Origin of the sequence: Streptomyces sp. NPDC058620 (assembly GCF_042717135.1) — a bacterium.
In the GTDB taxonomy this organism is placed as follows: Bacteria; Actinomycetota; Actinomycetes; order Streptomycetales; family Streptomycetaceae; genus Streptomyces.
Map to the genome: position 1 here is coordinate 57,276 of NZ_JBHXQO010000021.1, position 51,713 is coordinate 108,988.

A 51,713-nucleotide genomic window follows, 5' to 3' on the forward strand; every position below is an offset into this window, starting at 1 on the left:
CCGTTTGGATCGGGTGGCCGCGATGAGCAGAGCTCCATGGGTGCCTCACCCCCGCATCGAGGCAGCACAAGACCTTTCAGCGCTGGAAGCCGCGGCGGCGTAGTACGACTCAGTTGCGGCAGGAACGCGCAAGGTCATTGAGCACGCCGGTAGGGATCCGTGTACGGCTCCATGGACTGGCGGACCTCTTCCCGGACCGGGTCCATGAGAGGGCCGGGGGCGTAGTGGCGGGCCCGGGCCTTGCCGTGGGGGACGAGCCAGCCACGGGCCACGAGCTCACGGATGTCGCGGATGGCTTGTTGGTCGCTGAGGTCCGCGTCCTGCTGGTAGACGGTGCGGCGGACCTTCGCGTCCGAAAAGGCGGGGAGCAGGGCATAGACCACCCGCTCATCCAGGCCAGCTGCTTCGACACCTTCGACCAGACGGGTCCAGGCCCGCGACATGACATCGAAGCGCCGCTGAGCCTGCTGGGCCTGGCGGTGGTGGGCAGTCAGGCAGAACCGGATCCAGGGCCGGGTGTCCCGTTCCGGACTCCAGCGCGGGCCGCCCACGTTTTCTAGGACCTGGTAGTAGGCGTAGGTGTTCTGCCCCCGGCCGAGCCACTCCTCGATGGAGGAGAATTCGGGTGGCATCAGGGCCTCGCGGGAGAACACGAGGGTGGACAGAGCGCGGGACATTCGCCCGTTGCCGTCCTTCCACGGGTGGATCTTGACGAGGTTGAGGTGGGCCATGGAAGCGCGGACGTGGACGGGGGCGTCGAGATCGCCCTCGTTGAGCCAGTCGATGAACTCCGACATCAGAGCGGGAACGTCCGTCTTGTCGGGTGCGGTATAGGCGGGCACGAGGGGGTCGTCGGGGCTGGTGACGTAGACGGGGCCATCACGCCAGCGGCCGGGGCGCTTGTCGAGGTGGTGGCCCTGCAGCATGAAATGCAGGCCGTTGAGCAGGCCGGCGTCGTACCGGAAATCGTCACCGGCGTCGGCGAGGGCCTGGATGTAGGTCATGCCCCGCTGGTAGCCCTCCAGCTCGGCACGCGTCTTCTCCCCGGTCTCAAGGGGTTCCTCGCCGGAGATGAGGGCTTCCACGTCATCGACCGTCGCGGCGTATCCCTCGATGGTGTTCGATCCGGCGATCGCACGGGCGGTGAGGTTACGGCGCAGCTGGCGGGTCCATCGAGGGGTGGCCCGGAGCATGTGGTTCAAGGCGCGGCGCATGCTCTCGATCTCGTCGAGGGCCCGCCGGTCGTCGGCGTTCAGGGAGGGAGTCGCATACAGCATGTCTCCATGACATGATAATTGTGTCATGGAGTCAAGCGTGAATGGCTGTATCAGATCACCGTTGACGGAGCGTTCTTGCCGAGATGGATCTTGAACGCCTCGCGGATCCGGCCGCGCGTGCAGCCGACCGTGTTGACGTTGGCCCGGCGCGACCTCCCCCTCGTGACCGCGCTTGCGGGCGGAAGGAAACTTCCCTCCCAGCCGGCGATCACCACCCCCTCATCGAGCGCCTGCTTTTCGCGCTCCCCGAACTGGCCCCCCGCGGCCCGTCCAAGCTCTGGCATGGCTCCCCGCCCTCACGTGGCCCAATGGCCGCATCCGCATCGGGCGGCTCACTTTGCGGGCTGAATGCACTTGCGTGGGGTGGCGCAAGGACTGGCGTGGGGCAGTTCGAGCCGGTGGCGAAGAACAGAGCGGGCGCCGCTCAATGAAAAAGCCCTCCGCAAGTGATCTCGCGAAGGGCTCAAAACCGCCTCTGAACTGCATAAACATGTGCCCCCGGCAGGACTCGAACCTGCGGCCAAGCGCTTAGAAGGCGCCTGCTCTATCCACTGAGCTACGGGGGCAGGTGGTGGCCCGGGGCCCTGTGGGCGGGTCCGTTCCGGCCGGTCCTGACCTTGCCGGGACAAGGATAGGGCTCCGATCACCCCGACCCGGCTGCTTCACCTGCGTGACACGATGTGGAGGTTCAGTGAAGCGAACCGATAATCGCAGGTAGGTGCGATTCGTGCACCGCTTTTGACGTCTCGCGCCCCGGGTGTTGTGCACTCGTTATGCCTGCGTCCCACTCGTCCCCTCTGTCCCCCAGAGTGGAACCGCCGCGCAGAGGTGCCTATACGCTTCAAAAAGGCGCCAAAATTGGGCATTCTTCGCATGTGGTGACCATGGACGTACGGCCTCAGCTCATCGACGCACTTTCCGCCCTGCGCGACCGTGTCGCCGCCGTGCGTCTTCCACTGCCCCTCCCGGGGGCTGAACGGGCCCGGCAGACCAGGGTCGAACTGCTCGCGCAGCTCGACGACTATCTGCTGCCACGGCTCAAGGACCCCGAGGCTCCGCTGCTCGCGGTGATCGGCGGTTCCACCGGAGCGGGGAAGTCCACGCTGGTGAATTCCCTCGTGGGGTGCCGGGTCAGCCAGGCCGGTGTGCTGCGCCCGACGACGCGGACGCCGGTGCTCGTCTGCCACCCGGACGACCACCACTGGTTCGCCGGGGTACGGGTGCTGCCTCAGCTCACCAGGATCTGGCTGCCGCCGGGTCAGGTCAGGGACCCCGACGGGCTCGACGACCTCGGTGCCGCGGGCGGGGACGACGAAGGCACGGCCCTGCGGGTGGAGACCGCCGTCAGCCTGCCGCGCGGTCTCGCGCTGCTGGACGCGCCCGACATCGACTCCCTGGTCGTACGGAACCGGGTGCTCGCCGCGGAACTCATCTGCGCCGCCGACGTGTGGGTGATGGTGACCACCGCCTCCCGGTACGCCGACGCCGTGCCCTGGTATCTGCTCCGTACGGCCAAGGAGTACGACGCCTCGCTCGTCACCGTCCTCGACCGGGTGCCCCACCAGGTGATCGCCGAGGTCTCCCGGCAGTACGCGGCCCTGCTCACCAAGGCCGGACTGGGCGAGCTCCCCCGCTTCACCATCCCCGAGCTGCCCGAGTCCGCCGGCGGCGGCAGCGGTCTGCTGCCCACCACCGCCGTGGCCCCCCTGCGGGCCTGGCTCACCCACCGCGCCCAGGACCCGGCAGCCCGTCAGCAGGCCGTCGGGCGCACGGCGTCCGGGGTCATGCGGTCGCTGAACGTACGCATGCCGGAGCTGGCCGCAGCCGTCGCCGCGCAGTACGCGGCCTCGGTGCGGCTGACCGGCGTCGTCGAGGAGGCGTACCGGAAGGAGGCGGACCGAATCCGTCGCAGGCTCCAGAGCGGCGCCGTGCTCGCCGGGGACGCGCGGACGCGGTGGCGCGGCTATCCCCTGGACAGCTCTGCGGGGGAGCTGCTGGAGGCGCTGGTGGAGAGCCTCGTGGCGCTGCTCCAGTGCGCGGTGGCCGCCGCCGACGACGAGATCCGCACGAGGTGGCGGAAGGAACCGGCCTCCGGGGCGTTCCGCTTCGAGGACGCCGGCCGGGAAGCCGGCGGATGGGGACCGGCCGAGGACATCCAGGGCCGTATCGCGATGGCGGTACGGCGCTGGCGACGGGTGCTCGAAGAGCTGGCCGAGGAGGAGGTGCGGCTCCTGGAACGGAATGTCGCCCCCGACGCCGAGACCGTGGCCGCGCTGCTGGCCGCCGCCCTGCTCGGCGGGCGCCGCGCCCGCACCGCGGGGGAGCAGCTCGCGGAGCGGATCGGCGCCCAGGGCGCCCTGCGGCTGCGTGACAAGGGCGGCGCCCTGCTCACCACCTATCTCGACCAGGTCATGCACGGGGAGCGGGACCGGCGGCTCGCACCGCTCGACGCCCTGGACGTGGCCCCGGAACCGCAGGCCGAGCTGATCGCCGCGCTGTCCGTACTGCAGAAGGAGAGGGTGCAGCAATGACCGCCGTCACCGACCAGGACCAGGACCAGGGCCAGAACGAGGGCCGGAACCAAGGTCAGGACCAGGACCAGGACCAGGGCCAGAACCCGGCGCACGGGACCGGGGGCGGGCAGGCCGAGGAGCAGGAGGCGCGCGAGGGCGGCCGGGCGCGGGACGACCTGGGGCAGAAGCCGCGGGGCCCGGTGAAGGGCGAGAGCCGGGGCGGGCGCTGGGACGACGGGCTGATCGCCCGCCGTGCGGCCGCCGCGTCCGAGGAGGCCGGGGGCGCCGGTGACGGAGACGGTGACGGAGACGGGGACGGGCCGGACGGCGACGTGGGGACCCAGGTCGAGGCGTACGTACCGTCCACGGGGCCGCTCACCCAGCGCCTCGACTCCCTGCGGGACCTCGTCGGCCTGTCACGGGCCCGGCTGGACCGGGAGACCCTCGCAGAGGCGGGGCGCGTACTCGACGAGGCCGCGGCCCGTCAGCGGCTCTCCTCGCGGCACACCGTCGTGGCCATCGCCGGCGCGACCGGCAGCGGGAAGTCCACGCTCTTCAACGCCCTCGCGGGAGCCCAGATCTCCGACACCGGGCTGCGGCGGCCGACGACCGCGTCACCGATCGCGTGCAGCTGGACCGACGGGGCGGCAGGGCTCCTGGACCGGCTCGCGATCCCGGGGCGGCTGCGGCGCAGGCCGCAGCAGGGTGGCTCCGAAGCCGACGCGGCGCTCCAGGGCCTAGTCCTCATCGACCTGCCCGACCACGACTCGGCGGCGCCCGGGCACCGGGAGCAGGTGGACCGGGTGCTGGCCCTGGTCGACGCGGTGATCTGGGTCGTCGACCCCGAGAAGTACGCCGACGCGGCCCTCCATGAGCGCTATCTGCGGCCCCTGGCCGGGCACGCGGAGGTCACCTTCGTCGTCCTCAACCAGATCGACCGGCTGCCCGGGGACGCCGCCGACCTGGTCCTCGACGATCTGCGCCGCCTCCTCGACGAGGACGGCATCGCCCTGGGCGAACACGGCGAACCGGGCGCGACCGTCACTTCCCTGTCCGCGCTCACCGGCGACGGAATGGCCGAGCTGCGCGAGATGCTCGGCCGCTTCGTCCAGGAACGCACGGCCGCCGCCCGCCGGCTCTCCGCCGATGTCGACGCGGCGGCCGCGCGGCTCCGGCCCGTGTACGTCGCCGAGGGGAGGGCCGGACTCGGCGAACTGGCTCGGGAGGAGTTCACCGACCGGCTCGCGGAGGCCGTCGGTGCGGCGGCCGCCGGTCAGGCGGCCGAGCGAGCGTGGCGCAGGAATGCCGGACGGGCCTGCGGGACACCCTGGCTGCGGCTCTGGCGCTGGTACGAGTCCACCCGGCAGCTCGGCGGCCTGGACCGCATGGCCCAGGCCCTGGCCCCTGCCCCGCCGGAGGCGGAGATCACCGCCCGGCAGCGGGTCGAACAGGCGGTACGGGCCGTGGCGGACGACGCGTCCGCCGGGCTGCCGGGCCCCTGGGCGCAGGCCGTCAGGGAAGCGGCGGTCAACGGGGCGAAGGGGCTGCCCGAGGCCCTGGACGAACTGGCCCAGAACGCGAGCGCCGAGGGCCGGAACCGGTCGGCGGGCGGCAGGGGCTCCGGCGGCTCCGGCCAGGACACGCAGACCGGCAGGGCCAAGCCGGCGGGCAGGGGCTCGGGCCTGCCGCTCGGCCGGGCCGCGAAGCCCCCGCGTCCGGCCTGGTGGCCCGCGGCGGTGCTGGTGCAGGCGACGATGACCCTGCTCCAGATCTTCGGCGGGCTCTGGCTGCTCGGCCAGATCGTCGGCGTACTCGAACCGGGCCTGGTGACACCGGCCCTGGTGATGCTCGCCGGAGTCATCGGCGGGCCGCTCGTGGAGTGGTCCTGCGCGGCGGCTGCCCGCGGTCCGGCACGGCGGTACGGGCAGGAGGCGGAGCGGCGGCTGCGTGACGCGGCGGCCGGATGCGGCCGGGCCAGGGTCCTCGACCCGGTGTCCGCGGAACTCGCGCGCTACCGAGAGGTGCGGGAGAGGTACGTGGCGGTGACGGAGATTTCCACAACCGGCCGGTAGTCCACAGGCGTCAGCGGGATTTCCGTTCTCCGTCCAGCATGAAATCAGTGCGGGACACGGTGCACAGAGCGTGCACCGGTCCGGTACGCAGAGTCTGGACGGAGACGGAAGAATGAACGACACCTTTGTGACGCTGGTGGGAAACGCGGCGACCGGTGTGGAGTTCCGGGAGACGGCGACGGGCGGAATGGCGCGATTCCGTTTCGCCGTGACGGCGCGCCGCTGGGACCGCGAGAAGCAGGTCTGGGCCGACGGACGCACCAGCTTCTACACGGTGTGGGCCTGGCGCACGCTCGCGGTGAATCTGTCCGGCTCCGTCTCCGTGGGAGAACCACTCGTCGTGCACGGCCGTTTGAAGGTGCGCGAGGAGGAACGGGACGGTCAGCGGCGGACGTTCGTCGACGTCGAGGCGGTGGCGGTGGGCCACGACCTGACGCGGGGGACGGCGGCGTTCAGGCGGGTGCTCAGGGCGGAGCCCTCCCTGACGTCCCGCACGCCGAAGGGTGCGGAAGCCGGCGACGAGGATGCGGCGGAGCGTCAGGAACCAGCCACCGAGCTGGCGTCGGTGTCCTGAAAGGGCAGCGGATGCCGGATACAGCGATAACGATTACGAGTCGGAATGGTTGTCCGACCGTAAGACGGGGGACTGGGCTTCGCCCGGTCTTTAGGATTCCTCAGTATTCATGGGGCACTTGAGTCTGCTGGCGAGGCAATCCCCACACGCGCACCAAGCGCGAGGTTCTCGCCCGGAGGGGAATTCTGTGTTTTCTGCGTTCTCGGCGTCTTCCGGATCATCCGGGTCCTGTGCGTCCGCTCCGCCGTCCGGCACGCAGTCCGCGGCCTCGGCGACGAGCTCGGTACGGGGGCGCGCCCGCGGGCTCGTCAAAGTGGCCTCCACGCTGCTGGTCACGGGTCTCGTCGCGGCCGGCAGCCTCGCCGGTGCCACCGGGGCGGCGGCCGGGAGCGCCCCTCAGCACCAGGGTGGCGCGACCGCGGTCCTGGACGGGCTGAAGACCTTCGACCGCGCGGTGCTCAGCATCCCGGGTGAGAACGGCGAGAAGAACACCACACAGACGATCCCCGCCGGTCTCTTCGAGATGACCGTCGAAGGTGGCGGCAAGCTCAAGACCTACTGCGTCGACATCCACAACGCCACCCAGGACCAGGCGAAGTATCTGGAGACGTCCTGGGACCAGACGTCGCTCGGGGCCAACAAGAACGCCGGGAAGATCCGCTGGATACTCCAGCACTCCTACCCGCGGATCGACGACCTCGCGGCCCTGGCCCGCCGGGCGGGCACCGGGCCGCTCACCGAGCAGACGGCGGCCGCCGGAACGCAGGTCGCCATCTGGCGCCACTCGGACGACGTGCACGTCGAGGCCGCCGACCCGCAGGCCGAGAAGCTCGCCGACTGGCTGTCGGAGCACGCCTCCGCCTCCGCCGAGCCCAGGGCGTCCCTGGCTCTGGAGCCCGCCGCGGTCTCCGGCCGGGCCGGGGAGCGGCTCGGTCCGGTCACCGTCCGCACCAACGCGGACCAGGTCTCCCTGACGCCGCCCGCAGACGCCGCAAGCGGCGTGCGGATCACCGACAAGGACGGCAGGCCCGTCACCTCGGCGGCCGACGGTGCGCGGCTCTACTTCGACATACCGAAGGACGCCGCCGACGGCTCGGCCGCGCTGACCGTCCAGGCGACGACCTCCGTGCCGGTCGGCCGGGTCTTCGCCGGTGTCACCAGGAGCCAGACCCAGATCCTCGCCGGGTCCAGCGAGTCCACCGTCTCCGCCGCGGCCACCGCCACCTGGGCCGAGGCAGGGGCGGTTCCAGCCCTCACCGCGAAGAAGAACTGCGCCAAGGGCGGCGTGGACATCACCGCGAGCAACAAGGGGGACGCGCCGTTCACCTTCGAGCTGGCGGGCTCCGAGCACACCATCGCCGCCGGAGCCACCAGGACCGTGACGATCCCGGTCGCCGAGGACCAGGCGTACGACTTCACGATCACCGGGCCCGGCGGCCTGCAGAAGAACTTCACGGGCGTCCTGGACTGCGTCACGGCCTCCGGCGCCGCCGCCGGTGACCAGGGCGGCATCGGCACCCAGAGCGCCAGGCAGCCCGTCCCGGCCTCCACGGGCACCAGTTCCACGGGACTGGAGGGCGACCTCGCCGAGACCGGCGGTTCCAATGCCACCCCGATCATCGCGGGCGTCGCCATCGCCCTCGTCGTCATCGGCGGCGGCTCGATCCTCCTCCTGCGGCGCAGGAAGCCGGGCGACGACAGCGAGTGAGTGAGTGACCACGGGCACGTACTGACGTGCGCCGCGACGGGCCCGGTACGCAGCCGCGTACCGGGCCCGACGCGTCTTCGGGGCCGGGCGGAAGGCGTCACAGCGGGTAATGGGGAGCGGACTGGTTTCCGTCCGGTGGCAGGCGTCAGGCAAGATGGGTGTATCTGCCCACACCTCTATTGCTGCCGGACGGTTTCTCTTGGCTGAGTTCATCTACACCATGCGCAAGACGCGCAAGGCGCACGGCGACAAGGTGATTCTCGATGACGTCACCCTGAACTTCCTGCCCGGCGCAAAGATCGGTGTCGTGGGACCCAACGGTGCCGGTAAGTCCACGGTACTGAAGATCATGGCGGGCCTTGAGCAGCCGTCCAACGGCGAGGCGTACATCACGCCCGGCTTCAGCGTCGGCATCCTCATGCAGGAGCCGAAGCTCGACGAGTCGAAGACCGTCCTGGAGAACGTCCAGGACGGCGCCGCCGACATCATGGGCAAGCTCAAGCGCTTCAACGAGGTCGCCGAGCTCATGGCGACCGACTACTCCGACGCGCTCATGGACGAGATGGGCAAGCTCCAGGAGGACCTGGACCACGCCAACGCGTGGGACCTGGACGCCCAGCTGGAGCAGGCCATGGACGCCCTGGGCTGCCCGCCCGGCGACTGGCCCGTCACCAACCTCTCCGGTGGCGAGAAGCGCCGTGTCGCGCTCTGCAAGCTCCTCATCGAGGCCCCGGACCTGCTCCTCCTCGACGAGCCCACCAACCACCTCGACGCCGAGTCGGTGAACTGGCTGGAGCAGCACCTCTCGAAGTACGCGGGCTGCGTCATCGCCGTCACTCACGACCGGTACTTCCTCAACAACGTCGCCGAGTGGATCCTTGAGCTCGACCGCGGCCGCGCGATCGCCTACGAGGGCAACTACTCCACGTACCTGGAGAAGAAGCAGGCGCGCCTCAAGGTCGAGGGCCGCAAGGACGAGAAGCGCCAGAAGCGGCTCAAGGAAGAGCTTGAGTGGGTCCGCTCCAACGCCAAGGGCCGGCAGACCAAGTCCAAGGCACGTCTCGCCCGGTACGAGGAGATGGCGGCCGAGGCGGACAAGATGCGGAAGCTGGACTTCGAGGAGATCCAGATTCCGCCGGGCCCGCGGCTCGGTTCCATCGTCGTCGAGGTCGAGAACCTCTCGAAGGCGTTCGGCGACAAGGTCCTCATCGACGACCTGTCCTTCACGCTGCCGCGCAACGGCATCGTCGGCATCATCGGTCCGAACGGCGCGGGCAAGACCACGCTGTTCAAGATGATCCAGGGCCTGGAGACGCCGGACACCGGCGCCATCAAGGTCGGCGACACGGTCAAGATCTCCTACGTCGACCAGTCCCGCGCCAACATCGACCCGAAGAAGACCCTCTGGGCCGTCGTGTCGGACGAGCTGGACTACATCAACGTCGGCCAGGTCGAGATGCCGTCGCGGGCGTACGTCTCCGCGTTCGGCTTCAAGGGTCCGGACCAGCAGAAGCCGGCCGGTGTCCTCTCCGGTGGTGAGCGCAACCGCCTCAACCTGGCGCTGACGCTCAAGGAGGGCGGCAACCTGCTGCTCCTCGACGAGCCCACCAACGACCTCGACGTGGAGACCCTGTCCTCGCTCGAGAACGCCCTGCTCGAGTTCCCGGGTGCGGCCGTGGTCATCTCCCACGACCGTTGGTTCCTGGACCGCGTCGCCACGCACATCCTGGCGTACGAGGGCGAGTCCAAGTGGTACTGGTTCGAGGGCAACTTCGAGTCGTACGAGAAGAACAAGGTCGAGCGTCTCGGTGCGGACGCGGTCCGCCCGCACCGTGCCACGTACAAGAAGCTCACGCGAGGCTGATCGTCTTGGCTCGTCACATCTACAGCTGCCCGATGCGCTGGTCGGACATGGATGCCTTCGGCCACGTGAACAACGTGGTCTTCCTCCGCTACCTGGAGGAGGCGCGCATCGACTTCATGTTCCGGCTGGCGCCGGGGGACGGCTCGCCGTCCTTCTCGGGCGGGTCCGTCGTGGCCCGGCACGAGATCGACTACGTACGGCCGCTGGTCCACCGGCACGCTCCGGTGACCGTCGAGTCGTGGGTCACGAAGATAGGCGCCGCTTCGCTCACGATCGCGTACGAGATCAAGGACCCGGACCAGGTGTACGTACGGGCGTCGACCGTTGTCGTCCCGTACAACCTGGCCGAGGAGCGGCCTCGGCGGATCTCCGCCGAGGAGAAGCTCTTCCTCCAGGAGTTCCTGGCCGAGGAGCCCGCCGCCGTATGACGGTGCCCGTGCAGTCGCTGCTGTTCGCCGACCCGAGGGAGGCGGCGGATCTCGCCGCCTTCCTCGGCCGGCTGCTCCACTACGACCGGGCGGCCGCCGTCCGGTTGCAGGCAGGCGGCGGCGCACTGGCCGTGTTCGGCCGGCCGCCGTCGTTCGAGGTCCTCGCGATCCGGACGGCGCGGCTGGCCGCCACGCACACCTTCGATGTGACCGTGTCCGCCGGTGAACTCCTCGAATCACTGGAGGAGTCGACCGGCTCGGGCGCCGTCCCGGCGCCGGTCACGGGACCGCCGTGGGCGGGAGTGCTCCCGCCCCGCGGCGGCTGGCGCGAACAGCCCGGACTGCCCGACCCGATGGCCCTGCGCGCTCAACTCACCGCCGCTGTCGCGGAGTTCCGTACTCGCGACGAAGCACTGCCCGAGGACCGGCGCACCAGGGCCGAACGCGATCTGATCGGCCGCGAGATCTGGTCGCGCCCGGTCGGCACCACGCACCTTCCGCTGCGCGCCGTCCACGCCGCCCAGTCCCTGGGCTTCCTGCGCGCCGCCCCTGACTTCCCGGTGACCCTGCTGGCCTCCGGGCCCTGGCTCCGGCTGCGCACGCCCTTCGGCTCGGTCATCGTCCGCGGCCCGGGTGCCGGGCTCGGCACGCTCGCCGTGACGGTCGGCAGCACGCACTGACCACGCAGGAGCGGTAGAGCACGGCGAAGGCCGCGGTGGAGAAGGGCGGAGGCCGTGCACCCCGTAGCGGACGGCCTCCCGTTCTACTCCTCGCGCCCGTCCGGCCACACCCCGATGTGATCCTGCTCCAGCTCCAGCATCACCCGGTGCTCCATGCCCAGCGCCCCGGTGTAGTCGGCGGGCAGTTGGAGCCGGCCGGCGCGGTCGAGCATCGCGTACTCGCGGGCCACCTGCGACTCCTGGCCCGTCGCCGCGTCGACCTCCGTGTGCCGCAGCACCTCGGAGGACGTACGGCCGTCGCGGATGGCGACCGTACGGCGCACCTCGCTCGCGACCGCCTGGTCGTGCGTCACGATCACGATCGACGTGCCCAGCTCCTCGTTGGCGCGGCGGAACGCGGCGAACACCTGGTCCCCGGTGGCCGAGTCGAGCTCGCCGGTCGGTTCGTCGGCGAGCAGCACCGAGGGGGAGTTGGCCAGCGCCACCGCGATCGCCACCCGCTGCTGCTGTCCGCCGGACATCTGCTGGGGGCGCCGGTCGCGGCAGTCCGCCACCTCCAGCATCTGGAGCAACGACTCGGCGCGGGCGGCGTGTTCGCCGCGCCGGCCGCCGCCGCGCAACTGCATCGGCAGCGTGATGTTCTGGACGGCGGTGAGATACGGCAGCAGGTTGCGGGCGGTCTGCTGCCACACGAACCCGACGACGTCGCGGCGGTAGCGCAGCCGCTCCTTCTTGCCCATGGACAGCAGATCGCAGCCCGCGACCTTCGCCGACCCGGCCGTGGGCACGTCGAGGCCCGCCAGGATGTTCATCAGTGTCGACTTGCCGCTGCCCGAGGCGCCCACCAGCGCCATCAACTCGCCCTCGGTGACGAGCAGATCGAGGCCCTGCAGGGCCTGCACCTCCACCCCGTCCGTGGTGAAGATGCGCACCAGCCGGTCGCAGGCGATCAGCGCGTCATGGCCGTACGACGGCCGGTCGCGGTGTGCGGCGGCGCGCTGTTCGAGCTCCGCCAGGGTGGTCTCGGTCGACGACGTCATCGGGTGTCTCCTGCCCTGAGTTCGGTGATCGATCCACGACGGCTCGCCCACCATGCCTGGACACCGGCGACGGCGGCGGCGAGGAGGACCACGCCGATCGCGGGAAGCGCCAGTGACCAGAGGTCGGCCCGCAGTGAAGCGGTGTGCGGTACATCGGCGCCGCGTGCGCCGGACAGCGCCAGCGAGACCAGGTCGACGCCCGGTGCCAGCAGGGCGATGGTGGTCCAGCCGACGAGCAGACCGCCGAGGGCGGCCAGCAGCGCCTGCGGCATCGCCTCGAAGGCGAGCAGCCGCCTGCCCTGCCGGGTGGTCAGCCCCATGGTGCGCAGTCTCGCCAGCAGGGTGGTGCGCTCGGGCGCGGTCCGGAGCAGGGACAGCAGGACGGCGAGCAGCGCGTACCCGGCCCCCGCCACGATTCCGGCGCCGTAGATGCGCTCGGCACCGGACTGCACGGGCGTGTCGACGAACGACTCGCGCTCCTCGGACCGCAGGCGTACGACGAAGTCCTCGCCCGCGTCCCGGGCCGCTGCCTTCAGCGCCTTCGCGTCCAGCGCGTCCCCGGTGACCAGCAGCGCGGTGGTCTGCCGCTGGGTGAGGGAGGCGGAGTTGACGATCAGGAACGAGGAACCGGTCACGGCGGGAGTGACCTGGCGGACCGCCACGACCCGCACTTTGAAGTCCCCGGCCAGGGTGTCGATGGCCTGCGGCTGGTCACCGAGGCGCTCGGCGACGGACGGCGACGCGATCGCGGGCAGCACCCGGTCCGCCGAGTAGGGCGCGCCCTCGGGCAGCGGCGCCGAGGGGCCGGTGGCCTTCAGCAGGGCGGGAGGGAACGACCCGGCTCCGGTGCCGCGGGCCAGCCGGTCGTACGACGCGGGGTCGACGCCGACCAGCGTCGCCCCCTTGTTGCTCTCGGAGCCGCCTTCGCCGGGCGGCAGCACGACGCTGTAGTCGATCTGTACGGGCGCCACATCCCGAACACCGCCTGCCGCCCGTACCTCCTCGGCGAATCGGTCCGTCACCGGCCTCGCGTCACCCCGCGCGCTGATCCGGGCGTCCGCACCGACGGCCGCCAGTGCCGCCGCGTCCCGGGCGTCCGCGACACCGGCGAGCACCGAACCGCCGAACGCCGCCGTGGTCAGTGCCACCAGCAGCGCGAGCAACGGAAGCGTGCCGCTCGCCGACGAGCGTCCGGCACGGGCCAGCGACAGGAAGCCGACCGCTCCCCGCGTCCGCGCGACGGCGCGGGACGCCAGGCGCAGCGGCAGCGGGTAGAGCCGTACGAGGAGCAGTGCCGCGATCAGGCCGACCAGGACGGGTGCGGCGCTGACCAGCAGGTCGGTGCCGCCGGGCGAGCCCGTGCCCCGGCGGCGCAGCGCGGTGACCGCGCCGGTCGCCAGGACCAGCACGGTCAGTTCGGCGACGGTGCGCCGCCGTGAGGGCCTGGCATTCATCAGATCGTCGCGGGCGCCGTGCAGTTGGGGCCTGCGGTGCTGGAGCGTCGTACTCAGCGGGAGGGCGACACAGACCAGCGCCGCGACCGCCCCGGCGCCCACCGCCGCCGGCCACAGCCGGGCCTGCCCGACGAGGAGTACGGCGAGCAGCAGGCCGAGGGCCGCCGCGGGGACCACGAGCACGGCCGTCTCGGCGAACAGCCTTCTGCCGATACCGGCGAGGGAAGCGCCGCGCGAGCGCAGCAGGGACAGCTCCCTGTGCCGGCGGGCGGCGGTCAGCCCACCCGTCATCAGCAGGACGACACCGGCGACCGAGCCGATCCCGGCCGCGGCGACCGCGACCACCGGGCTGATCGCGGACCGCATCGCTTCGTGAGCGCCCAGGATCTCGTCCAGATCGGTGCTCAGCGTCACGGTGGGGCCCGCGATGTCCCGCAGCTTCAGCAGTTCGGGGCCGCTTTCCAGGGACGCGACGGCGTCCAGGAGCGGGGCGGCGTCGGTCGCGGTCAGATGCGTGGTGTCCGGCGCGATGTGCCAGAACAGCTCCGGCTCGCCCGTCGTGGAGAGCAGCGCGGGTCCGGCGTCCGGCGACAGCAGCAGTGCGGCCACCCAGTAGAAGGTGGGTACGGGCTGGCCGGGGTCCGCGACCAGGGACGGGGCACGCATCAGGGGTTCGGCGGACCAGTAGGCGTCGCCGGGGTGCCGCGGTGTGATGGTGCCGGTGACGCGTACGGTCAGGGGCTTCCCGTCGTGCGTGGGCACGGCGACCGTCGAACCGATCTCGAAGCGCAGCGCGGCCGCGGTCTCGGCCGGGACGACCGCCTCCACCTCACGGGTGCCGGCGGTCACCGTGCCCCGGGCCGCGGGCCAGCGCCCGGACTTCAGCGTGCTGTGCTCGGACAGTGCCGAAGGGGCGATGTAGGTGAACTGCGGCGGCTGGGCGTTAGGGCGCGGCAGATAGGGCTCGCTCGCCGTGAGCGGGTTCGTGGTCCGCACCCCGTACGAGGAACGCGACGCGTCGGGGCGTACCGGGCTGGGCAGCGTGCCCAGGAGCTCACCGTGGACTCTCGACAGCTCCTCCCTGCGCGCCGCGTCGGCCCTCTCGTCGAGCGAGGACCCGTCGGGCGGCGTCGTCGCTTCGAGCAGGCTGCGTCCGGGACTCAGGGAGCCGACGTCATGACGGAGCCCCTTCGTCTCGTACGCGTCCACGGAGCGCGGGAACGCGGCGGCGAGGAACGCGGTCAGCAGCACGAGCACCGCGAGCGCGACGGAGGAGCCGGGGGCGGTACGCAGCCGCGTACGGACCCAGGGGGCGCAGGCTGCGGGACCACGGGGGGCGCGGCCGGAAGGGGCGTTCTTGTCGGCGCTCATGTCAGTTGTCCCCCTGGTGGCGCAGCGATACCGCCGGGTCGGCCCGGCGCAGCGCGATCGCCGCGACGATCAGCAGCGGAAGCGCGGCGACGCCGGCCAGCAGCCCGGCGACCTGCCAGACCGGCAACTGCACCAGCACGGCCGGTACGGGCTGGGCGGCCTGCCCGGTCAGCACGATGAGCGGCACCACGGCTCTGGTCAGGACCGCGCCGAGTGCCAGCCCGGCCAGCAGTCCGATGGCGATCAGCACGCCCTGCTCGGCGGCGATCATGCGGGCCAGCTGGCGGCGCGGAGCCCCCAGTGCCCGCAGCACGGCGAATTCGGCGGACCGTTCGCGCTGGGAGCCGACGGCGCTCACCGCGAAGCCGACCGCGGCCAGCGCGGCGGCGACCACGGCGACGGCCAGCAGGGCGGACTGCGGACCCGCGCCCAGCGGGTCGCCGACCAGGTCCTTCGCCACCTCGTCGCGCACATGGACCTGCGCCGGGTCGGTGTCGGGGAGGGCGCGCAGCTGGGCGGCGACCTTCTCCGCCTCCCCGGGGCCGGTGCTCAGCCACCACTCGGTGGGGCTGAGGAACGAAGCCGACTTCTCCGCGAACACCTGGGTGAGGGCCTTGAGATCGAGCAGCAGCGCCCCACCGTCCCCGCTCGCACCCGACGAACCGGCAGCGGCGGCGGCAGGGCCCGTCGTGGGCAGTTGCCTGACCACGTCCACGATCTTCACGCGCATCTGCACACCGCCCAGCGGCACATCGACGCTCTGCCCCTTCTTCGCGCCCGACGCCTTCAGGAACGCGTCCGTGGCGATCGCGTGCAGCGCCGGGGCCTTCGGCCGGGCGACGGTGACACGGACGCTGTTCGTCGGCGGAAGGAACGTCGCGACCTCCGCGGACATGAAGCCGGTGTTGTAGGCGACGGACAGCGCGGTCCCGGCGGGTGCCGTCGGCTTGAGCGTGTGGGCCGGCTGGTCCTCGCCCGGGGCGCCGGCCGTCAGGGCCGCCTTCCACCGGAAGCCGTCAGGCACGGGCACCGGCCGCTCCCCGCCGCCGGCCGTCACGGCCCGCAGGGCGGTCACCGTCAGCCGGTGCTCCTCGGCCGTGCCGATGGGCGGTTTGTCGTCCAGTTCGAAGCCGGTCACGGCCAGTCCGGCCGCGGCGGAGACCGCCACGGACACGGTGTGCGGCTTGCCGTCGGCCGGCACCGGGCCGACGAGGGCCCGGAACGGCAGGCCGAAGCGGTCCTCCAGCAGGACACCGATCTGCGGCGTTCGGCCGGACGGGGACGCGCCCCCGCGAGCGGCCGTTTCGGCGATCCGCAGATCGAACGTCAGCCGTGTGCTCCCCTTCGGCAGCACCAGTCCCGGCCGGGCGGCCCCCGGCGGAGCCAGTGAGCTCAGGAGCTTCGCCGGGGACTCGTCGGCCAGATCCTCACGCAGCATCAGGTGCTCGTCGGCGTGCGCGGTGTCCAACGCGAGGATCTGGGCCGTGCGTTCACCCGAGAGCTCCGTGCTCGTGCGGTACGCGGGCGCGGCCTCGCGCACTCCCGACAGCGTGCTGTACGTGTCCGCCTTCGCCGGATCGGGGTTCAGCACCCCCGTCATCCGCACGGACGCGCCGGACCTGAAGTCGGCCTGGTCACCCTGCGAGCGGTCCCAGGACGCGCTCTGGCCGATCGCCAGCATGCCCATCGCGACGGACAGCACGAGCAGCAGCACCGGACCCGCGCCGCGCAGCGGCCGGCGGCTGAACTGCCAGCCGGCCAGCGCCGTGGGCAGCCCCCGGCCGCTCGCGGCGCGGCGCTCGGCGAGCTTGGCCGCGGGCGGCAGCAGCCGCAGGGTCAGGACCGTGCCGGCGAGAAGGGCCAGCGCAGGGGCGGCGACGAGCAGCGGATCGATACCGAGCTCGCCGTCCTGGTCCCCGCTCAGGGCGCCACTGCCGGCGGCACCGGTCTGCCGGTCGAGCTGCCAGTACGCCACCGCGGCGACCAGCAGCAGACCCACGTCGGCGCCCGCCCGCACGGGGGCGGGGAGTGCGGCCGCACGGCCGCGCCCCGTGCCGCCCGACGACAGCGCGGGCGCCACCACGGCGAGCGCACAGGCCAGCGCGACCCCCGCGGCGACCAGCCACACGGTGCCGGACGCCGTTTCTCCCAGCCGGACCCCGATCCGCGAGAGCTCACTGCGTTCGGCGAGCAGCCGGGTCAACGGCCCGGCGAGCAGCGGGGCGACGACGGCCGCGGGCACCGCCAGCATCAGGGCCTCGATCGCGGCGAACGAGATGATCCGGCCCCGCGAGCCGCCACGTGCCCGCAGCAGTTCCGTCTCCCCACCGCGCTCGCTGCTCAGCAGCCGGGCCACCAGCAGCAGGGCGTAGGCGGCGAGCAGGACCAGCTGGACGGCGACGATCATCAGGGTCGAGCGGGAGACCAGCAGCGCCTTCTCGATCTGTTCGAGCACCGTGGGCAGCGACGTCCGCACGGAGGCGCCGTCCTTGAACGCCTCGGTGGCGAGCAGCGCCTCCGGGCCGCTGGTCGACGCCTGGCGCAGCGCGTCCATCCGGCCGGTCGTGACCGCCCGGAAGTCCGCGCCGGCCAGCCAGGACATCTCGCCCGAACTGACCCGGCCGGAGTCGAGCACGGTGGGATCGGTGAGCAGCGGACCGTAGGTGGTGAAGACGACCTTGCGGACGCCGCGTCCGGCGAGCGGGTCCAGCTGCCAGTACGGATCGGCCTGGTCGGCGGCCTCGTACAGACCCGTGATCAGGATCTCCAGCGGCTTTCCGCCCAGCCGGTCGGTGAGGGTGAGCCGGGTGCCCGGCTTCACCTTCAGCACCTCGGCTGCGGTAGCGGGCAGTGCGACCCGCACCGGCCCGTCGGTCTTCCCGCTCCCGCCCTCGGGCATGCGGCCGGCGGTGAGCCGGACACGGCTGTGATCCAGCGCGGCGAACTGCGTCAGATCGGGGTCGCCGCGCCTGGCGGCCGGGCCCTGGAGGCTGCGTGGCAGGGCGTACGGCCCGGAGTGCTCCAGCTTCCGTACGCTCACGGGCAGCCCGGCGAAAGAGTCACGGGCCGCCTCGCGAGCGGCGGCGTCGGCCTGCTCGCGCTGGTCGCGGTCCACCTGGGCGGATATGACGAGCGAGGCGGAGGCGGCCGAGCGGTGGGTGAGCGAATGCCGCAGGGCGGCGTCGCCGACGGAGCCGGAGAACGCGGTGAGCGCGGCAAGTACGGACGTGGTCAGCAGCACCGCCAGTACGGCGGCGGCGAGCAGGAGCCGGTGGGCCCGCACCCGCAGAAAGACGAACCCCGTCACCTGACCCCCCAGAACCCTGTGTATGCACGCCCCCCGACGCTTGCATGGATGCTTTCAGAGAGCACCGGGTTAGGGAAACCGCTTACGGGTGCACCTTGATGGGATCGTGACCGTTATCCGGCCGCGGAGTACCGGATTCCGGGGCGGTCAGCCCTCGGTGTTCACCATCGAAGCGGCGGCGTACGTCAGGTAGTCCCACAGCTGCCGCTCGTGTTCCGCGGACAGCCCGAGCTCGTCGAGAGCGATCCGCATGTGGCCGAGCCAGGCGTCGTGCGCGGCGCGGTCGACGCGGAACGGGGCGTGCCGCATCCGCAGCCGGGGGTGCCCGCGCCCGTCGCTGTACGTCCGGGGGCCGCCCCAGTACTGCATGAGGAACAGCGTGAACCGTTCCTCGGCGGGTCCCAGATCCTCCTCCGGGTACATCGGACGCAGCAGCGGGTCCTCGGCGACCCCCTGGTAGAAGCGGTGCACCAGGCGCCGGAAGGTCTCCTCGCCGCCGACCTGCTCGTAGAAGGTCTGCTCCTGAAGCGTGTCGCGCGGAATCTCAGTCACGTGTCCATGGTCGCAGACCGACCGGCCGAGGACCGGGGTCCTAGGACCCCGCCTTCTGGGCCGCTTCCTGCTGACCCTGACGGCGGGCGTCCTCGACCCGCACGAGGCCCTCTCCCCGCGACCTCAGCCGCGACGGAGCGTGATGGTCGTCCAGGCCCCGACGTGCACCTGGTCGCCGTCCTGGAGCGGGACGGGGACATAGGGCTGGATCGGGTCCTCGGCGGTGTTGAGCGTGGTGCCGTTGGTGGAGTTCTGGTCGACCACGGCCCAGTTGCCGTCGGGCTGCTGCACCAGCACCGCGTGCTGGTGGGAGACGCCGGGGTCCTCCGGCGGCACGGACAGATCGATGTCGGGGGCCTCGCCGGTGCTCTGCCGGCGGCGCCCGATGGTGATCTGGCTGCCCGTCAGCGGAAGGTGCTGCTCCGGGGAGTACGCGGGCAGGTTGAGCCCGGTCGCCTCGGGGCCGCTGCGCTGCATCATCGCGAGGAAGTACTCACGGTCCGGGGCGATGACGGCCGTCCAGGTGGTGGACTGCTGACGGTTCTGCCCGTGGTCGGGTGCGTGTCCCTGGCCGGGGCCGCCTTGTCCCTGTCCCAGGCCCTGTCCCTGCCCGGGCCCTTGGCCCTGGCCCGGGAACGGCTGCTGCATCGGCTGCTGGAAGCCCTGCGGCGGCTGTGGCGCGTGCGGCTGCGGGGCGTGAGGCTGCGGCGCCGGCCCCTGCGAGGGCGGCGGCAGCAGCCAGTCGTCGCCGCCGGTCTGCGGAGCCTGGGGCTGCGCGGGGGCGGGCGGTGCGGACTGCTGCTGGAAGCCCTGCGGCGCCTGATGCTGCTGCTGCGGCGGCTGTTGCTGGAAGGACGGCGGGGCCGGCGGTCCCTGCTGGAACGACGGCGGAGGCGGCGGCCCGGAGTGGCCGCCCTGCTCGGACGAGAGCGGCTCCGCCGGCCGGTTCATCTGCGAGGGCCGCGAACTCTGGTACTCGAACGGGTCCCGCTGCTGCTGCGGCGGCGGTCCCTGCTGGGCCTGGAAGCCGGGCGGCAGGTTGAGGCCGGGCACCGGAGAACCGGGTCCGCCCGGAGCGCCCTGCTGCGGGGCGAGCGGGGTGTACGAGGTCGCCGTGTTCGTGAGGAAGTTCCAGCGGCACTCCTCGCAGAAGGGCGCCATGGCCTCACGCGGGGTGCGGCACTGCGGGCACAGCTCGGCACGGGCGGTCGGCTCCCCGGGGCCGGGGCCCTGCGGGTAGCCGTAGCCGGGCGCGGGCGGCGGGGGAGGCGGCGGGGGAACTGCGCCCGCAGGCGCGCCCGCCCCGGCCATGCGGTGTCCGCAGACCTCGCACCAGTCCTCGGAACCCGACTGGTGTCCGTTCGGGCAGGTCGGCATGTCGGCGCTTCCCCCTCTCCTCGTCCGGCCCGGGGGCCGTCATGCTCGTTCGGTTGCCGATGGTTGCCGCGTCGCTACTTCTTGACGCGAACGGTCTTGGTGGAGCGCGTTTCGAGGGTCATCTCGTCCGCCTCCGCCACCTTTGCCTTCAGTCGCACAGTACCGGTCGCCGCATCGACGACGTCGACCACCTTCGAAAGCAGTTTCGCAGTGTCCTCGTTCCCGGAGGCCGACGCCAGCTGCACCGCACGGCCGAGCTTCGCGGTCGCCCCGTCGAAGTCTCCCGACTTGCGCGCATCGAGCCCCTGTTGGATGACTTGCGCCAGTTCGGCCTGCCCCGTGTAGTGCGCGACCTGCGGGTTGATCGACGTGGACGCCACCATGTCGTCCGTCCAGACCGCGCGCACGAGCCCCTGCGAGAGGGTCTGCGGAGCGCCGCCCGAAGGGTCGGGGAGGATCAGCGAGACCCGGGCCGCCAGCATCTCCTGGCCGATTCCGGCCTCCGGGACCAGCACGCAGACGTGGTAGTCGCGGGACTCGTCGCCCCAGGAGCCGGTCGGGTAGTCCCCGGCGCGCGGGCCCGCCTCGGTGCGGCGGCCGGTCAGGTCGGCGACGGTGGGCGCCACCTGCTTGACGAACTTGATCTCGACCCCGACGGGCGTCCAGAGCCGCAGCGCCACGTCCGCGACCTCCTTGCCCATCGCGTTCTCCATCATCTGCGTGAAGTCCGCGGCCAGCCCCGCCGGGTCGGCGACGATGTCGGCCGTACCGAGCAGCGCCGAGGCGATCGCTGTGACCTCTTTCACCTCCCAGTCGGTGCCCACACCGCGGGCGTCGCAGGTGAAGCGGCCGGCGCAGGAGTCGAGTGCCGCCCGCAGGTCCTCGGGCGACTCGTGCTCGTTGCGGCCGTCCGTCAGCAGGATGCCGTGCCGGATGTCCACATCCGCGGCGCCGAGCAGCCGGTCCGTCAGCCGGAGCCAGGTGCCGATCGCCGTACCGCCGCCCGCGCTCAGCCGGCGCAGCGCGTCCTTGGCCTGGGCCTTGGTCTGCGGGTCGGCGATGGCCAGCCGGCCGCCGCCCGGATAGATGTCGTTGGCCACGTGCGTACCCGCGACGACCGCGAACCGCGTGCCGTCGCGCAGCGTGTCGACGGCGGCGGCCGTCGCGTCACGCGCGTTGCGCATCTTCGTCGGCGGGTAGTCCATCGAACCCGAACAGTCGACCATGATCACCACGGCGGCGCTCGCGGCCTGCCCGGGGACGTGCGAGGGCGTCGGGGACGCTCCGGTCAGCGGCACTCCGCCGGTGGTGCCCCCGCCCGTCGAGGTGACCGTGACGATGCCGTTGACCTCACGGCCACCCTCGGGCAGGTACTCGTTCTGGTACACCTCGACGGAGAACTGGGGCACGTTCGACTTGGAGAAGTTGGCCATCTGATCGGCTCCTTGAGGCTCCACGTAGGTCGGATCAGGTCGTACCGGACAGGGCGAGCGGGACTCAGGCGGTGCTCCACGGGGGTGCTGCCCCCTGCGGCGTCACGACGAACGGCAGCAGAGCCACTGTTACGTTGTCGTGCCCCCCGCCGTCGAGTGCGTGACCCACCAGCACCTGGGCGCCGTGCAATGGCCGTTCGTGCGCGTCCACTGGCACCGCGGCGGCCATCTCCGCCGCGGATTCCGCGTAGTTCCACAGGCCGTCCGTGCACACCACGACCAGGCCGGGACGGTCCGGCTTGAACGAGGCGGTGTGCGGCTCCAGTTCGTAGGCGTCGGCGCCGAGCCAGCCCGTGATGGCGTGGGCGCGCTCGTCCGCGTACGCCTCCGCCTCGTTCATCAGGCCCGCGGACACCATCTGCGCCGCCCACGAGTCGTCCTCGGTGAGCCGGGCGGGCGCGGTGGCGCGGTCGTCGGGCACCCAGTAGACCCGGCTGTCACCGACCCAGCCGATGACCAGCAGGCCACCGGCCATGATCGCTCCGACCAGGGTGCACGCCGGGGCGTTCTGATGACGGTGCTGCTCGTGCTCCATCGCCAGGCCCGGCTCCTCGGCCAGCGCGTTGACGGCCTCGGACGCGGCGATGATCGCCTCGTGCATGGCCTGCTGCGGGTGCGTACCGCGCGGCAGGGACTCCAGCAGCGCCTCGTTGGCGGCGCTCGCGGCGGCGGCCGACGCCTCGTCGGGGCGGCTCGCCGAGGAGACACCGTCGCAGACGATCGCGACGACGGCGGGGGAGCCGTCCGGCAGGGCGGTGGAGGACACGGCGAACGCGTCCTCGTTGCGGTGGTGGCGCAGACCCCGGTCACTGACCGCGGCCACCGAACCGAGTTCCTGTTCCATGTGATCGCGTTCGCGGGGCTGTGCGTGACCGCAGTTCTCGCAGTACCCGTCGGTGTCCACACGGCCCGAACGGCAGGCCACACAGAGCTTGCCGCCGGCCGCCGGCGCGGCGGTGTGTTCGGCGGTGCGCGGATCAGGCGCGACGGGGGGCGCCCCGGGCGCCGCCAGCTCGAAGTCGTCCGAGCGGGGCGAGACCCCGCCGGGCTCGTCGTGCCGCACGGGGGGCACCGTGGTGGGCAGCGCCGAGCCGCCCGAGTCCGTGCCCGGCAGATCTGTCGCGCGGTGAACGGGCGCGGGCAGATCGGAGCTGTCGGCCTCGGAGGCGGCGGGCCACTCGACGGAACCGGCAGCCGCACCGGGTCCCGGCCCCGCGGCCGGCCCGCTCCCACCCGGCGCCGGTACGCCGATCGCTACCGTCGGCCGGTCGTCCGGGGGCGAGGGCACGGCCGACAGGTCGTACCCGCACGCCCCGCAGAACAGGTCGCCCGTCTCCAGCGGTTCCTCACAGCCGGGGCAGTTGGTCAAGGAGGTCTGCTGGTGGATCTGTGACATCTTCACACCCACGTCCGGGGGCGGAAACGGTTGGCCCGCTCCACCAGTTCGATCCGCTCGTCGCCACGCTGTGCGAGCCGGGCGAGTATCCGGTACGAGCGCTCCAGACCGAATCTGAGGCCCCGCTCGTCCAGTTCGCTGCCCAGCAGCGTCCTCGGGCCCGAAGGAGTGTGCTGCGACGGGACCGGTGAGGGTGCCGCCGGACTACCGGAGAGTACCCAGTCGAGCGCGGTACCCAGTACTTCGGCCGACAACCGCTCACGCCGCACCGCGTCCAGACCGAAGCCCGCCAGGCCCGTCACCTGGGCCGCGGCGGCCGACAGGTCGTCGAGCAGCGGCTCCTGCGGGGCGCGCTCGCGCAGCCGTGCCCGCACCGCGGCCACCCGGGCGGCCGTGTAGTGGATCGACGCCTCCGGGACGGACTCGAGCGTCCGTACGGCCCCGACCCGGTCCCCGGCGGCGATCTGTACGCGGGCCAGGCCGAACGCCGCGCTCACGAAGCTCGGGTCGGTCGTCCACACCAGGCGGTAGTACTCGGCCGCGTTGTCCAGCTGGCCCAGCTCCTCGGCGCAGATGCCCAGGGCCAGCTTGGGGGCCGGCTCACCGGGGAACGCGTCGTAGACCGCGTCGAAGGACAGGGCCGCGTTCTCGTTGTCCCCGGTCACCAGCGAGGTGACCCCGCGGTACCAGACCACCCGCCAGTCGTCCGGGTGCAGGCCCTCCAGGTCGGACAGGGCCCGTACGCCCGCGTCGAGGTCGTTCATCTCCAGGCGGGCGCGCAGCTCGCGCAGCCGGGTCTCCAGCGAGGCCGCGGGGACGGCCTGGAGCGCGGCGATCAGTTCGGCGGGCGCGGAGGCCATCACCCCGGCGAGGAAACCGGCGTTGGGGTCGTTCGCGTCGACCCGGGGGACCGGCAGCGCGAGCGAGGTCGCCCGCGCGTCGAACCCCGCGAGCCGCGGCCCGCCGTCCGTGTACGCCCCCGGGAGCGTGCCCGGCTCGGGGGTGGCGGCGCGAGGAGCGGGAATCGCGGTGTACGTCGGCGCGTGGGCGAGCGCCGTGCCCGCACCGCCCGTGCCACCGCCTACGCCGCCCCGGACATGCGTCGCGGGCGCCGACAGCGGAGCGGCTCCCGGAGCGCCGTACGCGGCCGGGGCTCCCACCGGCGGACCGGCGGCGACGGCCCCCACCGGAGGGACACCGGCCACCGCGACCGGTGCGGCCGGTGCCGCCGCCGAGGCGGCCCCCCGCTTCCGCCGCCCGCCACGGGCCGTCGTGTCCCGGCCGCCGAGCAGTGAGACGTCACCCGTCAGCTCGGCGAACAACTCGGTGTCCGTCACCCGCAGTTCCGTACCGAACAGGGTCGAGAGCGCAGGGCGGGGCCGCCCGGTCTGGAGGGCCACCACCTCACGCAGTACCCCGGTCAGCTGTTCGGCCATCTCCGTCGCCGACGCGAACCGCCGCGCCGGGTCCGGATCGGTGGCCCGCACCAGGAGCCGGTAGAACGACTCGTACCTCCGGAACACCTCGATGTTGTCCGGGTCGGGCAGCGAGTCCACGAACACGTTCGTGTAGCCCTGGAAGTCGAACGTGAGCACCGCGAGCGTCCGCGCGACCGTGTACAGGTCGGAGGCGACGGACGGACCGACCTCCGCGACCTCCGGCGCCTGATAGCCCACCGTGCCGTAGATGGCCGACTCCTCGTCGTCCATCCTGCGCACCGCGCCCATGTCGATCAGCTTGAGCTGGTCCTCGGTCTGGATCGCGTTGTCGACCTTGAAGTCGCAGTACAGGAGGTTGCGGCTGTGCAGATGCCCCAGCGCCTCCAGCGCCTCGATGCCGTACGCGCACGCCTGCTCGACCGGCAGCGGGTCCCGCTTGCCGGCCGGTGTGCGGCGCTCGTTGGCGATCTCCTTGAGCGCCTTGCCGCCCACGTACTCCATGACGATGTAGCCGTCGAGGGAGCCGGTCCGCTGGTCGAGGTGCTCGACGAAGTTGTAGATGCGGACGATGTTGGAGTGCTCGATCTCCGCGAGGAAGCGGCGCTCGGAGATGGCCGCGGCCATGGCGTCCTGGTCACCGGTGTCCAGCAGGCCCTTCAGGACCACCCAGCGGTCCGAGACGGCACGGTCCACCGCGAGGTAGACCCAGCCGAGCCCGCCGTGCGCCAGGCAGCCCGCGACCTCGTACTGCCCGTGCACGATGTCTCCGCCGCGCAGCTTCGGTACGAAGGAGTACGGGTGGCCGCACTTGGTGCAGAAGCCCTCGGTGCGTCCCGGCCGCTCGCCGCGGGCCCGGCCCACCGGCGCCCCGCAGTCGGAGCGCGAGCAGAACCGCTTGCGCTCGGGGACCTCGGGGTTCTCCATGACAGCGGTCCGCGGGTCGGGCCGCGGCACGTCGGGGACGAGCACCAGGCCCGCGCCCAGCCGGCCCCGGCTGGACGAGCTGGTCGACGAACCCGAGGAGCGCACCGACACCGAACGGGCCGTCGCGCTGCCCGACAGCGAGCGGGACAGCCGCCCGGAGACCGACCGCCGTGACGTGGACGAGCGCGACGACGACCTCGACGAGGCCCGCGAACTCGACCGCTGCGACGTGCTGTCGCTGCCCCGGCTGCCACCCCTGCCGCCACCCGCGATCCCGGTCGGCGGTGAACTGACCAGACCGTTCGGCGAGACGACAGGAGCCAGACCGCAGGTGTCGCAGTACAGCTCACCGCCGCCCATGTCCTCGTAGTCGCCCTCGCACGCGGGGCGCTGGCACTGCGTACTCATGATGTCTCCCCCTGTTCGCCCCGCCGCCGCGGCGGCCCCGTCCTTCTCTTTCCGGCCGTACGCGTGCTCATACGCGCCCCTGCCCGCCCCGTCGGTCCTCCGGGGCCGACGACCGCTGCGGGGCCAGCAGTTCCGAGGCCGCCTGCTGGAAGCGCAGCACCGCCTGCTCGGCGACGCGCAGATCGCACGGCGCGCTCCACAGCATCCGACGGGCCGCGTCGTACCGCTCGATCAGGAGCGGGTCCTCCGCCAGTCCGTGCCGGGCCACCTTCGCCTTGTACGCGTCCAGCCTGCCGCGCAGTTCCGCGCGGACCGCGAGCGGCGCCGTCACGGAGGTCAACGACTCACGGGCCCGAAGCAGTTCGGCCTCCGCCTCACGCTCCAGGGCCTCCAGGAGCGGGGAGAGCCGGTGCCACTGGGCACGTCTGCGGTAGTCGGACGCGGCGGCCAGCCGTTCCTGGAGCGCGGTCGGCGGGCCGCTGACCGCGGGCACTTCGGAGGCGGCGATCTTCGCCAGCACCTCGCCGCGCGCAGACCGGGCCTCGGTGAGCGTGCGGTCGGCACGGGAGAGGACGTCCCGCAGCTGGACCAGACGCTGTTCCGCGTCCTGCCGGACCGCGAGCACCGCCTCGATCTCCCGCCGTACGTCCTCCAGGGCCCGGGCCGCCCGGTCGTACCGCGTGGTGTCCGGACGGCCGCCGCCGGGCGCCGCACTGCCGGGGCCCGGCAGCCAGAACGCCAGCGGGTCGGAGATCACCTGCACCCGGAGCGTCGTCAGCTCCCGGGTGATCGACTCCAGGTCGTCACCGGCCGGATGCTCACCCGGACGCACCCCGACGGAGTGCGCCAGCGAGGCGGTCCGGCGCAGTTCGGCGGCGAGCAGGTCTATCCGGGCGGGCAGCGCGGACCATACGGAATCCGAGGCGACGACCATGTCCAGCGCCCGTGCGTACAGCTCGTTCATCCGGGCGACCAGCTCCTCCAGCGAGAACCGCTCGGAGAGCACGGCCGGGCCGGTGACCGAAGGGGCGTGCGCTGCCCCCGTGTTGGCCACCGTGACGCCCTGGCCGCGCAGCAGCTCGGTCAGGGCCAGCAGGTCGTCCCGGTTGGGGTAGCGCCTGCGGGCCCGCACCGCGCGTGCCTCGGTGAGCGCCCCCGCGTAGGCGTCGAAATACCCCCACAGCAGCGTGATCGACTGCTCGGTGGCTGCCCAGCGGTCCTTGGTGACGCCCGTCAGCTCGGCGCCCTCCAGGAGCCGGCGGCCCGCATGGTCCTGCAGGGCGAGGAGCGAGGTCTCGATGGCCTCGTGCTCCGCGCCGAGCCGCGCCAGCGCACGGTCCGCCTCGTCCCGGTCCAGGACCGGGCCGGGGGGCCTCCCCGCGAAGCCGGGGAAGGAACCCGCCACGCCCATCGATCACCTCTCCGCTCTTCCCGCCCGGCCCATGGGCCGGAGGATTCAGTTGCTCAGGTACTTGGGCGCCGGCGGCGCCGTGATCCCGGGCAGGCCGGTGGCCAGCCACTCGCGGTACGACACCATCCAGGGGCTGTCCTTCCCGCCCTTGCGATAGTCGACCAGCACCTGGTTGACGCGGGCCACCAGGTCGTCCGCGCCCTTCTTCGCCGCCACGCCGTAGTACTCCGTGGTGAACGGCTTGTCGCCCTTGAGGACGACGGCGGGGTCCTGGGCCGCCTGCCCGGCCGCCAGCGCGTTGTCCGTGACGATCGCGTCGACCTCGCCGAGCTGGAGCCGGACCAGGCAGTCCAGCTGGTTGGGCACGGTCAGCTGGTCCTTGTCCCGCTCGGTGCCGTCGCCCTCGTCCTTGAACACCGCGCCGAACGACTGGTTCTCCAGTGCCTCGAAGGCCGTGGAGCCCTCGGCGGTGCAGACCCGCTTGCCGTCCAGCGACTTGTCGTACCCGGTGATCGTGGAGTCCTTCGGCGCCAGCACCTGCTGTCCGGCCTGGAAGTAGGCCGTGGAGAACGACACCTGCTCCAGCCGCTTGCAGTTGATGGTCATCGTCCGCACGACGACGTCGACCCGGTCGTTCTCCAGCGCCGCGATGCGCTGGTTGGTGGGTATGGCGCGGAAGATCACCGCGTCCCGGTCGCCCAGGATGTTCTGCGCGATGGCCCGCACCAGATCGATGTCGAAGCCTTCGAGCTCGCGGGTCTCCGGATTGCGGTAGCCCCACCGGAAGCTGTTCTGGTCGACACCCGCGATCAGCTTGCCGCGCTCCTTGATCCTGTCGATGCTCGGCCCGTCGTCACCCGAGGGCTGAAGGCTCGCCTCCGGGTCCGTGCACTCGTCGGCGCGCGCGTGCACCGCAGTCGTCGCGCCCTGGCCCGCGGCCTTCGTGCCGAAGGAGTCGTCGCCGCTGTGGGACAGCGGCAGCAGCGTGAGCGAGGCGGTGATCGCACACGCCACCGCCATGCCCGTCACACCACCCCAGCCGCGGAGCCTGCTGCGCCCGGACCCGTCGCGTTCCCTGGTCATCGATCCCCCTCTCACCGGTACTCCGAGAGCCTGCGGTTGACCCCGACGACGGCGGCGGCCGCGCCCAGCACACCGAGCGCGGCGGCTCCCATGGGAAGCCCGCCCAGCGCCCCGCGCCCGTCCTTCGCGGCGTCGGTGAACTCGCCCTGCTCATGCGCGAGCGCCTTGCGCAGTGCCGCGTCCACCTGCTCGAAGGACTCACCCGTGGAGTCCTTCGGGCCGATGATCTGCTTCAGCGCACCGTCGTAGTCGCCCTGGTCGTCGGTCGTGCGGGCCTTGCGGTGGCGCCCCTGCCACTCGGACACACTGGTGATGGCATCGGCCACCGGTTCGCTCCCCTGGGTGCCCTTGGCCAGCTTCTCGGCGCTCTTCAGCTGTGCGGCGAGAGCCTTCATGCCCGTGGTGTAGTCGGTCTCGTACTTGTCGTTCCGGCCGTCCGCCGTCAGCACCGCGCCACGGGCGACCAGCGTGAGGTTCTCGTTGGCGCGCGCCTTCAACGAGTTGATCCGTGCGTTGTTGAGGACATCGAGTGACTCCTGCCCCTGAACCATCGCCGCACGCAGTTCGGCCCGCGCCACCGTGTGTCCCACGGCCAGCCACAGCAGCACCACGGTGGACGCGGCGGTCGCCGCGAGCAGCCCGTGGTTGAGGACCCGGTTCGTCCTGCGGTAGTTGCGCCGCTGCATCCACACCAGCGCGGCCAGCGCCACGAGCCCGGCGCCCAGCGAGAGGTACGGCCACTGCCGGGCATCGCCCGAGTCCTCGCCGAGCCGGCCCGTCTCCGCCTTGTAGAGACGCTCGGCCGCGGGCAGCAGCTCGTACGTCATCTTGTGGTTGGCGTACCGGAGATAGGCGCCGCCGAGTGGCAGTCCCTGGCGGTTGTTCGCCCGGGCCCGCTCGATCAGGCCGGTGTACACGGGGAGGGTCTCGGCAAGGGTGGTGATCTCCTGGCCGGACGAGGTCGAGGCGTCCGTGCCGGCGGCCGCTCTCACGAGCAGCCGGGATGCCTCCCTGATGTCCTTCTCGTACTTCTCGTGCACGTCCCTGGGTTCCTGCGCCCCCGCCAGGAACCCGGAGGCCGCCATCGTGTCCGCGTCGGCCAGCGAGCGGTAGATGCTCGCCGCGTCCGCGCTCAGCGGCTGGCTGCGGGTCACCACGTCGTCGGCGGCCTCGGACCTGGCGGAGATCTCCAGAGCCGTCACGGCCCCGAACGTCACCACCAGCAGAGCCAGTACGGCGCCGATGATCTGGAGGCGGCCGGGCTCGGTCGTCGCCACGGCACGCAGCCGCTCCGTCGGTCCGGCCCAGGCGCTCCGACGCTGCGCGGGCACGGACGTAGGCGGTTGCACGGGCGCACGCTCCCGTAGCGAGCCCCCGTTCGGCGGGTATGTCACTTGACCTCCCCCTCGGTCACTGACTGCGGCACGGCCCCCCGGCCGAGCGGGGGACTGATACCCGGCCAGCAGTATGGCCGAGGGACCGACATCCACACCAGGAACGCCCGGATCTCGCGCCGAAACGTCCGCAGAAGCGGATGGGCCTCCCCACCCCATGAACACGTGTGGGGCGGGTGATCGGTTCCCTGACCCGGGGCACGCCTCACTCCGGACGGGCTTCGGTCAAGCCCGTCCGGCGCATGAGGAGGAAGCGGCCACCGGGTGGACCCCGGTTGACGTCACGCGTACTGCGCGCGCAGCCTGGCGTGCACCTCGGGCGCCGCGCCCATGTGGTCCAGACCCAGCAGACCCGCCCCGAGCACGGGTGGCTGCGAGACCACCCGGATCGCGGCCTTCGGGGCGCGGGCCGTGAGGAGTCCGGCGATCCGCTCGTCGAGCTGCGGATGACCCGCGGTCAGCACGCTGCCGCCCAGCAGTACGGGCGCCTCCTCGTCGAGCAGGTCCAGGCGGGTCAGCGCCACCGAGGCCATGGCGACGACCTCGTCCGCAAGCCGGTCCACCACGGAGCGGGCCACCGGGTCGCCGGCCGCGCCGGTGGCGAACAGGACCGGTGTCAGCTCGTGCCGCGAGGCGTGCGGGATCCGGCCCCGGTGCAGCGCCTCGATCAGTTCGTACATCGAGCCGAGACCGAAGTGCCCCGGCAGGGTGCGGACGAGCTCGGTCGGTTCCCCGCGGCCGTCCTCGGCCCGCGCCGCGAACCACAGGGCCTCCTCGGCGAGCCCGGAGCCGCCGCCCCAGTCTCCGGAGATCCGCCCGATCGCGGGGAAACGGGCGGTGCGCCCGTCCGGCAGCATGCCCACGCAGTTGATCCCCGCACCGCAGACGACGGCCACCCCTCGTGGCTCGTCCACCCCGGCACGCAGGATCGCGAAGGTGTCGTTGCGCACCTCCACCGTGCGCGACCACTTCCGGGCGAGCAGAGCCTCCGTCAGCTCGGCCTCCTCGACCGGGAGATCGGCGTTGGCCAGACACGCGGACACATGACCGAGCCGGTCGAGGCTGCCGCCGCACGCCGCCAGCGCACGGCTCAGGATCGCGCCCAGCACGTCGAGTGCCGCGTCGATGCCCACGGCCGGCGGCTGGAAGCCGCCGCCGCGGGCCGTGGACAGGACCGCGCCGTCCGCCCCGATCAGAGCGACGTCGGTCTTGCTGTTGCCGGCGTCGATGGCGACGACCGAGACGTTCACGCCCACGCGAGGTGCTCCCGGTTGTGGGCGATCAGCCGGTCGGTGAGACCTTCGGCGTACTCGTACTGTCCGATCAGCGGGTGCGAGAGGAGCGCCTTGAACACCCGGTCCCGGCCGCCGCGCAGCGCGGCGTCCAGGGCGAGGTCCTCGTACGCCGTCACGTTGGCGATCAGACCGGCGTACAGGGGGTCGAGCCGGGGAACGGCGAGCGGGGTCGCGCCCGTGCCGTCGACCCGGGCCTGCACCTCGATCACGGCGTCGTCCGGCAGGAACGGCAGCGTGCCCTTGTTGTACGTGTTGACCACCTGCACCGCGGAGCCGCCCCCGCCGAGCAGGGAGGCCGCCAGGTCCACGGCCGCCTCCGAGTAGAAGGCGCCGCCGCGCTTGCCGAGCAGCGCGGGCTTCTCGTCCAGTGCCGGGTCGCCGTAGAGCGCGAGGAGTTCCTGCTCCATCGCGGCGACCTCGGCCGCCCGGGACGGCTTCGTACCGAGCTCCCGTACGACCTCGTCGTGCGCGTAGAAGTACCGCAGGTAGTACGAGGGGACGACCCCGAGCCGGTCGACGAGCTCCCGGGGCATGCGCAGGTCCTCGGCGATGGCGCCACCGTGCTCGGCAAGCAGCTTCGGCAGCAGGTCCTCGCCGTCGGGGCCGCCGAGGCGCACCCCGAGTTCCCAGGTCAGGTGGTTCAGCCCGACGTGGTCGAGATGCACCTCGCCCGGCGTCACGTCGAGCATCCGGGCGAACCTCCGCTGGAAGCCGATCGCCACGTTGCACAGACCGACGGCCTTGTGCCCGGCCTGGAGCAGCGCCCGGGTGACGATGCCGACCGGGTTGGTGAAGTCGATGATCCAGGCGTCCGGGTTGGTGCGGCGGACGCGTTCGGCGATGTCCAGGACGACCGGGACGGTGCGCAGCGCCTTGGCGAGACCGCCGGCCCCGGTGGTCTCCTGGCCGACGCAGCCGCACTCCAGCGGCCAGGTCTCGTCCCGGTCGCGGGCGGCCTGCCCGCCGACCCGGAGCTGGAGGAGGACCGCGTCGGCGTCCGCGACCCCGGCGTCCAGATCGGATGTGGTGGTGATCGTTCCCGGGTGGCCCTGCCTGGCGAAGATCCGCCGGGCCAGGCCGCCGATGAGTTCGAGACGGTCGGCCGCCGGGTCGATGAGCACCAGCTCCTCGACCGGCAGCGTGTCCCGCAGGCGGGCGAAACCGTCGATCAGTTCAGGGGTGTAGGTGGACCCGCCACCCACTACTGCGAGCTTCATGTCAGCCCTTTACTCCGGTCAGTGTGACGCCCTCGACGAATGCCTTCTGGGCAAAGAAGAAGACGAGGATCACGGGGGCCATGACCAGGACGGTCGCGGCCATGGTCAGATTCCAGTCGGTGTGGTGCGCGCCCTTGAAGGACTCCAGCCCGTAACTGAGGGTCCAGGCGGCCGGGTTCTCGGAGGCGTAGATCTGCGGACCGAAGTAGTCGTTCCAGGCGGCGAAGAACTGGAACAGGGCTATCGCGGCGATCCCCGGCCTGGCCATCGGGATCACCACCCTGATGAGGGTGCGGAACTCGCCGCAGCCGTCCACCTTCGCCGCGTCCAGGTACTCGTTCGGAATCGTCAGCAGGAACTGCCGCAGCAGGAAGATGGAGAACGCGTCACCGAACGCCATCGGGATGATCAGCGGCCAGAGCGTGCCGGACAGGTCCATCTGCTTCGCCCAGAACAGGTACATCGGGATGATGACGACCTGGGGCGGCAGCATCATCATCGAGATGACGAGCATCAGCGACAGCTTGCGGCCGCGGAAGCGGAACTTGGCCAGCGCGTACGCCACGGGCACGGACGACAGCACGGTCAGGACCGTGCCCAGGCCCGCGTACAGCAGGGTGTTGCGCCACCAGGTCAGGAAGCCCGGGGTGTTGAAGACCTTCCTGTAGTTGTCCCACTCCCAGGTGTTCGGAGTGAGGTCCCGGGTCAGCGCCTGCTGGTCGCTCATCAGCGAGGTCAGCAGGACGAAGACGAACGGCAGCACGAAGAAGAGCGCGGCGGCGATCCCCAGCGAGTGGACGGCGATCCAGTGCAGCAGCGCCTTGCGGCGTGCGGTGCGCTCCGCGGGGGTGCGTGCGCCGGGCGACGCCGCGGTGGCGGGCTTGTCGAGGAGTCGGGTGGTCATGGCTCAGTCACCGGCCTGGATCAGGTTGTTGCGGCCCCGCATCAGAAGCGCGGTGAACGCCATGGCCAGGGCGAACAGGACGAGGGCGACGACACAGGCGGAGCCGTAGTCGAAGCGCTGGAAGCCGAGGTTGTAGACGAGCTGCGGCAGGGTCAGTGTCGACTTGTCGGGATAACCGGGCTCGAACTGCTGCCCGGAGCCGCCGATGACGCCGGAGGCGACCTTCCCCGCGACCAGGGGCTGCGTGTAGTACTGCATCGCCTGGATCACCCCGGTGACCACGGCGAACAGCACGATCGGCGAGATGTTCGGCAGCGTGACGAAACGGAACCGCTGCCAGGCGGAGGCGCCGTCCAGCTCGGCGGCCTCGTACTGCTCCTTGGGCACGTCGAGCAGCGCCGCCATGAAGATGACCATCAGGTCGCCGATGCCCCACACCGCGAGCATGGTGAGCGCCGGCTTCGACCAGCTCGCGTCGTTGAACCAGCCGGGCGTCGGCAGCCCCAGATCGCCGAGGATCGCGTTGACCGGCCCCGTCCCCGGGTTGAGGAGGAAGACGAACGCGAGGGTCGCGGCGACCGGCGGCGCCAGATAGGGCAGGTAGAACAGGGTGCGGAAGACGCCCGTGCCCGTCTTGATCCTGGTGATCAGCATGCCGACGCCGATACCGAACACGACCCGGCAGGTGACCATGACCAGCACCAGCCAGAGCGTGTTGCGCAGCGAGGGCCAGAACATCGGGTAGTCGTTGAAGACGTACGACCAGTTGGTCAGTCCGTTGAACGTCGGCGCCGCGAACCCGTCGTAGTCCGTGAACGAGAAGTAGATGGTCGAGACCATCGGGTACGCGAAGAAGACCGTGAACCCGATCAGCCAGGGCGACATGAAGGCCGCCGTGCGCAGCGCCGACCGCCTGCGCTTCGCGCGGAGCGTGTGCGTGGTCATCAGGGGCTACTTGGCCTTCGCGATGTCGGTGTCGATCTGGGCGGCGGTCTTCTCCAGACCGGCCTTGAGGTCCTTCACCGAGCCCTTCTCGTACTGGAAGCCGAAGTCCTGGATGGTCTGCTGGTACGTCGAGCCGTTGATGGCCCCGTCGGGGGTGCTGGAACCGGGGTGCTGGGCGATGTCCAGGAAGGTCTTGAAGCGCGGGTCGAACTTCAGACCGGGGGACTTCAGCGCCTCGAAGGTGGAGGGGACATTGCGGATCCCGTTCGCGAAGTCGACAACGGCCTGCGTGTCGCTCGTCATGAACTTGACCAGCTCCCAGGCGGCGTTCTGCTTCGTGCTGCCCGGGGCGATCCCCATGATCGTGCCGGAGAGGAAGCCCTTGCCGTAGCTGTCGCGCTCGTCGTCCGCGACGGGCATCGGCGCGACACCGATCTCGAACGGGACCTCGGCGTCGGTGGCCATGCCGAGCCGCCACTCGCCGTCCAGCTGCATCGCGACCTGCCCGGTGTGGAACGGGTGCTTGGAGCCCCACTCGTCACCGAAGGTGCCGCGGTACTTCTCCAGCTTCTCGTACCCGCCCAGGTCCTCGACCAGCTTCTTCTGGTACGTGAACATCTTTGCGAACGCCGGGTCCTTGGCGATGTTGGACTTGCCGTCCTTGTCGAAGTACGCGTGCTCCCACGAGGACAGGTAGTGGTCGGCGACCGTCTCGTAGCCGTGGAAGGTCGGCATGAAGCCGAGCTGCTCGTAGCTGTCGCCCTTCTCGACCGTGAGCTTCTTGGCGACCGCGGCCAGCTCGGACATCGTCTCGGGCGGCTCGGTGATGCCGGCCTTCTCGAAGGCGTCCTTGTTGTAATAGAGGCCGTACGCGTCGGCGAGCAGCGGCAGCGCGCAGCGCTTGCCCTCGAACTGGGTGTAGTCCAGGAGAACCTTCGGGAAGGTCTTCTCCAGGTCCAGCTTCGACTTCTCGATGAACGGCTTCAGGTCGGCGAAGGCACCGGACGAGCAGAACTTGCCGACGTTCGCGGTGGTGAACGAGGACACCACGTCGGGGCCCTTCGAACCGCCCGCGCGCAGCGACTGGTTGAGCTTGTCGTCGTTGATGTTGCCGACGACGTTTACCTTGATGTTCGGGTGGGCCTTCTCGAACCGGTCCACGTTGTCCCTGACCGCCTTGACCTCGGCGGGCGCGCTCCAGCCGTGCCAGAAGTTGATGGTCGTCTTCGCGTTCGGGTCGTCGGTCGCACCCGGCTCGGCCTGGCCCGTACAGGCGGTGGCGAGAACCGATATCGCGGCGACGGCGACAGCGGCGGTGGTGGTCGGTCGGCTTCTGCGCATGACAGGACTCCCAGGGACAGGGGGAAGGACATGGGGAGAGGAGAAGAGCGGGGAAATTCAGCGCGAGGTGTCGAACACTTCGTCGCGGGTGTCCGCGAGGGCCCTTTCCAGGGCTCCCCGCAGGACGGGATGGCGGCTGATCTCGCCGAGGACGAGACGGGGCCGGGACGCGGCGAGCTCCGCGAGCTCCGACTGGATCAGCGAACGCAGCAGATCACCGCCGGAGGAGACGAGTGCGCCGGATAGCACGATCAGTTCCGGGTCGAGTACGGCGGTGACCGAGGCGAGACCGGTGGCGAGCCGCTGGGCGTACTGCCGCAGCAGCTCGGTGAGCGCCGGGTCGCGCTCGTACGCCTCTACCGCCCGCGTCAGCAGCCCCGCCGCGACCTCCGCGTACGGCTGGTGCGGGGTGTCGATGCCGAGGGCGGTGGCCATCCGAGGCAGCGCCTGGGCGCCCGCCAGCTCCTGGAAGCCGCCGCTGTTGACCTTCACGACCTGGCGTACGAGGGGAGTACCGGGCACCGGCAGGAAGCCGACCTCGCCCGCGCCGCCGGTCCAGCCGCGGTGCAGCCGTCCGTTGATCACCAGGGCGGCGCCGAGGCCCTCCTCGTTCCACAGCAGGACGAAGTCCTCGTGTCCGCGGGCCGCGCCGAGCCGCTGCTCGGCCACCGCGACCAGGTTCACGTCGTTCTCGTACTCGACCGGCATCGGCAGGAAGGCGGCCAGCTCCTCCAGCAGGGTGGGGGAGTGCCAGCCGGGCAGGTGCGAGGCGTACCGCAGCCGGCCCGTGCTGGGATCGAACGCGCCTGGGGTGCCGATGACGACGCGGTGCACATCGGCGCGGGTCAGCCCGGCCTCCTTGACCGCGCCGTCCAGTGCGTCGGCCACCTGCCGGACGACACCCACGGCGCGCCGGCCCGGGGTGCGCAGCTCGTACTCCCCGACCGTCTCGCCTGTGACGTCGGCGACCGCGGCGACGATCCGCTCGGCGGTGACGTCGAGGCCGGCCACATGGGCGGCGCGGGCGTTCACGGCGTAGAGCTGGGCGCTGGGGCCGGGGCGGCCCTCGCTGGTGCCGGTGACCATGACGAGGCCCGCGGCCTCCAGACGGGCCAGCAGCTGGGAGGCGGTGGGCTTGGAGAGGCCCGTCAGCTTCCCGATCCGCGTACGGGAGAGGGGGCCGTGCTCCAGCAGCAGATCGAGGGCGGCCCGGTCGTTCATGGCGCGCAGGACCCGCGGTGTGCCCGGAGTCCCCGGCGTGGTTCCCGCCATGGTGGTCCACCTGCCCTCTGTTAGGAAACTTTCCTATTCGTGAGAGGAAGGTATGGCGCAGGTCACCGGACCGTCAATGGGCCGCACCCCTGCGGCTATCAAAGCGTTACCTGGAACACTCCGTACACCGAAGGGGCGCACCGCACACGCGGAACGCCCCTTCGGGTACTTCCCGCCGCCCGGCCGGGCAGGGCGGCGGAACATGTGCTACTTGGCCAGGTTCGGCGGCGCGATCGGCGTGGCGGCCAGCGACTGCGGCGAGGTCGCCGACGCGTACGCCGACGGGGCTGCCATGCCGGCCGTCGGGTCCGGCAACGCGTCCCCGTCCGCCTGCAGCGGCAGGGTCCCGACCATCCGGATGCCCGCCTCGTCCAGCGCCTGCTTGATCCGCCAGCGCAGCTCGCGCTCCACGCCCAGGGCCTTGCCCGGCATCGTCTTCGCCGTCACGCGGACCGTCATCGAGTCCAGCAGGACCGCGTCCAGGCCCAGGACCTCCACCGGGCCCCAGAGGCGCTCGGTCCACGGGTCCTCCTTGGTCATGGTCTCCGCCGCGTCGTGAATCGCCTTGCGGACCAGGTCCAGGTCCTCCGTGGGACGCACCGTCACATCGACACCGGCCGTCGACCAGCCCTGGCTGAGGTTGCCGATCCGCTTCACCTCGCCGTTGCGGACGTACCAGATCTCACCGTTGTCACCGCGCAGCTTCGTCACCCGCAGGCCCACCTCTATGACCTCGCCCGAGGCGACGCCCGCGTCGACCGTGTCCCCGACACCGTACTGGTCCTCGAGGATCATGAAGACGCCGGAGAGGAAGTCGGTGACCAGGTTGCGCGCGCCGAATCCCAGCGCGACCCCGGCCACACCGGCGGAGGCCAGCAGGGGGGCCAGATTGATCTGGAACGCGCCCAGGATCATCAGGCCCGCCGTGCCGAGGATCAGGAACGACGTCACCGAACGGAGTACCGAACCGATCGCCTCCGAGCGCTGGCGGCGCCGTTCCGCGTTGACCAGCAGACCACCGAGGGCGGTGCCCTCCACGGCCTGGGCGCTGCGGTTCATCCGGTCGATGAGGTTGGTCAGTGCGCGGCGGATCACATAGCGCAGCACGATCGCCACCGTCGCGATGAGCAGGATGCGCAGCCCGGTGTTCAGCCAGGTGGACCAGTTCTGCTCGACCCAGCCCGCGGCGTTGCCGGCCTGCTCGGCGGCCTCACCCAGCGAACCGACCGGCTCCGGCGAAGGTGCTGCGGCCAAGAGGGCGGACAGGTACACGGTGGGGACCTCCAGGAGCGGCGACGGGTGACCAACAACAGTAACGAAGCCATGGGAGTGGATCGTTGCCGTGTTCGAGGGAGAGACACGTCTCACCCGGGGATACAGCAGGTGTGGCCGATCGCACAGGGCGGGCGGCCGCCGTGGTGAAGCGCCTGTTCCCCGGTGTCCAGGCCGTGGGCGGGCAGGGGGGGTGAGGAAAATCCCTCCGGCCCGTTACCGGCACGTGGTGGCGTTTCGACCAGGCATAAGGAGAGACTGAGATCGGATCGTCCCGGCGCGAGCCACGCGCCGCCGGCGTACAAGGAGGCATCCACCGTGCCGCACGTCCTGGTTCTCAACGCGTCGTACGAGCCGCTCGGCGTCGTACCGCTCCACCGCGCGCTCGTCCTCGTCCTCGAGAGCAAGGCCATCTGCCTCGAGGAGTCCGGCGCCTTCATGCACAGTGCCACCCGTGCTGTACCGGCGCCCAGCGTCATCCGCCTCAAGCGGTTCGTACGGGTCCCCTACCGGGGGCCCGTTCCACTGACCCGGCGGGCGCTCTTCGCCCGGGACGGCGGGCGCTGCATGTACTGCGGCGCCGCGGCCACCAGCGTCGACCACGTCATTCCGCGCAGCCGCGGCGGACAGCACGCCTGGGACAACGTGGTGGCGGCCTGCCGCCGCTGCAACCACGTCAAGGCCGACCGCCACCTGCCCGAGCTCGGCTGGCGGCTGCGCCACCAGCCCGCCCCGCCCAGCGGCCTGGCCTGGCGGATCATCGGGACCGGACACCGGGACCCGCGCTGGCTTCCGTATCTGCAACCGTTCGGCGCGGACGACGCGCTGGCCCGGATCGACGGTGTCTCGGCCTGAGCCGTATCCGTTCCGTCCCCGAGCCGGTCCGGCGCTCGCGGACAGAACGGCCACCGGGCGGCCGCGCTACTCGGCCGCCACCGCGTACGCCTCCACCGACCACAGCGAGTAGCCGAACTCGGTGGCCCGGCCGTCGCCCTGCACCCGGATGAACCGGGTGTCCTTCGCGTCCATCCGGACCGACTCGCGCCCGCCCCTGCCCTCGCGGACCGTCGCCGCCGTACGCCAGGTGCGGCCGTCCGCCGAGACCTGGACGCGGTAGCGCGAGGCGTACGCGTCCTGCCAGCGCAGCACCACCTGGCCCAGCCGCACCGGCTCGGACAGCTCCGTCTGCCACCAGGCGCCGTCCTCCACGGGTGAGGACCAGCGGGTGGCGGGATCGCCGTCCGAGGCCGCCGCCGCGGGGAAGTCCGGGGTCTCGTCGCCGGACGAGGACGCCGTGCCCGTACGCGCCAGATCGGCGCCCGCGGTACGGGGGAAGGCCCGCACCGTCAGTGTGCTGCGCTCGCCGCCGAAGGTGAACGGCACCTCGTACTCACCGGCCGGGGTGTCCGCCGGGACCGTGATGTCCACGGGGACGTCGGTGCGCGCACCGCGCGGGACCGTCGTCTGCGACGGCACCTTCACCGTGATGCCCTTGGGCGCCTCGGCGGTCAGCGCTCCCCGCACCTCCGCGGGACGCCGCCCGGCCAGCCGCGCCTCGACCCGCTGCGGGCTGCCGCCGATCACCGCGTCCGTCTCACCGCGTACGAGAGCGAGGCGGGCCGCGGGCTCGTCACCGAACCACGGCACGACCGCCCGCACCTTCGGACCGGCCGCAGTCGTGCCGCGGCCCGGGAGGAGCGGGGGCGCGGTGCCGGTGAAGGACGGGCTCACGGCGGGCAGGATGACCCGGACCGCGTCCGCCCGCAGATCCTTCGTCGTCGTCTGGGTCCAGCCCGATGCCGAGAGCCGGCCGAGGCTTCGCCAGCCCTCGCCCGGCACATGGGCCTGGAGAACCGCCTGGGCGGAGCCGCTGCCCGGGTCCGTCATCACGGTCACGGCGTCCACGGGGCGGGGCCGGCCCAGCTGGATCGTGTAGCTGTTCGCGTCCTTGCTGACGGTGCCCGAGTCGCGGTCGGCGCCGTTCCAGCCGTCGGACTCCTTGCGGACCCGGTCCAGGAACGGTCCCAGCACGCCCTTGCCGACGGTCGCCCCGCCGTCCTTGATCTCCTCGCGCAGGCCATCCAGCGCCAGCTGCGCCTGCCAGGCACCCGCCCCGTCACCCTGCGCCTGCGCCTGGAGCAGATCCACGGCGAGCTCGCCCGCCCGGCCGTACCGCGCCAGCTGGTCCGTCCAGGGACGGACCTCGTCGTCCAGCCGACCGTCCGCCGGGGTGGTGAGACGCTCCGGGGTCTCCCGCATCACGGTGAACGCCGCCCGCAGATCGCGCGCCGCGTCGTCGCGCACGGTGCCGCTCGCGGCCCGGGACGCCCAGAACGCGGTGAGCAGGGGGCGCAGGTAGGCGGACTCCGCGCCCCCGAGCACCGAGGTCGCGCTGTTGCCCGCGAGAGCGCGCAGCGCGGCCCGGGTAGGGGCGTCGCCGCCCGCCAGGTCGTCGATCGCCGCCTGCCAGGACTCCTGCGGCCGGTAGCCCTTCGGGTTCCACGCGAAGTCGGCGGCGGTGAACAGGGGGATGCGGGACGCGGAAGCCTGCTCCATCGCGTTGGCGATCAGCGCGGCCGAGCCGCTCGCGACCGCCGGGTCCCGGCCGGTGTAGGGGCCGAGGAAGATCCGGTCCTGCGCGTAGTCGTTGACCGGGTAGTTGTCCATGGTGACCAGCGGATGGCGGAAGGTGGACCGGGCACCGGCCAGCTCCCGCCCGGTGATGGTCCTCGGTACGACCCCGACCCCGGTCCAGGCCACCTGCACCCGGTCGTCGAGCTCGGCGGCGAGCGCCTCGCGGTAGTCCGTCGAACCGTTCTGGTAGTACTCCGTCGGCATCACGGTCAGCGGCTCGGCGTCCGGGTGGCGTTCCGCCAGATGCCGGTCGACGGCGCTCGCGACGCGCGCCTGGGCCCTGGCCGCGGCCTCCGGGCCGTTGCCGAAGGCGTCCGCGTCGTCGTCGCAGTGCCACTCGCTGTAGCTGACGTCCTGGAACTGGAGCTGGAAGACCCGTACGCCCAGCGCCCACATGGCGTCGATCTTCCGCGTCAGCGCCTTGATGTCGCCGTCCGAGGCCATGCACATCGCCTGGCCGGGGGAGACGGCCCAGCCGAGCGTCACGTGCTCGGCACGCGCCTTCTCCGCCAGCGCGCGGAAGTCCGCGCGGCGTTCGGCGGGATAGGGCTCTCGCCAGCGGGCCTGACGGTAGGGATCGTCGCCCGCCGCGTACAGATAGCGGTTCTGCTTGGTGCGCCCCATGAAGCCGATCTGCGCGAGCCGCTCCTCGCGGGTCCACGGCTGCCCGTAGAACCCCTCGGCCATCCCGCGGACCGCCGTGCCCGGCCAGTCGCGCACCACGGCGCCGAAGACGGCCCCGTCGCGGATCAGCTGGCGCAGCGTCTGGACGGCGTGGAAGAGGCCGTCCTCGCCGACACCGTCCAGGGCGACGGTGGAGCGTCCGGTGACCTGGCCGACCGCGATGCGGTAGCCGCCGGAGGGGAGGTCCGCGCGCTCGGGGGCCCGCATGACCCGCAGGGCGTCCAGCGCGCCCGGACCGCCGATCCGGACGACGGGGCCGCGCCCCGGCAGCCCGTCGTGCAGGGTGGTGACGCCCGCGTCGCGCAGGACGGTCCGCAGGGCGTCCACCGCGTACGGATCGGCGCCCGCGTCGGCGACGACGGTGACCTCGCTACCGAGGGGCACGGCCTGACCGAACGCCTTGATGGTCTGCGGACGGGGCCAGACGGAGGGCAGCCGCGAGTCGTCGACGCGGTCGGGCACGGCGGTCCGCGGTCCGGGAACGACGGGGGCCGCCATCGCGGCCGGAGCCACGGAACCGAGCAGTCCGCCGATCACCGCGACGGCGACGGCCGTCGCGTGCTTCCTGCGCCCGAACTGCACGTCGCGCCCCTCTCGTCCCGCCGGTGGGCTCCGAGCCCACCACCCGCGCGCGAGGGTGTCAATGCGCGTGACCGTTGCGCCAGATATGCCCGGTCGTCTCACCGGGAATCTCCTGTACGCGTCCGCGAGAGCGCTGGAAGCCGCGCAGGGTGGCCGGAAGCGGCCCATGGCTGCCGCGCGGGGAACGGAATGTGACCTACGGCACGTTGTGCTCGTTGTCATAACGCGTATGTCACGTCCACGTCTGCGGCCGCACCGGCTGGGTAGGTCTGGCGATGTCCTGTTCTCAACGGCCAGGAGGCCAACATGCCCGCAGCCGCGCAGCTTCTGCTCTCCGCCCTCTCCAAACAGGTACCGAGCCCCGCGGGTCCTGCCGCACCGACCACCGAACCGCCCCTGACCGACCTCGCGCCTCCGATGATCAGCGAGCTGCCGCTCGCCGATGTCTCCCACCTGAGCGTCGAGGCCGCGTTCGCCGACGCCGCACCGCTGACCAGCGAGCCGCCGCTCGCCGATGCCACCCCTCTCACGAGCGAGCCACCGCTCGCCGCCGTCGCCCCTCTGACCAGCGAGCCGACCGCCCCCGGCACCGCAGGGGGCATGGAGTCCCCAGGAGTCTGAATGGGCTTGACCCGGCTCGCCGCACTGCACGGTGTCGCCACCTCCTACTCGCCGTCCGCGGATGTCACGGTGTCCGTCCCCGACGACACGGTCACGGCCGTGCTCGCCGCGCTGGGCGTCGACGCCGACACCCCCGGGGCCGTACGGAAGGCGCTGGACGCCGCGGAAGCGGCGGCGGTTTCGCGCCTGCTTCCGCCGACGGTGGTCGTCTGGTCGGGGGAGCCCCTGCCGCCCCCTCTTGCGGAGCTGCCGCCGGACACGAGGCTGACGATCGAGCTGGAGCGCGCCCCGGGGGCGGCCGCCACGCCCCCGGAGCGCCTGACCCAGGTGGCGAACCCGACATCGGCGCCGGCGCCGGCGCCTGCCCCGCCGGCCCCGTCCGGCTCCGCCACCGAGTCCGCGGCCGAACTCGCCGCCGAGCCCCCCGGTCAGGCACCCGCCTGGTGGAGCGAGCCGCCCCCGGGCGTCCACCGGCTGTCCGCGCGCACCCCCGACAACCGCTGCGCCGCCGTCACGCTCGTCGTCGCCCCGGCCCGCGTCCCGCAGCCGCCCGCCCGCGTCCACGGCTTCCTCGTCCAGCTGTACTCCCTGCTCTCCGCCCGGTCCTGGGGCATGGGCGACCTCGGTGACCTGGCCGACCTCGCCGCCTGGTCCGGCCGGAGCCTCGGCTCGGGATTCGTCCAGGTGAACCCGCTCCACGCCGCCGTACCCGGCAGGCCCACCGACCCCTCCCCGTACCGCCCCTCCTCGCGCCGCTTCCCCGACCCCGTTCATCTGCACATCGAGTCGGTGCCCGAGTACGGGCACGTCCGGGACCGTGTGGCCCTGGACGACCTCCGCCTGGACGCCGCCGGGCTCTCCGAGGCCGTGCTCAACAAGGGCGCCCTGATCGACCGGGACGCCGTCTGGGAGCTCAAGCGGCAGGCTCTGGAACTCATCCACGAGGTGCCGCTGACCCCCGGCCGCCGGGCCGCCTACTGCGACTTCCTGGCCGGCGAGGGGCAGGCCCTGGAGGACCACGCCCTCTGGTGCGCCCTGGCCGAGGCGCACGGTCCCGACTGGCACACCTGGCCCGAGGGGCTGCGCGACCCCCGCTCCCCGCAGACCGCCAGGGCCCGCGCCGAACTGCTGGACCGGGTCGACTTCCACTGCCGGCTCGCCTGGCTGACCGCCACTCAGCTCGCCGAGGCCCAGCAGGCCGCCCGGGACGCCGGGATGGCCGTCGGTATCGTCCACGACCTGGCCGTGGGCGTGCACCCGGCCGGCGCCGACACGTGGTCCCAGCAGGACGCCTTCGCGCGCGGGATGTCGGTCGGCGCGCCCCCGGACGCCTTCAACGCGCGCGGTCAGGACTGGGGGCTGCCCCCGTGGCGCCCCGACGTGCTCGCCGCCTCGGGCTACGCCCCGTACCGCGGCCTCCTGCGCGGCCTCCTCGCCCACGCGGGCGCCCTGCGCATCGACCACGTGATGGGGCTGTTCCGGCTCTGGTGGGTGCCGGAGGGGCGTCCGCCCACCGAGGGCACGTACGTCGGCCAGGACGCCGAGGCGATGCTCGCCGTCCTCGTCCTGGAGGCGCACCGGGCCGGTGCCGTCGTCATAGGGGAGGACCTCGGCACCGTGGAGCCGGGCGTCCGCGAGGCGCTCGCCCGGCGTGGTGTGCTCGGCACCTCCGTGCTCTGGTTCGAGCGTGACTGGGACGGCACGGGCGCGCCCCTGCCGCCCGAGCGGTGGCGCCAGGACTGCGTGGCCACGGCCACCACCCACGACCTGCCCTCCACCGCCGCCCGGCTGACGGGTGACCACGTGACACTCCGCCACCGCCTGGGGCTGCTCACCCGCCCGCTGGAGCAGGAGCTGACCGAGGACGCCACCGAGACCGCCGAGTGGCTGGCGTACCTCGCACGGCTCCGTCTCCTGCCCGAGGGCGACGGCGACGAGGAGGCCGCGATCCGGGCGGTCCACCGCTTCCTGCTGCTCACCCCTGCCCGGATGACCGGCGTCTGGCTCCCCGACACGGTGGGCGACCGCCGCCCGCAGAATCTGCCGGGCACCTGGGACCAGTACCCCAACTGGCGCCTGCCCATCGCCGATGCGGAGGGGCATCCGGTGACCCTGGAGGAGCTTGCCTCCTCGCCCCGGCTGCACCGGCTGATGGGGGTGCTGAGCCCCCGCCCCGAGCACCGCGGGTCCCGTACGGCACCCCCGGGCGCGCGCCGCTCGTAGCCGTTCGCTACGTTTGCACCGTGGACAAGAAGAACGCTATGCGCGCCGGCGCCGTCGCAGCCGGTACGACGCTGATGATGCTGCTCATGTCGTCGCCCGCGCTCGCTCTCACCCGCGACGACGGTGACGACCCGGGCCCGGGTCTGAGCGCGATGGATACGATCGGGCTTTATGTCGTGGCACCCATCGCCCTGTTCGTGGTGATCGTGGGCCTGGTCATGGTGCTCGACAAGTCCAAGAAGACGGTCTAGGACTCTTCCCGACTGCACCGCCGGTACCTGGTACCGCGCGGTGCACCGGCATGTCCGGGCCCGTTCCGCGAGTCCGGGTAGGTTGCGCCCATGACCGAGTGGGACGTCAGGAAGCTCCGCATTCTCCGCACCCTGCGCGACCGGGGCACCGTGACCGCGACCGCCGAGGCGCTGCTGATGACCCCGTCCGCGGTCTCCCAGCAACTCAGCAACCTTGCCAGGCAGCTCGGCGTCCCCCTCCTCGAAGCCCAGGGCCGCCGGGTCCGCCTCACCGACGCCGCCCACCTGGTCCTGCGCCACGCCGAGGTGGTCTTCGCCCAGCTGGAGCGCGCCGAAGCCGAACTCACCGGCTACCTGCGCGGCGAGGCGGGCGAGGTACGGGTCGGCGCCTTCTCGACGGCCGTACCCGCCCTGGTCGTCCCGGCGGTCCGGCTCCTGCGCTCCGGGGACCGCCCGGGCCCGGAGGTTCGGGTACGGGAGGCGGAGGCGGCGGAGGCGTACGAACTCCTCTCGTCCGGCGACGTGGACCTGGCCCTGTCCCTCGCGGCGCACGCCCCGACCGCCCGCGACCCCCGCTTCGCGCTCGTCCCCCTCCTCGCCGACCCCCTCGACGTGGCCCTGCCCGCCGGCCACCGGCTCGCCGGGGCCCCCGGACTGCGGCTCGCGGACCTGTCGTCGGAACCCTGGATCTACGGCGGTTCGGGCCCCTGGTCGGAGATCACGACCGCCGCGTGCGAGGCTGCGGGCTTCGTGCCCGAGCAGGCCCACAGCGCCGCCGGCTGGAGCGCGATCCTCGCCATGGTCGAGGCGGGCATGGGGATCGCGCTGGTTCCCCGGATGGCGTCGGGGGAACGCAGCGACGGGGTGGTGATGCGGGTCCTGGACGCGGACCAGCCGCGCCGCCATGTGGTGGCGGCGGTACGGCAGGGGGCGGAAGGAGGCCCGGCGGTGGCCCGGGTCCTCGAAGCGCTGGAGACAGTGGCCGGGTCCCGCACCACCATTCAGCAGAACTGAACGGACCCTGCGAAAACTTTCGATGGACCTGATGGGTCACTCGGTACGACAGTCATCACATGACCTTCGACGCGAGCGAGACCACATTCCAGGACAACGACCCCCACGCCAATGACGCGGCCCCCTACGGCGGCGGCGACCCCTACGCCGACTACCGCACCGCCACGGACCTCCCCTTCACCGAGCTCGTCGACCTGGCCGACCGCCGCCTCGGCGGGGGCGTGATCGCCGCCAACGACGAGTTCTTCGCCGAGCGCGAGAACCTGCTCATCCGCGAGCGCGCCGTCTTCGACCCCGAGCGCTTCGGCCACAAGGGCAAGATCATGGACGGCTGGGAGACCCGGCGCCGACGCGGAGCCGACGCCGCCCACCCCTTCCCGGCGCCCGATGAGCACGACTGGGCCATCGTCCGGCTCGGCGCGCCCGGCATCATCCGCGGCCTCATCGTGGACACGGCCCACTTCCGCGGCAACTACCCGCAGCGCGTCTCGGTCCAGGCGACGGCCGTCGAAGGCTCGCCCGGCCCCACCGAGCTCCTCGCCGACGACGTGAAGTGGGAGGAGATCGTCCCGCCCACCCCCGTACGCGGCCACGCCGCCAACGGCTTCGAGGTCACCGGCGGCCGCCGCCACACCCACATCCGCCTCTGCCAGCACCCCGACGGAGGCATCGCCCGCCTCCGCGTCCACGGCGAGGTCGTCCCCGACCCGGCCTGGCTCGCGGCCCTCGGCACGATCGACCTGATCTCGATCCTGAACGGCGGCACGTACGAGGACGCCTCGGACCGCTTCTACTCCTCACCGGGCCAGATCATCCTGCCCGGCACCTCCCGCAAGATGGACGACGGCTGGGAGAACCGCCGCCGCCGGGTCCGCGACACGAACGACTGGGTCCGCTTCCGCCTGCCCGCCCAGGGCGCGGTCCGCGCGGTCGAGATCGACACCGCCTGCCTCAAGGGCAACGCGGCCGGCTGGATCGCGCTCCAGGGCCGCGACGGCGAGACGGGCGAATGGTTCGAGATCGTCCCGCGCACGAGGCTCCAGCCGGACACCCCGCACCGCTTCGTCCTGCGCGCCCAGGCGGTGGTCACCCACGTCCGCCTCGACGCCTTCCCCGACGGCGGAGTGGCCCGCATGCGCCTGCACGGCTCCCTGACGGAACAGGGCACGGCCGAGCTGACCCGCCGCTACGAGGAGTCGGGCGCCTGACCCCTCCCCTTCCCACTCCCGCCCGTCGGACGGCCGCGCACCAGCGCCCGCCCGACGGGCGGTTTCCACGCCGTCCGAAGGGGGCGGCCGGAACCAACTCCGGGGGGTCAGGGGTCTTGGGGTTCGCGAAGAAGCGACACCAGTCGACACCAGTCGGCATACGACCCTGAAGGGTGCCCCATGCTGAGAGTCAAGTCCTTCGATCATCTGGTACTCAACGTGCAGGACGTCGAGCGGGCCCTGGAGTTCTACTGCGGGCCGCTCGGTCTGGAGCCGGTCCGGGTGGAGGAGTGGCGGGCCGGCAAGGTCCCGTTCCCGTCGGTGCGGGTCAGTCCGACGACCATCATCGATCTGCTCGACCGTCCTCGGGGCGCGTCCAACGTGGACCACATCTGTCTGGTCGTCGAGCCGCTGGACTGGCAGCAGTTCATCGACTCGGGCGTCCTCACCGTGCTGGAGGGCCCGGCCGGGCGGTTCGGTGCACGAGGCGACGCGCAGTCGGTCTACGTTCAGGACCCGGACGGCAACACCGTCGAACTGCGCTGGTATCCGCAGGACGTGACGGAGTAGACGGCCGCGGACGCGATGAGGGGGCGCCACCGTCGGTGGCGCCCCCTCACTGTTCAGCCGGTCCGTCAGGCGGTCGCAGCCGCCGCGTCGGCCGCCTGGGCCTTCAGCGCGCGCTCGACGCCCGCGCGGGACTCCGACATTAGCCGGCGCAGGGCCGCGTTCGGCTCAGCCGACGCGAGCCAGGCGTCCGTCGCGTCCAGCGTGTCCTGCGAGACCAGGAGGGACGGGTACAGGCCGACCGCGATCTGCTGGGCCATCTCGTGGCTCCGCGAGTCCCAGACGTCCTTGACCGCCGCGAAGAACTTCTCCGTGTACGGGGCCAGCAGCTCCCGCTGGTCCGTCTGGACGAAGCCGCTGATGACCGCTTCCTGGAGGGAGTTCGGCAGCTTGTCGGACTCGACGACCGAGGCCCAGGCCGCGGCCTTCGCCTCCGCCCTCGGCTGCGCCGCACGCGCGGACGCCGCGTGGCGCTCGCCCGCCGCCGTCTTGTCGCGTTCGTACTCGGCGGCGATCTCCTCCTCGTCGAGCAGTCCGGTCGCGGCCAGCCGCTCCACGAACGCCCAGCGCAGCTCGGTGTCGACGGCCAGGCCCTCGATCGTCTCCGTGCCGTCCAGCAGGGACTGGAGCAGGTCCAGCTGGAGCGGGCTGCGGGCCGTCGCCGCGAAGGCGCGGGCCCAGGCCAGCTGGTGGTCGCTGCCCGGCTCCGCCGCGTGCAGGTGGGCCAGCGTGGCGTCCGTCCACTGCGTCAGGCCCGCCTCACGGGCCTCCGGCGCCGCGTACAGGTCCAGGGCCAGCTTCACCTGACGGTGCAGTGACTGGACGACGCCGATGTCCGACTCCTTGCCGATGCCCGAGAGGACGAGGGAGAGGTAGTCGCGCGTCGCCAGCTCGCCGTCGCGGGTCATGTCCCAGGCCGAGGCCCAGCTCAGGGCGCGCGGCAGGGACTCGGCGAAGTCGCCGAGGTGGGCGGTGACGACGCGCAGCGACTCCTCGTCGAGGCGGACCTTCGCGTACGAGAGGTCGTCGTCGTTGAGGAGGATGACCGCCGGACGGGCGGTGTCCGCCGGGAACGGCACGGTGGTGCGCTCGCCGTCGACGTCCAGCTCGATCCGGCTCGTACGGACCAGCTTCCCGGCCTCGTCGAGGTCGTAGCAGCCGACCGCGATCCGGTGCGGACGCAGCGTGGGCTCGCCCTTCGCGCCCGCGGGGAGCGCCGGGGCCTCCTGGAGGACCGTGAAGGACGTGACGTGACCGTTCTCGTCCGTCTCGATCTCCGGGCGCAGGATGTTGATCCCGGCCGTCTCCAGCCACAGCTTCGACCAGGTCTTCAGGTCACGGCCGGAGGTCTCCTCCAGCGCGCCCAGCAGGTCGGACAGCCGGGTGTTCCCGAAGGCGTGGGCCTTGAAGTAGGCCTGGACGCCCTGGAAGAACGCGTCCATCCCGACGTACGCCACGAGCTGCTTCAGTACCGAGGCGCCCTTCGCGTACGTGATCCCGTCGAAGTTGACGAGGACGTCGTCGAGGTCGCTGATGTCCGCCATGATCGGGTGCGTGGACGGCAGCTGGTCCTGGCGGTACGCCCACGTCTTCATGGAGTTGGCGAACGTGGTCCAGGAGTGCGGCCACTTGGAGCCCTCGGCGTACGCCTGGCAGGCGATCGAGGTGTACGTGGCGAACGACTCGTTCAGCCACAGGTCGTTCCACCACTCCATGGTGACGAGGTCGCCGAACCACATGTGGGCCAGCTCGTGCAGGATGGTCTCCGCACGGACCTCGTACGCCGCGTCCGTCACCTTCGAACGGAACACGTACTGGTCGCGGATCGTCACCGCGCCCGCGTTCTCCATCGCGCCCGCGTTGAACTCGGGGACGAAGAGCTGGTCGTACTTGGCGAAGGGGTACGCGTAGTCGAACTTCTCCTGGAACCAGTCGAAGCCCTGCCGCGTGACCGCGAAGATCTCGTCCGCGTCGAGGTACTCGGCGAGCGAGGGGCGGCAGTAGATGCCGAGCGGTACGGACTGGCCGTCCCTCTCGTAACTGCTGTGCACCGCGTGGTACGGACCGGCGATCAGGGCCGTGATGTACGTCGAGATGCGGGGTGTCGGCTCGAAGACCCAGAGGTCGTCCTTGGGCTCCGGCGTCGGCGAGTTGGAGATCACGGTCCAGCCGGCCGGGGCCTTCACGCTGAAGCGGAAGGTCGCCTTCAGGTCGGGCTGCTCGAAGCTCGCGAACACCCGGCGGGCGTCCGGGACCTCGAACTGGGTGTAGAGGTACGCCTGCTCGTCGACCGGGTCGACGAAGCGGTGCAGGCCCTCGCCGGTGTTGGTGTACGCGCAGTCGGCGACGACCTTCAGCTCGTTGGTGCCGGCGTGCAGGTGCTTCAGCGCGATGCGCGAGTCACGGAAGACGGCGGCGACGTCCAGCGCCTTGCCGTTCAGGACGACCTCGTGCACGGCCGGGGCCACCAGGTCGATGAAGGTCTCCGCACCGGCCTCGGCGGAGTCGAAGCGCACGGTGGTGACGGACCGGTAGGTGCCGCCCTCCTGCGCTCCGGAGAGGTCGAGATCGATCTCGTACGCGTCCACGGTCAGCAGGCGCGCCCGCTCCTGTGCCTCTTCGCGGGTCAGATTCGTGCCAGGCACGCGGTCATCTCCTTGATATGCGAGTTTTTGGCCATCCTTCCATGGGAGATGGGCGCAGCGCGATGTCCGTTTTCCGCCGGACTCCCGGGGAGGGCCGCGCGACCCTCGAACCATGACCAGTTACGAGGCACGACCCATCGAACCGACCGCGCTCAAGGAACTCCGGGAGACCGACGACGCGGGCCGCCCGTGCGTCCCGTACACGGCCATGGAAGCGGGCGATCCGCTGCGCTGCTGCCTGCGGGGCGCGGAGCCGGGGGAGCGCATCGCGCTCGTCTCGTACGCGCCGCTGCGCCGCTGGGCGGCCGCGAGCTGGGCGAAGCCCGGGGCGTACGACGAGCAGGGGCCTGTCTTCATCCACGCCGAGGAGTGCGAGGGACCGGCGGGGCAGCGGGCCGGGTATCCGTTCTCGCGGGCCGGTGCGCTGCGGGTCCTGCGGCGTTACAGCGCGGAGGGCCGGATCGTCGGCGGCCGGCTGCTGGAGATCCCGGCCGAGGAGGAGCGCGGGTTCGACGCGGCGTTCGAGGAGGCGTTCACCGATCCCGAGGTGGCGCTGGTGCACGTGCGGGCCGTGGAGTACGGGTGCTTCCACTTCGAGGTGCTGCGCGGGTAACACCTGAAGCTTCACCTTGGGTGGCGGGGTTGTTCCTACCACTGGTAGCATGGTAGGTATGAAGATCAGTGTGAGCTTGCCGCAGGAGGATGTCGCCTTCGTCGACGAGTACGCCGCGAAGACCGAGGCGGACTCCCGGTCGGCGGTGATCCACGCCGCGATCGAGTTGCTTCGGGAGGCCGGGCTCGAAGCGGAGTACACCGAGGCGTTCGAAGAATGGGACGCGAGCGAGGACGCGGTTCTTTGGGACCGCACCGTCGGAGACGGAATCGCTGATGCGTAGAGGCGATATTCACCTGGTCGATCTCGAACCTGCCAAGGGCAGCGAGGCCAACAAGGTCAGACCGGCCGTGATCGTGTCCAACAACGCCGCCAACCAGTCCGTCGAGTCGAACGGGCGAGGGGTGATCACCGTCCTGCCCCTGACCTCGAACACCGCACGTGTTCTCACATTCCAGGCGCTGCTCACGTCTGCGGAGAGCGGGCTACCGAGGGACTCGAAGGTCCAGTGTGAGCAGGTCAGGGCAGTCTCCCTGGAACGCGTACTGAAGCGCATCGGCACCGTCCCCCGCCAGCGTATGACCGAGATCGACACGGCCCTGCGGCGCCACCTCGCACTCTGAGGCACGCGAAAGGGGCGGCCACCGGACATCCGGTGGC

The 51,713-nt window shown here is 71.9% G+C and carries 39 protein-coding genes and 1 tRNA gene; 17 read left to right on the forward strand and 23 right to left on the reverse strand.

The window, feature by feature from the left end; all coding sequences use genetic code 11:
* Nucleotides 1-134 precede the first annotated feature (134 nt).
* The 3 genes from ACFWSK_RS20680 to ACFWSK_RS20690 all read right to left on the reverse strand — a co-directional run bounded on the left by ACFWSK_RS20680 (nucleotide 135) and on the right by ACFWSK_RS20690 (nucleotide 1,843).
* Nucleotides 135-1,277, reverse strand: a complete 1,143-nt coding sequence (locus tag ACFWSK_RS20680; RefSeq protein ID WP_383788116.1) for a Fic family protein — start codon at nucleotides 1,275-1,277, stop codon at nucleotides 135-137.
* Nucleotides 1,278-1,327: 50 nt separating this feature from the next.
* Nucleotides 1,328-1,561, reverse strand: a complete 234-nt coding sequence (locus ACFWSK_RS20685) for a hypothetical protein (RefSeq protein ID WP_383788119.1) — start codon at nucleotides 1,559-1,561, stop codon at nucleotides 1,328-1,330.
* A gap of 209 nt (nucleotides 1,562-1,770) precedes the next feature.
* Nucleotides 1,771-1,843, reverse strand: a tRNA-Arg gene (locus ACFWSK_RS20690).
* 318 nt (nucleotides 1,844-2,161) lie between these two features.
* Between ACFWSK_RS20690 and ACFWSK_RS20695 the strand changes: the two genes are divergently transcribed.
* From ACFWSK_RS20695 to ACFWSK_RS20725, 7 genes are all read left to right on the forward strand, one after another.
* On the forward strand, nucleotides 2,162-3,808 hold the full coding sequence (locus ACFWSK_RS20695) for an ATP-binding protein (RefSeq protein ID WP_383788123.1): 1,647 nt from the start codon (nucleotides 2,162-2,164) through the stop codon (nucleotides 3,806-3,808).
* Nucleotides 3,805-5,862: a GTPase gene (locus ACFWSK_RS20700; protein ID WP_383788126.1), complete on the forward strand. Its 2,058-nt coding sequence runs from the start codon at nucleotides 3,805-3,807 to the stop codon at nucleotides 5,860-5,862. The genes ACFWSK_RS20695 and ACFWSK_RS20700 overlap by 4 nt, the downstream gene beginning before the upstream one ends.
* A 112-nt stretch (nucleotides 5,863-5,974) precedes the next feature.
* Nucleotides 5,975-6,436 carry a single-stranded DNA-binding protein gene (locus ACFWSK_RS20705; RefSeq protein ID WP_383788129.1) on the forward strand — a complete coding sequence of 154 codons (462 nt, stop codon included), beginning with the start codon at nucleotides 5,975-5,977 and terminating at the stop codon, nucleotides 6,434-6,436.
* Nucleotides 6,437-6,749: 313 nt separating this feature from the next.
* Nucleotides 6,750-8,144 carry an LAETG motif-containing sortase-dependent surface protein gene (locus ACFWSK_RS20710; protein ID WP_383788132.1) on the forward strand — a complete coding sequence of 465 codons (1,395 nt, stop codon included), beginning with the start codon at nucleotides 6,750-6,752 and terminating at the stop codon, nucleotides 8,142-8,144.
* A gap of 199 nt (nucleotides 8,145-8,343) precedes the next feature.
* Entirely contained in the window at nucleotides 8,344-10,008 is a 1,665-nt protein-coding gene (ettA, locus tag ACFWSK_RS20715) for an energy-dependent translational throttle protein EttA (RefSeq protein WP_383788135.1), read from the forward strand.
* Nucleotides 10,009-10,013: 5 nt separating this feature from the next.
* Nucleotides 10,014-10,436: an acyl-CoA thioesterase gene (locus ACFWSK_RS20720; protein WP_383788138.1), complete on the forward strand. Its 423-nt coding sequence runs from the start codon at nucleotides 10,014-10,016 to the stop codon at nucleotides 10,434-10,436.
* Nucleotides 10,433-11,116, forward strand: coding sequence for a hypothetical protein (locus ACFWSK_RS20725; RefSeq protein ID WP_383788141.1), 684 nt, complete (start codon nucleotides 10,433-10,435; stop codon nucleotides 11,114-11,116). Before ACFWSK_RS20720 ends, ACFWSK_RS20725 begins: the two co-directional genes overlap by 4 nt.
* Nucleotides 11,117-11,199: 83 nt before the next feature.
* Here the strand turns inward: ACFWSK_RS20725 and ACFWSK_RS20730 are convergent, their stop codons facing one another.
* From ACFWSK_RS20730 to ACFWSK_RS20815, 18 genes are all read right to left on the reverse strand, one after another.
* Nucleotides 11,200-12,156 (reverse strand): ABC transporter ATP-binding protein, encoded by a 957-nt coding sequence (locus ACFWSK_RS20730; protein WP_383788144.1) that lies wholly within the window; start codon nucleotides 12,154-12,156, stop codon nucleotides 11,200-11,202.
* Nucleotides 12,153-14,981: an FtsX-like permease family protein gene (locus ACFWSK_RS20735; protein ID WP_383788146.1), complete on the reverse strand. Its 2,829-nt coding sequence runs from the start codon at nucleotides 14,979-14,981 to the stop codon at nucleotides 12,153-12,155. The genes ACFWSK_RS20730 and ACFWSK_RS20735 overlap by 4 nt, the downstream gene beginning before the upstream one ends.
* Before the next feature lies 1 nt (nucleotide 14,982).
* Nucleotides 14,983-18,288 (reverse strand): FtsX-like permease family protein, encoded by a 3,306-nt coding sequence (locus ACFWSK_RS20740; protein ID WP_383788149.1) that lies wholly within the window; start codon nucleotides 18,286-18,288, stop codon nucleotides 14,983-14,985.
* A 147-nt stretch (nucleotides 18,289-18,435) separates the two neighbouring features.
* Nucleotides 18,436-18,840, reverse strand: a complete 405-nt coding sequence (locus ACFWSK_RS20745; protein WP_383788152.1) for a globin — start codon at nucleotides 18,838-18,840, stop codon at nucleotides 18,436-18,438.
* Between the two features lie 123 nt (nucleotides 18,841-18,963).
* Nucleotides 18,964-20,217, reverse strand: coding sequence for an FHA domain-containing protein (locus ACFWSK_RS20750; protein WP_383788154.1), 1,254 nt, complete (start codon nucleotides 20,215-20,217; stop codon nucleotides 18,964-18,966).
* Between the two features lie 74 nt (nucleotides 20,218-20,291).
* Entirely contained in the window at nucleotides 20,292-21,650 is a 1,359-nt protein-coding gene (locus tag ACFWSK_RS20755) for a VWA domain-containing protein (RefSeq protein ID WP_383788157.1), read from the reverse strand.
* Nucleotides 21,651-21,714: 64 nt separating this feature from the next.
* Nucleotides 21,715-23,106 (reverse strand): protein phosphatase 2C domain-containing protein, encoded by a 1,392-nt coding sequence (locus tag ACFWSK_RS20760; RefSeq protein WP_383788160.1) that lies wholly within the window; start codon nucleotides 23,104-23,106, stop codon nucleotides 21,715-21,717.
* Nucleotides 23,107-23,108: 2 nt separating this feature from the next.
* Complete coding sequence (locus ACFWSK_RS20765; protein ID WP_383788163.1) at nucleotides 23,109-25,877, reverse strand: tetratricopeptide repeat protein; 2,769 nt, start codon at nucleotides 25,875-25,877, stop codon at nucleotides 23,109-23,111.
* Nucleotides 25,878-25,944: 67 nt separating this feature from the next.
* Nucleotides 25,945-27,288: a hypothetical protein gene (locus tag ACFWSK_RS20770; protein ID WP_383788166.1), complete on the reverse strand. Its 1,344-nt coding sequence runs from the start codon at nucleotides 27,286-27,288 to the stop codon at nucleotides 25,945-25,947.
* Between the two features lie 45 nt (nucleotides 27,289-27,333).
* Nucleotides 27,334-28,371: a glutamate ABC transporter substrate-binding protein gene (locus tag ACFWSK_RS20775; RefSeq protein WP_383788169.1), complete on the reverse strand. Its 1,038-nt coding sequence runs from the start codon at nucleotides 28,369-28,371 to the stop codon at nucleotides 27,334-27,336.
* An 11-nt stretch (nucleotides 28,372-28,382) separates the two neighbouring features.
* Nucleotides 28,383-29,765, reverse strand: a complete 1,383-nt coding sequence (locus ACFWSK_RS20780) for a hypothetical protein (RefSeq protein WP_383788172.1) — start codon at nucleotides 29,763-29,765, stop codon at nucleotides 28,383-28,385.
* 281 nt (nucleotides 29,766-30,046) lie between these two features.
* Complete coding sequence (locus ACFWSK_RS20785; RefSeq protein WP_383788175.1) at nucleotides 30,047-31,021, reverse strand: N-acetylglucosamine kinase; 975 nt, start codon at nucleotides 31,019-31,021, stop codon at nucleotides 30,047-30,049.
* Nucleotides 31,012-32,277 (reverse strand): 6-phospho-beta-glucosidase, encoded by a 1,266-nt coding sequence (locus ACFWSK_RS20790; protein WP_383788177.1) that lies wholly within the window; start codon nucleotides 32,275-32,277, stop codon nucleotides 31,012-31,014. Before ACFWSK_RS20790 ends, ACFWSK_RS20785 begins: the two co-directional genes overlap by 10 nt.
* A 1-nt stretch (nucleotide 32,278) precedes the next feature.
* Nucleotides 32,279-33,181: a carbohydrate ABC transporter permease gene (locus ACFWSK_RS20795; protein ID WP_383788180.1), complete on the reverse strand. Its 903-nt coding sequence runs from the start codon at nucleotides 33,179-33,181 to the stop codon at nucleotides 32,279-32,281.
* Between the two features lie 3 nt (nucleotides 33,182-33,184).
* Nucleotides 33,185-34,126: a carbohydrate ABC transporter permease gene (locus ACFWSK_RS20800; RefSeq protein WP_383788182.1), complete on the reverse strand. Its 942-nt coding sequence runs from the start codon at nucleotides 34,124-34,126 to the stop codon at nucleotides 33,185-33,187.
* Between the two features lie 6 nt (nucleotides 34,127-34,132).
* Complete coding sequence (locus ACFWSK_RS20805; RefSeq protein ID WP_383788184.1) at nucleotides 34,133-35,467, reverse strand: ABC transporter substrate-binding protein; 1,335 nt, start codon at nucleotides 35,465-35,467, stop codon at nucleotides 34,133-34,135.
* Between the two features lie 57 nt (nucleotides 35,468-35,524).
* Nucleotides 35,525-36,739 carry an ROK family protein gene (locus tag ACFWSK_RS20810; RefSeq protein ID WP_383788186.1) on the reverse strand — a complete coding sequence of 405 codons (1,215 nt, stop codon included), beginning with the start codon at nucleotides 36,737-36,739 and terminating at the stop codon, nucleotides 35,525-35,527.
* A 207-nt stretch (nucleotides 36,740-36,946) separates the two neighbouring features.
* Entirely contained in the window at nucleotides 36,947-38,011 is a 1,065-nt protein-coding gene (locus ACFWSK_RS20815) for a mechanosensitive ion channel family protein (RefSeq protein ID WP_383788189.1), read from the reverse strand.
* A gap of 318 nt (nucleotides 38,012-38,329) precedes the next feature.
* Here ACFWSK_RS20815 and ACFWSK_RS20820 point away from each other — a divergent pair, with 318 nt between their 5' ends.
* Nucleotides 38,330-38,866, forward strand: coding sequence for an HNH endonuclease (locus ACFWSK_RS20820; protein WP_383788192.1), 537 nt, complete (start codon nucleotides 38,330-38,332; stop codon nucleotides 38,864-38,866).
* Between the two features lie 66 nt (nucleotides 38,867-38,932).
* Here the strand turns inward: ACFWSK_RS20820 and ACFWSK_RS20825 are convergent, their stop codons facing one another.
* Complete coding sequence (locus tag ACFWSK_RS20825) at nucleotides 38,933-41,911, reverse strand: beta-N-acetylglucosaminidase domain-containing protein (protein ID WP_383788195.1); 2,979 nt, start codon at nucleotides 41,909-41,911, stop codon at nucleotides 38,933-38,935.
* A 306-nt stretch (nucleotides 41,912-42,217) separates the two neighbouring features.
* Here ACFWSK_RS20825 and ACFWSK_RS20830 point away from each other — a divergent pair, with 306 nt between their 5' ends.
* The 6 genes from ACFWSK_RS20830 (at nucleotide 42,218) to ACFWSK_RS20855 (ending at nucleotide 47,798) form a co-directional block, all read left to right on the forward strand.
* The gene (locus ACFWSK_RS20830; RefSeq protein WP_383788198.1) at nucleotides 42,218-42,532 is read left to right on the forward strand and encodes a hypothetical protein; all 315 of its coding nucleotides are present in this window, start codon (nucleotides 42,218-42,220) and stop codon (nucleotides 42,530-42,532) included.
* Nucleotides 42,533-44,755: a 4-alpha-glucanotransferase gene (gene malQ, locus ACFWSK_RS20835; protein WP_383788201.1), complete on the forward strand. Its 2,223-nt coding sequence runs from the start codon at nucleotides 42,533-42,535 to the stop codon at nucleotides 44,753-44,755.
* Between the two features lie 20 nt (nucleotides 44,756-44,775).
* On the forward strand, nucleotides 44,776-45,006 hold the full coding sequence (locus ACFWSK_RS20840; protein ID WP_383788203.1) for a hypothetical protein: 231 nt from the start codon (nucleotides 44,776-44,778) through the stop codon (nucleotides 45,004-45,006).
* Between the two features lie 90 nt (nucleotides 45,007-45,096).
* Nucleotides 45,097-46,020, forward strand: coding sequence for a LysR substrate-binding domain-containing protein (locus ACFWSK_RS20845; RefSeq protein ID WP_383788206.1), 924 nt, complete (start codon nucleotides 45,097-45,099; stop codon nucleotides 46,018-46,020).
* A gap of 59 nt (nucleotides 46,021-46,079) precedes the next feature.
* Entirely contained in the window at nucleotides 46,080-47,228 is a 1,149-nt protein-coding gene (alc, locus tag ACFWSK_RS20850; protein WP_383788208.1) for an allantoicase, read from the forward strand.
* 180 nt (nucleotides 47,229-47,408) lie between these two features.
* Nucleotides 47,409-47,798, forward strand: coding sequence for a VOC family protein (locus ACFWSK_RS20855; protein WP_383788211.1), 390 nt, complete (start codon nucleotides 47,409-47,411; stop codon nucleotides 47,796-47,798).
* A 65-nt stretch (nucleotides 47,799-47,863) separates the two neighbouring features.
* Here the strand turns inward: ACFWSK_RS20855 and pepN are convergent, their stop codons facing one another.
* Nucleotides 47,864-50,440 (reverse strand): aminopeptidase N, encoded by a 2,577-nt coding sequence (pepN, locus tag ACFWSK_RS20860; protein WP_383788214.1) that lies wholly within the window; start codon nucleotides 50,438-50,440, stop codon nucleotides 47,864-47,866.
* 112 nt (nucleotides 50,441-50,552) lie between these two features.
* On the opposite strand from pepN, the gene ACFWSK_RS20865 reads away from it, so the two are divergent.
* Genes ACFWSK_RS20865 through ACFWSK_RS20875 form a run of 3 tightly spaced genes read left to right on the forward strand, consistent with a single transcriptional unit; the run spans nucleotide 50,553 to nucleotide 51,676 of the window.
* On the forward strand, nucleotides 50,553-51,053 hold the full coding sequence (locus ACFWSK_RS20865) for a DUF1203 domain-containing protein (RefSeq protein ID WP_383788216.1): 501 nt from the start codon (nucleotides 50,553-50,555) through the stop codon (nucleotides 51,051-51,053).
* 58 nt (nucleotides 51,054-51,111) lie between these two features.
* Nucleotides 51,112-51,336 carry a type II toxin-antitoxin system ParD family antitoxin gene (locus tag ACFWSK_RS20870; protein ID WP_383788219.1) on the forward strand — a complete coding sequence of 75 codons (225 nt, stop codon included), beginning with the start codon at nucleotides 51,112-51,114 and terminating at the stop codon, nucleotides 51,334-51,336.
* Nucleotides 51,329-51,676, forward strand: coding sequence for a type II toxin-antitoxin system PemK/MazF family toxin (locus ACFWSK_RS20875; RefSeq protein WP_308460990.1), 348 nt, complete (start codon nucleotides 51,329-51,331; stop codon nucleotides 51,674-51,676). Before ACFWSK_RS20870 ends, ACFWSK_RS20875 begins: the two co-directional genes overlap by 8 nt.
* The last annotated feature ends 37 nt before the right edge of the window (nucleotides 51,677-51,713 follow it).

What these genes read in the sequence shown, in the direction of transcription:
- ACFWSK_RS20680 (WP_383788116.1), bottom strand. Translation starts at nt 1,277, where the DNA reads ATGCTGTATGCGACTCCCTCCCTGAACGCCGACGACCGGCGGGCCCTC.
- ACFWSK_RS20685 (WP_383788119.1), bottom strand. Translation starts at nt 1,561, where the DNA reads ATGCCAGAGCTTGGACGGGCCGCGGGGGGCCAGTTCGGGGAGCGCGAA.
- ACFWSK_RS20695 (WP_383788123.1), top strand. Translation starts at nt 2,162, where the DNA reads ATGGACGTACGGCCTCAGCTCATCGACGCACTTTCCGCCCTGCGCGAC.
- ACFWSK_RS20700 (WP_383788126.1), top strand. Translation starts at nt 3,805, where the DNA reads ATGACCGCCGTCACCGACCAGGACCAGGACCAGGGCCAGAACGAGGGC.
- ACFWSK_RS20705 (WP_383788129.1), top strand. Translation starts at nt 5,975, where the DNA reads ATGAACGACACCTTTGTGACGCTGGTGGGAAACGCGGCGACCGGTGTG.
- ACFWSK_RS20725 (WP_383788141.1), top strand. Translation starts at nt 10,433, where the DNA reads ATGACGGTGCCCGTGCAGTCGCTGCTGTTCGCCGACCCGAGGGAGGCG.
- ACFWSK_RS20730 (WP_383788144.1), bottom strand. Translation starts at nt 12,156, where the DNA reads ATGACGTCGTCGACCGAGACCACCCTGGCGGAGCTCGAACAGCGCGCC.
- ACFWSK_RS20735 (WP_383788146.1), bottom strand. Translation starts at nt 14,981, where the DNA reads ATGAGCGCCGACAAGAACGCCCCTTCCGGCCGCGCCCCCCGTGGTCCC.
- ACFWSK_RS20750 (WP_383788154.1), bottom strand. Translation starts at nt 20,217, where the DNA reads ATGCCGACCTGCCCGAACGGACACCAGTCGGGTTCCGAGGACTGGTGC.
- ACFWSK_RS20755 (WP_383788157.1), bottom strand. Translation starts at nt 21,650, where the DNA reads ATGGCCAACTTCTCCAAGTCGAACGTGCCCCAGTTCTCCGTCGAGGTG.
- ACFWSK_RS20760 (WP_383788160.1), bottom strand. Translation starts at nt 23,106, where the DNA reads ATGTCACAGATCCACCAGCAGACCTCCTTGACCAACTGCCCCGGCTGT.
- ACFWSK_RS20765 (WP_383788163.1), bottom strand. Translation starts at nt 25,877, where the DNA reads ATGAGTACGCAGTGCCAGCGCCCCGCGTGCGAGGGCGACTACGAGGAC.
- ACFWSK_RS20770 (WP_383788166.1), bottom strand. Translation starts at nt 27,288, where the DNA reads ATGGGCGTGGCGGGTTCCTTCCCCGGCTTCGCGGGGAGGCCCCCCGGC.
- ACFWSK_RS20775 (WP_383788169.1), bottom strand. Translation starts at nt 28,371, where the DNA reads ATGACCAGGGAACGCGACGGGTCCGGGCGCAGCAGGCTCCGCGGCTGG.
- ACFWSK_RS20790 (WP_383788177.1), bottom strand. Translation starts at nt 32,277, where the DNA reads ATGAAGCTCGCAGTAGTGGGTGGCGGGTCCACCTACACCCCTGAACTG.
- ACFWSK_RS20795 (WP_383788180.1), bottom strand. Translation starts at nt 33,181, where the DNA reads ATGACCACCCGACTCCTCGACAAGCCCGCCACCGCGGCGTCGCCCGGC.
- ACFWSK_RS20800 (WP_383788182.1), bottom strand. Translation starts at nt 34,126, where the DNA reads ATGACCACGCACACGCTCCGCGCGAAGCGCAGGCGGTCGGCGCTGCGC.
- ACFWSK_RS20805 (WP_383788184.1), bottom strand. Translation starts at nt 35,467, where the DNA reads ATGCGCAGAAGCCGACCGACCACCACCGCCGCTGTCGCCGTCGCCGCG.
- ACFWSK_RS20810 (WP_383788186.1), bottom strand. Translation starts at nt 36,739, where the DNA reads ATGGCGGGAACCACGCCGGGGACTCCGGGCACACCGCGGGTCCTGCGC.
- ACFWSK_RS20830 (WP_383788198.1), top strand. Translation starts at nt 42,218, where the DNA reads ATGCCCGCAGCCGCGCAGCTTCTGCTCTCCGCCCTCTCCAAACAGGTA.
- malQ (WP_383788201.1), top strand. Translation starts at nt 42,533, where the DNA reads ATGGGCTTGACCCGGCTCGCCGCACTGCACGGTGTCGCCACCTCCTAC.
- ACFWSK_RS20845 (WP_383788206.1), top strand. Translation starts at nt 45,097, where the DNA reads ATGACCGAGTGGGACGTCAGGAAGCTCCGCATTCTCCGCACCCTGCGC.
- alc (WP_383788208.1), top strand. Translation starts at nt 46,080, where the DNA reads ATGACCTTCGACGCGAGCGAGACCACATTCCAGGACAACGACCCCCAC.
- ACFWSK_RS20855 (WP_383788211.1), top strand. Translation starts at nt 47,409, where the DNA reads ATGCTGAGAGTCAAGTCCTTCGATCATCTGGTACTCAACGTGCAGGAC.
- ACFWSK_RS20865 (WP_383788216.1), top strand. Translation starts at nt 50,553, where the DNA reads ATGACCAGTTACGAGGCACGACCCATCGAACCGACCGCGCTCAAGGAA.
- ACFWSK_RS20870 (WP_383788219.1), top strand. Translation starts at nt 51,112, where the DNA reads ATGAAGATCAGTGTGAGCTTGCCGCAGGAGGATGTCGCCTTCGTCGAC.
- ACFWSK_RS20875 (WP_308460990.1), top strand. Translation starts at nt 51,329, where the DNA reads ATGCGTAGAGGCGATATTCACCTGGTCGATCTCGAACCTGCCAAGGGC.